The organism is Ruegeria sp. CG1, assembly GCF_056537265.1.
The window spans coordinates 279,624-337,294 of the sequence record NZ_JBQFRF010000005.1; the positions used below are offsets into that span (position 1 = coordinate 279,624).

54 protein-coding genes (1 of these 54 only partly in view) are annotated in these 57,671 nt (G+C 58.3%); 17 read left to right on the forward strand and 37 right to left on the reverse strand.

Going from position 1 to position 57,671, the window contains the following annotated elements; genetic code table 11:
• From tolB to ruvC, 9 genes are all read right to left on the reverse strand, one after another.
• Positions 1–1,251, reverse strand: partial view of a Tol-Pal system beta propeller repeat protein TolB gene (gene tolB / locus ACR0AU_RS16225; RefSeq protein WP_170466163.1) — the 5' portion only. 69 nt of this gene lie to the left of the window's left edge; the window shows 1,251 of its 1,320 coding nt (coding positions 1–1,251); the start codon lies at positions 1,249–1,251; its stop codon lies off the left edge, out of view.
• The gene (locus tag ACR0AU_RS16230) at positions 1,248–2,351 is read right to left on the reverse strand and encodes an energy transducer TonB (protein ID WP_170612104.1); all 1,104 of its coding nucleotides are present in this window, start codon (positions 2,349–2,351) and stop codon (positions 1,248–1,250) included. The genes tolB and ACR0AU_RS16230 overlap by 4 nt, the downstream gene beginning before the upstream one ends.
• Positions 2,352–2,366: 15 nt before the next feature.
• Positions 2,367–2,837, reverse strand: a complete 471-nt coding sequence (tolR, locus tag ACR0AU_RS16235) for a protein TolR (protein WP_170424320.1) — start codon at positions 2,835–2,837, stop codon at positions 2,367–2,369.
• Positions 2,838–2,839: 2 nt separating this feature from the next.
• Positions 2,840–3,535 (reverse strand): protein TolQ, encoded by a 696-nt coding sequence (gene tolQ / locus ACR0AU_RS16240; protein ID WP_170397391.1) that lies wholly within the window; start codon positions 3,533–3,535, stop codon positions 2,840–2,842.
• Positions 3,536–3,640: 105 nt separating this feature from the next.
• Entirely contained in the window at positions 3,641–4,024 is a 384-nt protein-coding gene (gene ybgC / locus ACR0AU_RS16245; RefSeq protein WP_170404386.1) for a tol-pal system-associated acyl-CoA thioesterase, read from the reverse strand.
• Complete coding sequence (locus ACR0AU_RS16250) at positions 4,021–4,644, reverse strand: hypothetical protein (protein ID WP_170733268.1); 624 nt, start codon at positions 4,642–4,644, stop codon at positions 4,021–4,023. Before ACR0AU_RS16250 ends, ybgC begins: the two co-directional genes overlap by 4 nt.
• A 64-nt stretch (positions 4,645–4,708) precedes the next feature.
• Complete coding sequence (ruvB, locus tag ACR0AU_RS16255; RefSeq protein WP_170397397.1) at positions 4,709–5,728, reverse strand: Holliday junction branch migration DNA helicase RuvB; 1,020 nt, start codon at positions 5,726–5,728, stop codon at positions 4,709–4,711.
• Positions 5,729–5,744: 16 nt separating this feature from the next.
• Positions 5,745–6,422: a Holliday junction branch migration protein RuvA gene (gene ruvA / locus ACR0AU_RS16260; protein ID WP_480795946.1), complete on the reverse strand. Its 678-nt coding sequence runs from the start codon at positions 6,420–6,422 to the stop codon at positions 5,745–5,747.
• Positions 6,419–6,916, reverse strand: a complete 498-nt coding sequence (gene ruvC, locus ACR0AU_RS16265; protein ID WP_480795947.1) for a crossover junction endodeoxyribonuclease RuvC — start codon at positions 6,914–6,916, stop codon at positions 6,419–6,421. Before ruvC ends, ruvA begins: the two co-directional genes overlap by 4 nt.
• Positions 6,917–7,249: 333 nt before the next feature.
• On the opposite strand from ruvC, the gene ACR0AU_RS16270 reads away from it, so the two are divergent.
• Positions 7,250–7,465: a DUF1127 domain-containing protein gene (locus ACR0AU_RS16270; RefSeq protein ID WP_170397404.1), complete on the forward strand. Its 216-nt coding sequence runs from the start codon at positions 7,250–7,252 to the stop codon at positions 7,463–7,465.
• A gap of 108 nt (positions 7,466–7,573) precedes the next feature.
• Here the strand turns inward: ACR0AU_RS16270 and ACR0AU_RS16275 are convergent, their stop codons facing one another.
• The 4 genes from ACR0AU_RS16275 to ACR0AU_RS16290 form a co-directional block, all read right to left on the reverse strand.
• Entirely contained in the window at positions 7,574–7,918 is a 345-nt protein-coding gene (locus ACR0AU_RS16275; protein ID WP_170397406.1) for a hypothetical protein, read from the reverse strand.
• A gap of 104 nt (positions 7,919–8,022) precedes the next feature.
• Positions 8,023–8,895 (reverse strand): 50S ribosomal protein L11 methyltransferase, encoded by an 873-nt coding sequence (locus ACR0AU_RS16280; RefSeq protein ID WP_170397408.1) that lies wholly within the window; start codon positions 8,893–8,895, stop codon positions 8,023–8,025.
• A 66-nt stretch (positions 8,896–8,961) separates the two neighbouring features.
• Positions 8,962–10,194: an MFS transporter gene (locus tag ACR0AU_RS16285; RefSeq protein ID WP_480795948.1), complete on the reverse strand. Its 1,233-nt coding sequence runs from the start codon at positions 10,192–10,194 to the stop codon at positions 8,962–8,964.
• Positions 10,195–10,273: 79 nt separating this feature from the next.
• Complete coding sequence (locus ACR0AU_RS16290) at positions 10,274–12,469, reverse strand: primosomal protein N' (protein WP_480795949.1); 2,196 nt, start codon at positions 12,467–12,469, stop codon at positions 10,274–10,276.
• Positions 12,470–12,557: 88 nt separating this feature from the next.
• On the opposite strand from ACR0AU_RS16290, the gene fsa reads away from it, so the two are divergent.
• The 4 genes from fsa (at position 12,558) to ACR0AU_RS16310 (ending at position 15,801) form a co-directional block, all read left to right on the forward strand.
• Positions 12,558–13,211 (forward strand): fructose-6-phosphate aldolase, encoded by a 654-nt coding sequence (fsa, locus tag ACR0AU_RS16295; RefSeq protein WP_170404410.1) that lies wholly within the window; start codon positions 12,558–12,560, stop codon positions 13,209–13,211.
• A gap of 197 nt (positions 13,212–13,408) precedes the next feature.
• Entirely contained in the window at positions 13,409–14,116 is a 708-nt protein-coding gene (locus ACR0AU_RS16300; RefSeq protein WP_170397417.1) for a DUF484 family protein, read from the forward strand.
• Positions 14,113–15,033, forward strand: a complete 921-nt coding sequence (locus ACR0AU_RS16305) for a tyrosine recombinase XerC (RefSeq protein WP_170733272.1) — start codon at positions 14,113–14,115, stop codon at positions 15,031–15,033. The genes ACR0AU_RS16300 and ACR0AU_RS16305 overlap by 4 nt, the downstream gene beginning before the upstream one ends.
• A gap of 54 nt (positions 15,034–15,087) precedes the next feature.
• Complete coding sequence (locus ACR0AU_RS16310) at positions 15,088–15,801, forward strand: CDP-alcohol phosphatidyltransferase family protein (protein ID WP_480795950.1); 714 nt, start codon at positions 15,088–15,090, stop codon at positions 15,799–15,801.
• Here the strand turns inward: ACR0AU_RS16310 and ACR0AU_RS16315 are convergent.
• The 11 genes from ACR0AU_RS16315 to ACR0AU_RS16365 all read right to left on the reverse strand — a co-directional run bounded on the left by ACR0AU_RS16315 (position 15,786) and on the right by ACR0AU_RS16365 (position 27,483).
• Positions 15,786–16,253 (reverse strand): hypothetical protein, encoded by a 468-nt coding sequence (locus ACR0AU_RS16315; RefSeq protein WP_170733273.1) that lies wholly within the window; start codon positions 16,251–16,253, stop codon positions 15,786–15,788. The two genes, ACR0AU_RS16310 and ACR0AU_RS16315, sit on opposite strands and share 16 nt — an antisense overlap.
• Positions 16,254–16,329: 76 nt before the next feature.
• Positions 16,330–16,788 carry a methylated-DNA--[protein]-cysteine S-methyltransferase gene (locus ACR0AU_RS16320; protein ID WP_170397424.1) on the reverse strand — a complete coding sequence of 153 codons (459 nt, stop codon included), beginning with the start codon at positions 16,786–16,788 and terminating at the stop codon, positions 16,330–16,332.
• Between the two features lie 137 nt (positions 16,789–16,925).
• On the reverse strand, positions 16,926–19,835 hold the full coding sequence (gene ileS, locus ACR0AU_RS16325; RefSeq protein ID WP_480795951.1) for an isoleucine--tRNA ligase: 2,910 nt from the start codon (positions 19,833–19,835) through the stop codon (positions 16,926–16,928).
• A gap of 164 nt (positions 19,836–19,999) precedes the next feature.
• Positions 20,000–22,708: a DUF2339 domain-containing protein gene (locus ACR0AU_RS16330; protein ID WP_170733275.1), complete on the reverse strand. Its 2,709-nt coding sequence runs from the start codon at positions 22,706–22,708 to the stop codon at positions 20,000–20,002.
• 101 nt (positions 22,709–22,809) lie between these two features.
• Positions 22,810–23,289: a DUF2269 domain-containing protein gene (locus ACR0AU_RS16335; protein ID WP_170397431.1), complete on the reverse strand. Its 480-nt coding sequence runs from the start codon at positions 23,287–23,289 to the stop codon at positions 22,810–22,812.
• Positions 23,289–23,585, reverse strand: a complete 297-nt coding sequence (locus ACR0AU_RS16340; RefSeq protein WP_480503830.1) for a DoxX-like family protein — start codon at positions 23,583–23,585, stop codon at positions 23,289–23,291. The genes ACR0AU_RS16335 and ACR0AU_RS16340 overlap by 1 nt, the downstream gene beginning before the upstream one ends.
• A complete protein-coding gene (locus ACR0AU_RS16345) occupies positions 23,582–23,782 on the reverse strand; it encodes an NAD-dependent epimerase/dehydratase family protein (RefSeq protein WP_170397433.1) in 201 nt (66 codons plus the stop codon). Before ACR0AU_RS16345 ends, ACR0AU_RS16340 begins: the two co-directional genes overlap by 4 nt.
• Positions 23,783–23,868: 86 nt before the next feature.
• Positions 23,869–24,579 carry a VIT1/CCC1 transporter family protein gene (locus tag ACR0AU_RS16350; RefSeq protein ID WP_170397435.1) on the reverse strand — a complete coding sequence of 237 codons (711 nt, stop codon included), beginning with the start codon at positions 24,577–24,579 and terminating at the stop codon, positions 23,869–23,871.
• A gap of 54 nt (positions 24,580–24,633) precedes the next feature.
• Positions 24,634–25,623 carry a YcjF family protein gene (locus ACR0AU_RS16355; RefSeq protein ID WP_480795952.1) on the reverse strand — a complete coding sequence of 330 codons (990 nt, stop codon included), beginning with the start codon at positions 25,621–25,623 and terminating at the stop codon, positions 24,634–24,636.
• Complete coding sequence (locus ACR0AU_RS16360) at positions 25,616–26,071, reverse strand: GNAT family N-acetyltransferase (protein WP_170511433.1); 456 nt, start codon at positions 26,069–26,071, stop codon at positions 25,616–25,618. Before ACR0AU_RS16360 ends, ACR0AU_RS16355 begins: the two co-directional genes overlap by 8 nt.
• Complete coding sequence (locus ACR0AU_RS16365; protein WP_170564644.1) at positions 26,068–27,483, reverse strand: YcjX family GTP-binding protein; 1,416 nt, start codon at positions 27,481–27,483, stop codon at positions 26,068–26,070. The genes ACR0AU_RS16360 and ACR0AU_RS16365 overlap by 4 nt, the downstream gene beginning before the upstream one ends.
• Positions 27,484–27,590: 107 nt before the next feature.
• Between ACR0AU_RS16365 and truA the strand changes: the two genes are divergently transcribed.
• Positions 27,591–28,358, forward strand: a complete 768-nt coding sequence (truA, locus tag ACR0AU_RS16370) for a tRNA pseudouridine(38-40) synthase TruA (RefSeq protein WP_480795953.1) — start codon at positions 27,591–27,593, stop codon at positions 28,356–28,358.
• A gap of 2 nt (positions 28,359–28,360) precedes the next feature.
• On the opposite strand, the gene ACR0AU_RS16375 is transcribed toward truA, so the two are convergent.
• The 5 genes from ACR0AU_RS16375 to ACR0AU_RS16395 form a co-directional block, all read right to left on the reverse strand.
• Complete coding sequence (locus tag ACR0AU_RS16375; RefSeq protein ID WP_480795954.1) at positions 28,361–29,299, reverse strand: nickel/cobalt transporter; 939 nt, start codon at positions 29,297–29,299, stop codon at positions 28,361–28,363.
• A complete protein-coding gene (locus ACR0AU_RS16380) occupies positions 29,284–29,985 on the reverse strand; it encodes a DUF1007 family protein (protein ID WP_480795955.1) in 702 nt (233 codons plus the stop codon). Before ACR0AU_RS16380 ends, ACR0AU_RS16375 begins: the two co-directional genes overlap by 16 nt.
• 16 nt (positions 29,986–30,001) lie before the next feature.
• Complete coding sequence (locus ACR0AU_RS16385; protein ID WP_480795956.1) at positions 30,002–30,802, reverse strand: thioesterase family protein; 801 nt, start codon at positions 30,800–30,802, stop codon at positions 30,002–30,004.
• A gap of 15 nt (positions 30,803–30,817) precedes the next feature.
• Positions 30,818–32,053 carry an acyl-CoA dehydrogenase family protein gene (locus ACR0AU_RS16390; RefSeq protein ID WP_480795957.1) on the reverse strand — a complete coding sequence of 412 codons (1,236 nt, stop codon included), beginning with the start codon at positions 32,051–32,053 and terminating at the stop codon, positions 30,818–30,820.
• Positions 32,054–32,275: 222 nt separating this feature from the next.
• The gene (locus tag ACR0AU_RS16395; protein ID WP_170404458.1) at positions 32,276–32,632 is read right to left on the reverse strand and encodes a hypothetical protein; all 357 of its coding nucleotides are present in this window, start codon (positions 32,630–32,632) and stop codon (positions 32,276–32,278) included.
• 176 nt (positions 32,633–32,808) lie between these two features.
• On the opposite strand from ACR0AU_RS16395, the gene ACR0AU_RS16400 reads away from it, so the two are divergent.
• The 3 genes from ACR0AU_RS16400 (at position 32,809) to ACR0AU_RS16410 (ending at position 35,112) form a co-directional block, all read left to right on the forward strand.
• Positions 32,809–33,642 (forward strand): bifunctional allantoicase/(S)-ureidoglycine aminohydrolase, encoded by an 834-nt coding sequence (locus ACR0AU_RS16400; protein WP_170397455.1) that lies wholly within the window; start codon positions 32,809–32,811, stop codon positions 33,640–33,642.
• Positions 33,643–33,744: 102 nt separating this feature from the next.
• Positions 33,745–34,068 carry a hypothetical protein gene (locus tag ACR0AU_RS16405; RefSeq protein WP_170397457.1) on the forward strand — a complete coding sequence of 108 codons (324 nt, stop codon included), beginning with the start codon at positions 33,745–33,747 and terminating at the stop codon, positions 34,066–34,068.
• Positions 34,069–34,122: 54 nt separating this feature from the next.
• On the forward strand, positions 34,123–35,112 hold the full coding sequence (locus tag ACR0AU_RS16410; RefSeq protein WP_170397459.1) for a glyceraldehyde 3-phosphate dehydrogenase NAD-binding domain-containing protein: 990 nt from the start codon (positions 34,123–34,125) through the stop codon (positions 35,110–35,112).
• A gap of 39 nt (positions 35,113–35,151) precedes the next feature.
• On the opposite strand, the gene ACR0AU_RS16415 is transcribed toward ACR0AU_RS16410, so the two are convergent.
• From ACR0AU_RS16415 to puuE, 3 genes are all read right to left on the reverse strand, one after another.
• A complete protein-coding gene (locus ACR0AU_RS16415; RefSeq protein WP_480795958.1) occupies positions 35,152–36,579 on the reverse strand; it encodes a nucleobase:cation symporter-2 family protein in 1,428 nt (475 codons plus the stop codon).
• A 67-nt stretch (positions 36,580–36,646) separates the two neighbouring features.
• Complete coding sequence (locus ACR0AU_RS16420) at positions 36,647–37,132, reverse strand: ureidoglycolate lyase (RefSeq protein ID WP_480795959.1); 486 nt, start codon at positions 37,130–37,132, stop codon at positions 36,647–36,649.
• Positions 37,129–38,547 (reverse strand): allantoinase PuuE, encoded by a 1,419-nt coding sequence (gene puuE, locus ACR0AU_RS16425; RefSeq protein WP_480795960.1) that lies wholly within the window; start codon positions 38,545–38,547, stop codon positions 37,129–37,131. The genes ACR0AU_RS16420 and puuE overlap by 4 nt, the downstream gene beginning before the upstream one ends.
• 163 nt (positions 38,548–38,710) lie before the next feature.
• Here puuE and uraH point away from each other — a divergent pair, with 163 nt between their 5' ends.
• Entirely contained in the window at positions 38,711–39,067 is a 357-nt protein-coding gene (uraH, locus tag ACR0AU_RS16430) for a hydroxyisourate hydrolase (RefSeq protein WP_170404478.1), read from the forward strand.
• A gap of 2 nt (positions 39,068–39,069) precedes the next feature.
• Here uraH and ACR0AU_RS16435 read toward each other — a convergent pair whose 3' ends face one another.
• On the reverse strand, positions 39,070–39,984 hold the full coding sequence (locus ACR0AU_RS16435; protein ID WP_170424363.1) for a LysR family transcriptional regulator: 915 nt from the start codon (positions 39,982–39,984) through the stop codon (positions 39,070–39,072).
• A gap of 95 nt (positions 39,985–40,079) precedes the next feature.
• Here ACR0AU_RS16435 and ACR0AU_RS16440 point away from each other — a divergent pair, with 95 nt between their 5' ends.
• The 3 genes from ACR0AU_RS16440 (at position 40,080) to ACR0AU_RS16450 (ending at position 47,344) form a co-directional block, all read left to right on the forward strand.
• Positions 40,080–41,303 (forward strand): urate hydroxylase PuuD, encoded by a 1,224-nt coding sequence (locus ACR0AU_RS16440; RefSeq protein ID WP_480795961.1) that lies wholly within the window; start codon positions 40,080–40,082, stop codon positions 41,301–41,303.
• 153 nt (positions 41,304–41,456) lie between these two features.
• Entirely contained in the window at positions 41,457–43,262 is a 1,806-nt protein-coding gene (locus ACR0AU_RS16445; RefSeq protein ID WP_170626495.1) for an autotransporter assembly complex protein TamA, read from the forward strand.
• Positions 43,262–47,344 (forward strand): translocation/assembly module TamB domain-containing protein, encoded by a 4,083-nt coding sequence (locus tag ACR0AU_RS16450; RefSeq protein ID WP_480795962.1) that lies wholly within the window; start codon positions 43,262–43,264, stop codon positions 47,342–47,344. The genes ACR0AU_RS16445 and ACR0AU_RS16450 overlap by 1 nt, the downstream gene beginning before the upstream one ends.
• 48 nt (positions 47,345–47,392) lie before the next feature.
• Here ACR0AU_RS16450 and fdhF read toward each other — a convergent pair whose 3' ends face one another.
• From fdhF to ACR0AU_RS16465, 3 genes are all read right to left on the reverse strand, one after another.
• Complete coding sequence (gene fdhF / locus ACR0AU_RS16455) at positions 47,393–50,179, reverse strand: formate dehydrogenase subunit alpha (protein WP_170404492.1); 2,787 nt, start codon at positions 50,177–50,179, stop codon at positions 47,393–47,395.
• 11 nt (positions 50,180–50,190) lie between these two features.
• Positions 50,191–51,894 (reverse strand): NAD(P)H-dependent oxidoreductase subunit E, encoded by a 1,704-nt coding sequence (locus ACR0AU_RS16460; protein WP_480795963.1) that lies wholly within the window; start codon positions 51,892–51,894, stop codon positions 50,191–50,193.
• A gap of 85 nt (positions 51,895–51,979) precedes the next feature.
• Positions 51,980–52,861, reverse strand: a complete 882-nt coding sequence (locus ACR0AU_RS16465; protein ID WP_170404498.1) for a LysR family transcriptional regulator — start codon at positions 52,859–52,861, stop codon at positions 51,980–51,982.
• 305 nt (positions 52,862–53,166) lie between these two features.
• On the opposite strand from ACR0AU_RS16465, the gene ACR0AU_RS16470 reads away from it, so the two are divergent.
• The gene (locus tag ACR0AU_RS16470) at positions 53,167–53,559 is read left to right on the forward strand and encodes a DUF4275 family protein (protein WP_480795964.1); all 393 of its coding nucleotides are present in this window, start codon (positions 53,167–53,169) and stop codon (positions 53,557–53,559) included.
• A gap of 28 nt (positions 53,560–53,587) precedes the next feature.
• On the opposite strand, the gene ychF is transcribed toward ACR0AU_RS16470, so the two are convergent.
• The gene (gene ychF / locus ACR0AU_RS16475; RefSeq protein ID WP_170511460.1) at positions 53,588–54,685 is read right to left on the reverse strand and encodes a redox-regulated ATPase YchF; all 1,098 of its coding nucleotides are present in this window, start codon (positions 54,683–54,685) and stop codon (positions 53,588–53,590) included.
• 202 nt (positions 54,686–54,887) lie between these two features.
• On the opposite strand from ychF, the gene ACR0AU_RS16480 reads away from it, so the two are divergent.
• The 3 genes from ACR0AU_RS16480 to ACR0AU_RS16490 all read left to right on the forward strand — a co-directional run bounded on the left by ACR0AU_RS16480 (position 54,888) and on the right by ACR0AU_RS16490 (position 57,574).
• The gene (locus tag ACR0AU_RS16480) at positions 54,888–55,373 is read left to right on the forward strand and encodes an acyloxyacyl hydrolase (RefSeq protein ID WP_170404502.1); all 486 of its coding nucleotides are present in this window, start codon (positions 54,888–54,890) and stop codon (positions 55,371–55,373) included.
• A 79-nt stretch (positions 55,374–55,452) separates the two neighbouring features.
• A complete protein-coding gene (trpA, locus tag ACR0AU_RS16485) occupies positions 55,453–56,244 on the forward strand; it encodes a tryptophan synthase subunit alpha (RefSeq protein WP_480795965.1) in 792 nt (263 codons plus the stop codon).
• 163 nt (positions 56,245–56,407) lie between these two features.
• Positions 56,408–57,574, forward strand: coding sequence for an alpha-hydroxy acid oxidase (locus ACR0AU_RS16490; RefSeq protein WP_170736549.1), 1,167 nt, complete (start codon positions 56,408–56,410; stop codon positions 57,572–57,574).
• The last annotated feature ends 97 nt before the right edge of the window (positions 57,575–57,671 follow it).

Sequence of the window (57,671 nt, forward strand, 5' to 3'; positions counted from 1 at the left end):
GCCCGAAATATCCACAGAGTAAAGCGTCGATCGACCGCTTGCCCCCTGCGTTTCGCGGGTGAACATGATGACCCGCCCGTTTGGCGACCATGTGGGACCTTCGTCCAGGAACGAGGCGGTCAAAAGGCGCTCTTCGCTGCCATCCGTGCGCATAACACCGATGTGGAAGCGACCTTTGTTCTGCTTGGTAAAGGCAATCAAGTCACCACGCGGAGACCAGACCGGCGTACCATAGCGGCCTTGCCCAAAACTGATCCGCGTTGCCTCGCCTCCGTTGGCGGGCATGATGTAAAGCTGCGGAGTGCCCGACCGGTCGCTTTCAAACACGATCCGACTGCCGTCCGGCGCATAGCTTGGTGCAGTTTCAATCGCGGGCGTATTGGTCAGTCGCACGCTTTGGCCCGAGGCCAGATCCATTTTCCACAAATCCGTGTTTCCGCCTTGGGTCAACGAATAAACAATTGAACGACCATCCGGAGAGAAGCGCGGTGAGAAACTCATGGTGCCTTCCTGCGTTTTCAACTCCTGCCGCTTCACGCGGCCGACATCCAGAACGTAAATACGCGGCTGACCGGTCTCGTAGCTGGTATAGAGCAACTGGTCGCCCGTCGGTGAAAACCGAGGCGCCAGAACAATCGCTGCGCTGTCGGTCAGATACTGCACATTAGCGCCGTCGTAATCCATTATGGCCAACCGTTTGCGCCGTTGATCCTTTGGGCCGCTCTCCGACACGAACGCGACACGGCTGTCGAAATAGGCGCCCTCTCCCGTGATCCGGGTATAAACCTGATCCGCGACCTTATGCGCCATGCGCCTCCAACCGTCGGTTGTTCCTGCAAACTGCAAACCGTTGCCGAGTTCCTGCCCCGAGAAGACATCCCAGACCCGGAACCGGACCGTCAGGCGCTTGCCCGACACATTGACCGCCCCTGTCACCAGTGCTTGAGCGTTGATCGCCTTCCAATCTGCGAACTGTACCGGCGCGTCAAAACTGCTGACGCGGCTGATATATGCATCCGACGAGATTTCACGAAACAGGCCCGTTCCGGTCAGGTCAGACACGACCACCCGCGAGATATCTTGTGCATATTGTGCCGCCGAGGGACCGTCAGGCACAAAGCTTGGCACGGCAAACGGCATAGGTTCGATGATCCCTTCATCGATTTCCAGACGCAGCGGGCCACTTTGGGCGTAAGCCGAGGTCGAAAGAAGGGTCAGGCCAATTAAGAGGCTGGTCAGAAGTTTCATCATTTGATCCGCATCCTCTCGGGATTGAATGTAATCTCAATATCCTGCCATTGATCGTATTTGTCAGCAGGTAGGTCATATCCTTTAGACCCACAGCGCAAAATTGCGCGCCGCGCGGCTTCGTAGGCTTGTTTTGCTGATGCGGCTGAGCCGCCTGAACTGTCGAGTAGCTGCAAACTGCCGCCAACCACTTTGCCATCTCTGGTTAACGAAAACCCGACAACAACCACGGTTTCCAGCGCATCCGTCGACAGGGACCCGACATTCCAACACCGCGACACCGCAACCCGCATCGCGTCTTTTTCACCGCTTGTCAGTGGTGGGCCCGAAGGTTCGGTGCCATTGCCCAATGCTTCGGCCAAGGCGTCATTGATCGCTTGCTCGTTTTGCGCAGGTTCAGTCGGCGCGGGCTCGGGCGTTTCTGCAACCTCAGGCTCTGGCTGGGGTGCCGGCCGGTTCGGGCGCACGCGCGGACGAGGAGAAGTTCGCGGGGCCGGATCTTCGACTTCTTCCGCCTCGGTCACAATCTCGGGCGCGGCCTCTTCCGGTGCCGTTTGATCTTGCTGTTCTTGTTGGATTTCCGCCCCTTCATCCAGCGAAACCGGAGGGGTTTCAATGTCATCCGGCTTGGCCTCGGGCGGAGGAGGAGCAATCTGCTCGGGCGCGATCTTATCCGCAGGGCTTGGTTCGGCCTCTGGGCCCGGAGGCGCAGGAAGCGCCGCCAGCTCAGGCTCGGGCTCTTCAAGCGTCGGAGGTTGTTCGATCAGTTCGGGCTCGGGCGGGACTTCCACCGTTTCCGGTTCCGGCTCGGGCTCAGGTTCCGGCTCGGGCTGGGCAACCGGCTCAGGTTCGGGCGTTTCTTCCGGTGTCGGGTCCAGTATTTCGATCTTATCAGGTTCTGCAGGCTGTTGCAGTTCAGCCGGGTCAGTCGGCACCTCGGGTGCCTCGCGTTGCGCGGTCATGGCCGCAAACTGCTCAGCCGAGATCACCGAGACATCCTGTACAGCCATCGGCAACGGCTCGGACCGGAAGGTCCCGCCGATCAGCGCCCAGCCAATCAGGCTGACATGCGCAATTGCCGAAATCTTGGTGCCGGTATCCACCGCGCAGCCTCACTCTCACCCTTCGTCCAGCGTTGGCCCGCCGGTATCAGTCACAAGGCCAACGTTGGAAAACCCGCCCGCGTTCAAAGCACCCATGACCTGCATCACTTGCGCATATGGAATCGCGCCGTCAGCACGCAAGAACACGCGGTCGCTGCTGCGCTCAGCTGCGATCGCGCGCAGCTTACCGATCAGTTCTTCGCGCAGCACATCCGTGGTCTGGATCTGCACGCGCCCATCTGCGGTCAGGGTCACGGTCAGCGGCTCTTCGTTGTCACCGGGTAAGGCACTTGCGGCAGTCTTGGGCAGATCGACAGGTACGCCGACGGTCAACAATGGGGCCGCCACCATAAAGATGATCAGCAACACCAGCATGACATCAACAAAGGGCGTCACGTTGATCTCGGCCATCGGTTGGGCGCGCCCGCGCCGCCGTCCGCGCCTGCGTCCGTTCCCGCCCGAGCTTTGCTGAACTGCCGCACCCATCGTCAGCTATCCAACTGACGCGACAGGATAGTGGCGAATTCATCGGCAAAGGCCTCGTAGCCGCCGACGATGCGGTCACTGTCTGCGCTGAGTTTATTATAGAATATCACCGCCGGGATCGCGGCCAGCAAGCCAAGACCGGTGGCCAGCAACGCCTCGGCAATACCCGGGGCCACAACGGCGAGGTTTGTGTTCTGCTGCTCGGCAATCTCGATAAAGGCATTCATGATGCCCCAAACGGTGCCAAACAGGCCGATAAACGGCGCTGTCGATCCGACAGTGGCCAGAATGGGCAACCCTTTTTGCAGACCCTCAGCCTCTTTCGCGATCGCCACGTCCATCGAGCGATCGATCCGCGCCGTCGCCCCTGCGATCAAGCCGCCATCGGTGCGGTGCGAGCGTCGCCACTCGATCATCCCCGCCGCGAAAATCTTTTCGGAACTGCCATCGGGCTGGGTTCCGATCTGCTCGAACAGCTCATCCAGCGGATTGCCAGACCAGAAGCTTTCATCGAATACCTGCGCCTCGCGCCGCGCGGCTCGGTAGTTGATCAGTTTCTGAATGATAATGCCCCAGGACCAGATGGATGCACCGATCAGCATCAACATCACCAGTTTGACGATAAAGGTCGCGCGGGCATACAGCCCCCACATGGAGAAATCGATCTCCTGCGCCAGCGCCAGCGTTTCAGCTTCCATGAACCTGCTCTTTGTTTTGCCTGATGGCCATTTGGCCTTGTTTTGCCAAACGCTAACGCAGATGGAGATGAAAAGCCAACAGAACCACCCCGGAGGCTGAAAATGTTACATCAATGCGCGAATCTCTGCCGGAAGACGAACGGGCTTACCCTGCGCATTCATGCAGACAGCCGTTACCTCGGCGCGGAAAATCTCGGTCTCGCCACGCTTGACCAATTGCGACATTGTCAACCGAGCGCCCGATAGCGAAACCATCTCGGTCTCGACCATCAGCTCGTCTTCAAACCTAGCGGCGGCGAGATAATCCGCCTCGATCCGCCGCACGACCCAGACAATGCCTGCGTCCCGCATCGCGTTCTGATCATTACCCAGTTTACGCACCCAGTCCGACCGGGCGCGTTCGATGAATCTCAGATAATTTGCGTGATAGACCACGCCTCCCATGTCGGTGTCTTCGTAATAAACACGGACCGGGTAGTGATGCTTCATTGCGACGGCTCCAATCTGGCGAACAAGCGCAACGCATGAGAGGGGTCCTGCGCGGCACCGGGCAGAACAGGATCGTAGGCGGCGCGGATCAAGGCCGCAATATCAGGCCGCAAGATCGTCGCGTCACCAGCAATCGCCAGAGGTGAGGCGCTGCGAAAAGCTGTGTCGGACCAAAGCAGGATCGTTTGTACAACCTGGCTTAACGCCAGCGTTTCTGCCGGCACTTTCGACAGCTCTTTGTCCATGCGCAAAAACACAAATGCCGCGCGGATAGCGCCGTCATCCTCGAACCGAAATATGCGATACTGATTGGCATCGGCCGCCACAAGCCGGTCGACCAGTGGGGCCAGATCCGGGATCAGGCGATCCAGATCGGGCACGTCCAACAATTCCTGCCACTCACGGAAGAAGAACACCATGCAATTGGCACCCAGTTCGGGATCCGTCTCGGTCATCTTGTGATTTGCCAGAGTGACAACCGCCTCGAACGCACCTTTTACGGTCGACAGCGTTTCATCCTCGACACCAAACACGATGGGCACGATGGGTCTGCCCCAGCGCGCAAACAGAAACTCACCGCTATCGCGTGTGAACAGCGCCTCAATCTCATCGGGTGTCACGCCCCAGTCCTTCTTCTCAATTTAGATACGACTGCCTGAGGCTTAAAATCTAATGCGCCCCACTTCAACCAAACAGATCGCTCTGTCCTTTGGGTGCAGCCATCCCCAGATGCGTCCATGCCTTTTGCGCCAGCATCCGTCCGCGCGGAGTGCGCTGGATCAGGCCTTGCTGCAGGAGATAAGGCTCGATCACCTCTTCCAGCGAATCCCGGCTTTCGGACAACGCCGCCGAGAGTGTTTCAATCCCCACTGGCCCGCCCGCATAGTTCTCGGCAATCAGCTTCAAATACCGGCGGTCGGCCCCGTCCAGACCAAGGTTATCGACCCCCAGTCGGGTCAGTGACCCATCCGCCAAGTCGCGCGTAATCCGCCCATCGCCTTCAACAATGGCAAAATCCACTACGCGTCTCAGAAGACGACCGGCGATCCGTGGTGTTCCACGAGACCTGCGCGCGATCTCACGCGCGCCTTCGTCATCCGCAGGTGCGCCCAGTTTGCGGGCATTGCGGGTGACGATCTCGTGCAACTCGTCGACCGTATAGAACTGCAGCCGGGTCGGGATGCCAAACCGATCGCGCAACGGCGTGGTCAGCAACCCCATCCGCGTTGTCGCCCCGACCAGCGTAAATGGCTGCAGCTCGATCCGTACAGTCCGCGCCGCCGGACCTTCACCAATGACAAGATCCAGCTCGAAATCCTCCATCGCGGGGTACAGCACCTCTTCGACCGCCGGGTTCAGACGGTGAATCTCGTCGATGAACAAGACATCCCGCGATTCCAGATTGGTCAGGATCGCCGCCAAATCCCCCGCCTTGGCCAGAACCGGCCCCGAGGTCATGCGGAAATTCACTCCCAACTCGCGCGCCATGATCTGCGCCAGCGTTGTCTTACCCAGCCCCGGAGGGCCATGGAACAGCGTGTGATCCATCGCCTCACCGCGCTGGCGGGCCGACTGGATGAAGATGCGCAGGTTGGCGCGCGCTTCGGCCTGACCAATGAATTCATCCAGCCCCTGCGGGCGCAGGGCGCGGTCATTATCCTCGGGCATCGGCTCGGGTCGCAGGGCGGGATCAGCGTCTACCATTCAGTTACCCTTTCACTCAGCCCTTCGGGGCCAGTAGCTTTAGCGCGGCGCGGATCAGATCGGCCTCGCCCGCGTCTGGCATATTAGCCGCTGCCTCGGCCACAGCCGACGCCGCCTCGGACGGTCCATAGCCCAGATTGCCCAACGCCGAAAGCGCCCCGGCCGAAGCCGCCGCAGCGCCCGAGGCCGGTTTCGCCACCCGTTTCGGTACAGGTGCAGGCTCGGTCGTCTCGACCACCTCAAGTGCCGGACCATCCATCGCCTCGGTCACCGTACCGCCCATCGCCATCACACCCGGGGCCTTGTCCTTGAGATCAAGTACGATCCGTTGCGCGGTCTTGGGGCCGACACCCTTTGCGGCCTTCACGGCCCCCCAATCGCCCAAGGCAATCGCGCGGCTGACGCCATCGGGACCCAGAGCGCTGAGAATGGCCAGCGATACCTTCGCACCCACACCCTGAACCGAGCACAGCAGACGGTGCCATTCCTTCTCGACCAAGGACAGAAAGCCATAAAGCTGCATCAAGTCTTCGCGCACGACCATATCGGTGTAGATCGACATTGCCTCACCAACCCCCGGCAGGGCGGCCATAGTCCGGTCCGAGCAATAGACGATATAACCGACCCCCCGCACGTCGATCAGAACGTGATCCGCGGCGCGGTAATCCAGCCGTCCAGTGAGCTTGCCGATCATGCGCGTACCTCTTTCATCCGTGCCTGCGGTGCGGCGCCATAATAGGAATGGCAGATTGCAATCGCCAAAGCATCCGCAGCGTCCGCCCCTTTGGGGGAACAACCGGGCAGTTGAAGTTTGACCATATGCAGAACCTGCTCTTTTTCGGCGTGGCCGACGCCCACCACCGTTTTCTTGACGCGGTTGGGGGCGTACTCGCCAACCGGCAAACCCGCCTGCGCAAGCGTCAGAAGCGCAACACCACGCGCTTGCCCCAGCTTGAGCGTTCCCGCCCCGTCTTTGTTGACGAAGGTCTGTTCAATTGCCGCCTGATCTGGTTTGTGCTCGGCGATGACTTCGACGATTTGATTGTGTAGCGACAGCAGCCTTTCCCCCAGATCATCACCATCGGATTTGCACAATCCATTCGCAACGTGGCTCAGGCGGCTGCCATGCGATTCGATGACGCCCCATCCCAAGGTTCTAAGCCCTGGATCAATGCCCAGAATTCGCATGTTTTGTCTCGGCCTGCTCGGGTTTGTGTGATCTTTTTTCATCGACTAGCACGAAGCGTGAACATTTTCCAAGGAAATCAACTCAGGGTCCAAAACCGACATTCATGTCGCCTCCGGTTCCTCGCGGCCTGTTTGCGACCGGGTTAGGTTCGTTTTCGACGCTTTTCCGATCGAACTTTAACCAATGATTTAAGGGGTTTTCATCAATTTCGAGCGTTGCAAAAAATGCATAGGACACATGCAATTTCTGAGCTTGCGCACGGCGAAACTCATCACTAGATGCCGCTCAGATCGCAAGATCAGAGTTTAACACAAACCAGAAGGAAACAGGATATGGCTGCACTGGATACCACCCGCACCACCACTGGCTCATTCGGCCTCGTCGGCCGTATCGGCGCACTTTTTGCATCGGTTGTAAACGCCGTTGTTGAATGGAATGACGCCCGCGCAACCCGTAACGCGCTGAACGGTCTTTCTGACCGCGAACTGGACGATATCGGACTATGCCGCGGCGACATCGACGTTGTCGCCGAAGGCCGCCGTTACTGAGATAACGGACTACCGCATACGCCCCTTCCTCCTCCCTGTGGGGCAAACAGAAACACCGCACGCCGTGAGGCATGCGGTGTTTTTGTTAGGAGGGTGCAAGATATCCGGTTAGAACCAAACCTTGTTCAGTTGGCTCGAGAAAAACGCGGTCACCGGATCGGCCTGCATGATCCAGGCGCCAGCTTTCTCAACCGGCGTGCCCTGATTCAGGCTTTCAACACGCGTTTCGTACGCAGTCGGGCCAAGATGAGACAGTAAAAAGGCCTTGAAGGCAAAGAAGCCAACCAAACACAGTAACAAAACCCTCGCTGGAACTGCTGAACGCATACGCTGTGGTTTCATCACCACCAGCCCGTCTGAGCGCAACGTGGCACGATAGCCGCGGCTGAGTTTCTGGTGCTTTTTGTTCAAACGCGAGATGCGTTGATCGAATTCGAGTTGTTTTCCTGTCATGGCAGCCTCCGAAAACCGCCCCCCGAGTGCATTGAAAGACGGTAATTAGAGAATGCGACAAAAACGTGGCAAAAATCCACAAAACTCCCGTAAATGGCCTAAATTCAGCCCTGTTTGCTTAAGATTAGCGTCGTCCACTCACCAATCCGATCCTGGCGAACCAGATTGAAGCCGTTTTGGAGATAAACCGAGATCACGTCATCGGACTGTTCATTGAGGATTCCCGATAGAATCGCTTGTCCACCCCCCCGCAGGTTCGCCGAAATTTCAGGCGAAAGGGCCACGAGCGGACCTTTTAGGATATTGGCGAATATCAGATCGTAAGGCGCATGCGCCTTCAGATCCGGGTGATCGAAACCTGCAGCTTCAACACATTTAACCGCACCCGCCATACCGTTCGCCCGAAGGTTGGCCTCGGCCACGTCGACGGCAACCTCATCAATGTCGCTGGCGATGATATCGCCATCCCAAACCCGAGCTGCGGCCATCGCCAGCACGGCAGTACCGCAGCCGATATCGGCAACTTTGGTGGCCGTGAACCCATGATCCAGAAGATGGTCCAAAGCCTTGAGGCAGCCAAGCGTTGTCCCATGGTGCCCTGTGCCAAATGCCATCGCAGCTTCGATCAGCAGCGGAATGCGGCCTTCGGGCAGTTTGTCGGCATCATGGCTTCCATAGACAAAAAACCGGCCGGCCTCGACCGGGGCTAGTTCGCGGCGGACATGGGCGACCCAATCCGTTTCGGGCAGTTCCGAGACCACAAAGGGCTTGGCCTCGAACGCGGCGGCCAGAACCGCCAGCGCGGTTTCATCCGGGGTTTCGGTAAAATAGCCGCCGACCTCCCACAGGCCCGAGCCATCCTCGACCTCGAACACGCCGACGCCGGTTGGTTCCGGGTCCAGCCGTTCCATCGCCTCGCCCAATCCTTCGGCGGCTTTCTTGCCGGTCAAAGTGGTCAGAGCAGTGAATGTTGGCATGGGGGCCTCCTGTTTCGATCGAAACAGCGCCTAGGGGCACCGACCGCCAAGGTCAAGCGGAGTCGCTTATTCGGCGGGCGCGGGGGCGTATTTCGACAGGATGGTTTCGTTGCCCGGTTCCGGATGACGCGGGATCAGTAATGACAGCAGAAGCGAGATGATCGCCATTGCAGCGGCCAAACCAAACACAGCGCCGGGCGAAACGACCCATAGCAGACCTAAAAGTGCTGGCAGGAAAACAGCGGCGATATGATTTATGGTAAATGCCACCGCCGCAGTGGGCGCAATATCCGCCGGGTCGGCGATCTTCTGGAAATAGGTTTTCAAAGCCAACGCCAGAGCAAACAGCACATGGTCGATCACATAGAGAATCGCCGCCAGCAGCACGCCCCAGCTAAACCAGTAGATGCCGCCATAGGCTGCGAAAACGATGGCGAGCCCGGCATATTCAAAGATCAGCGTGCGGCGTTCGCCAAACCGTGCGACTGCCTTGCCCAGCAGCGGAGCCGCCATCATGTTGATCATCAGGTTGATCAGGTACAGGCTGGTCAGTTCGTGCACTTCAAAGCCGAATTTCTCGACCATCATGAAACCGGCGAACACGACAAAAATCTGCCGCCGCGCGCCCGCCATGAACTGTAATGCATAATACAGCCAGTAGCGGCGGCGTAGGATCAGCTTCTTGGTCTGCGGCGTCGGCGCGTCGAATTGCGGGTAAGCGATCAGGCAAAACAATGCCAGCAAGGCCGTCACGCCGCCCGCCGCCATGAACACGAAGTTATAGGACAGGTCGAAGCGGTCCCATGTCAGAACGATCAACCCATAGACCACAGCCGTCGCAGCCGAGCCCATAGCCACCAGCCAGCCAAGCACCTGCGGCGCACGGTCTTTAGGCAGCCATTGCAGCTGCAGTGACTGGTTCACCGTCTCATAGTAGTGAAACCCGATCGAGCTGAACAGCGTCACAAACAGCAACCCGCCAAGGCTGGGAAACCAGGCCGTCACCGCCGTCGCCACGCCCAACATCATCAATGAGATCATGGCCAGTAACTGCTCGCGGATGAAAATGATCACCGCAATCACGCCAACGGCCAGAAAGCCCGGAATCTCGCGTACCGTGTGCAAAAGCCCGATATCCGCCCCGTCGAAGTTCGCCGCCTCAATGACGAAATTGTTCAGCAATGCACTCCACGCGTTAAACGCGATCGGCATGGTCAACGCCATCACGAACAAGAGCGTCATAGGGCGGCGCCAGAGCGGAAGACTCTGCGCCTCAGACAAGGGCATGGGTTTCAGCATGAGGATGCTCTACGCCCATTTGTACTTTTTGGCGAGGGGAAAGCGGCCGGCGCACAGCGGCTCTGCACTGATGCAGGGGTCAGTAGAAGCTTTGCGGATCGATATCCACGGTCAGGCGGATATCGCCTTTCAACTTCAACGGGGCGATCCAGCGGGCGATGGCGTCCTGAATAGGCGCACCTTTCGGGGCTTTGACCAACAGCCGGACGCGGTGACGCCCGCGTATGCGCGCGATCGGAGCTGGAGCCGGGCCAAATACCTGAGCACCAACATCGCGCAACGGCGCATCGTTTCGCGCCATGGCGTTGCCGATGTCGAAGACCGGCCCGACCTCGGGGCCAGACAGGACAATCCCGGCCATTCGACCATAAGGCGGCACCCCGGCGGCCTGACGCCCGGCGGCTTCAGCCTTCCAGAACCCTTCTTCATCGCCCGATAGAATCGCCCGGATCACCGGATGTTCCGGCTGGAATGTCTGCAACAACGCCTGCCCCGGTTTTTCCGCACGACCTGCCCGGCCCGCTACCTGCCGCATCAATTGAAAAGTTCGTTCCGCCGCGCGCAGGTCAGCCCCATGCAGGCTAAGGTCCGCATCGATCACCCCTACAAGTGTCAGCTTTGGAAAGTTATGTCCTTTGGCCACCAGCTGCGTCCCGATAACGATATCCGCATCGCCTTCGGCAATCTCTTCGATCTTGGCCTTCAGGGCACGAGCCGAACCAAACAGATCAGAGCTGAGCATAGCGATCTTGGCTTCGGGGAACGCCGCCTCGGCTTCTTCTGCCAGCCGTTCAATCCCGGGTCCGACCGGTGCCAGTTTACCCTCGACCCCGCAGGATGGGCAGGCCTCTGGCATTGGCTTGGTCTCACCACATTGATGGCACATCAGACGCTTGAGGAACCGGTGTTCAACCATTCGCGCGTCGCAATGATCGCAGGCAATCTGCTCCCCGCACGCCCGGCATAGTGTCACGGGCGCATAGCCACGGCGGTTGATGAACAGCAGTGACTGCTCTTCGCGTTCGATACGCTGTTGCACCGCCTGCCGCAGCGAGGGGGAAATCCAAGTCCCGGCCTGCATCTGCTCGGCGCGCATGTCGATCGGCTTCATTTCGGGCAGGACTGCTGCACCAAAACGCGAGGTCAGGTCCAGCCGTTCGTATTTACCCGCCTCGGCATTGGCCCAGCTTTCCAGTGAAGGCGTCGCGCTGGCCAGAATCACCCGCGCTCCGCAGATGGCCGAACGCAGAACGGCCATATCCCGCGCACTATAATGCACCCCATCTTCTTGTTTGTACGAGGTGTCGTGTTCTTCATCGACAACTAGGAGACCAAGATCGCGAAATGGAAGAAACAGTGCTGACCGGGCCCCAACGACCAGTTGCGCATCACCCTGACCGACCATCCGCCAAACCCGGCGACGTTCGGTCATGGTCGCGCCCGAATGCCACTCAGCCGGACGCGCACCAAATCGCGCCTCGACACGGGTCAGAAATTCAGCCGTCAGCGCGATCTCGGGCAGCAAGACCAGTGCTTGCCGCCCCACGCGCAGGGCCTCGGCGACCGCCTCAAGATAAACCTCGGTCTTGCCCGAGCCCGTCACCCCTTTCAGAAGAGTCGTTCCATAATCTCCCGTCCGTTGCCCGGTCTGAAGCCGCATCACGGCCTCCGCCTGATCTTCGGTCAGGTCCTTTCCCGGCAATTCTGGATCAAGATGAGGATAGGGAAGATCACGCGGGCTGTCCTCTTCACGCACAGCGTTCTGTTTGACCAACCCCTTAATGACCGAAGATGTGACCCCCGCTTGCTCGGCCAGTTCCTTCAGCGTAAAGGCCAAGCCGCCATAGTCTCGCAAAACTTCAAGTACCCGCATTCGTGCGTCGGTCATTCGGTCCGGTTGACCACCGCCCAAACGATAAACCTTGCGCATCGAGGGCGGATCGCCCAACCCCGGCGCGCGCGTTGCTAGCCGCAGCATCGCATGCATCGGCGTCAGGGTGTAGTCAGCCACTTTCCCCAGAAACACCCGCATTTCTTCACGCATCGGCGCGACCTCAAGCACCCGGTTCACCGATCGCGCCTTGGCCAGATCAAAACCACCCTGCCCCGGCCCCCAAACCACACCCAAGACTTTGCGCGGGCCCAAAGGCACCTCGACAAACGCCCCAAGAAAGCACCCGCCCTCGGGCGCTTTGTAATCCAACGTCCGGTCCAGCGGCTGCGTGGTCAGCACCGCAACCAGCTCTCCTTCGTCGAAAAATCCGTTAGCGCTCACGGTATATCCTTCGCAGGGGGTTCCAGCATGGGTCTCTTTGAGGTAAAGCCATCCGCGACCAAGGCCAACCCATCAAAGGACTGCCCTCATGAAATTCTTCGTAGACACCGCCGAGATCGATGCCATCGCCGAACTGAACGATCTGGGCATGGTGGACGGCGTAACCACCAATCCCTCGCTGATCCTGAAATCGGGCCGCGACATTCTGGAAGTCACCAAAGAGATCTGTGATCTGGTCGACGGCCCCGTCTCGGCCGAAGTTGTCGCCACCGAGGCCGAAGACATGATCGCCGAAGGCCGTAAGCTGGCCAAGATCGCGCCCAACATCGCAGTCAAAGTACCGCTGACATGGGCTGGTTTGAAAACCTGTAAAACACTGACCGACGAAGGCCAGATGGTCAACGTGACCCTGTGCTTCTCGACCAATCAGGCGATTCTGGCGGCCAAAGCGGGCGCAACCTTCATCTCGCCGTTCATCGGACGTCTGGATGATATCAACCTCGATGGCATGGACCTGATCGCAGATATTCGCCAAGTTTATGACAATTACGGGTTCGAGACCGAAATCCTCGCCGCCTCGATCCGCACCGTAAACCACGTGACCGACAGTGCCCGCATCGGGGCTGACGTGATTACAGCACCTCCGGGCGTGATCAAAAAACTGGCCGACCACCCGCTGACCGACAAAGGCCTTGAAACTTTCCTGGCCGACTGGGCCAAGACAGGTCAGAAAATCCTCTGATCCCAAGCATTGCCGCGCGGTGCCATCAGGCACCGCGCCCGGCCCAACGGCAAAAGCTGATCTTTGATCAGCGCCGGGCAGGCGGGAGCGCCCGCCACAGCAACGACGAAATTCGCCTTTCGCGTGCATTTTTCCCAAGGCAAATCCAGCAACCCATGTTATAAGCCCGCCAAACAAAAAAAACGACCGGACGGGACATGAGCAGCGATCCTAAACTCAAGGACAATCTCCGCGCCGCAATTCTGGCTGAGCCTGACGCCGTGCTGGATGACAAAGACCTGATGCAGGCCTTGGTGGCTGCAAATGAGCAGGCGCGTGGTGACAACGTTATCGACCTGCGCGGTATCGCCATGCAGCGGCTTGAGGCGCGTCTTGACCGCCTTGAGGACACTCATCGCTCAGTCATCGCGGCGGCGTATGAGAACTTGGCGGGCACAAATCAGGTGCATCGCGCCATTCTTCGCCTGTTGGAGCCCACCGTGTTCGAGGATTTCCTGCGCGCGCTAGGCAATGACGTGGCCGAAATCCTGCGTGTCGATCACATCACTCTGGTCCTCGAAACAACCGTCGTACGTGATGATCCGGTGGTGAACCAGCTCGGCGGCGTGCTGACTGTGGCTGAGCCCGGCTTTATCGATAGCTATCTAACCGCTGACCGCAACGGTCAGCCGCGCGAGGTTACCTTGCGCGAAATCCGCCATCCCAATCCGCAAGTTTACGGTAAACAAGCCGATCAGCTACGATCCGAGGCCTGCCTGAAACTCGATCTTGGCACTGGCCGCCTACCCGGCATGATTGTCATGGGCGCGCGCGATCCGAGGCATTTCTCACCTCAGCTTGGCACTGATCTTCTTGCCTTTTTTGCCGGCGTGTTCGAACGCTCTATGCGCCACTGGCTGTCGTGAGCCTGATTTCCCCAGCCTGCCGCGATGCTCTGCAGCATTGGCTGGACAGTCTGGGGGCGCTGGCGGGGCGGTCTGAAAATACGCTCAACGCCTATCGCGGCGACGTGACAGAATTCCTGTCCTTCATGACCTTGCATCACAGCGAGCGCCAAGGGCTGGCCGCGCTGGAACGCATCAGCGTTTCTGACATGCGGGCCTGGATGGCAGAGCAGCGCAATTCTGATGTCGGCGCGCGATCTCTGGCGCGCAAGCTTTCTGCCGTCAAAACCTTCTATCGCTGGTTGGCCGAACGCGAAGGGTTCGAACCTACTGCGGTGCTGTCCACCCGAGCGCCCAAATTTACCAAGAAACTGCCCCGACCTCTGGCCGAAGATGCCGCGCGCGCAATGATCGACACGGTCGAGCTACAATCCTCATCGGACTGGGTCGCTGCACGGGATGTTGCAGTTGTGACGCTCCTCTACGGGTGCGGGTTGCGGATTTCCGAGGCGTTGTCTTTGACCGGTGTGGACGCTCCTCTGCCAGAAACGCTGCGCATATCGGGTAAGGGCGATAAGGAAAGAATCGTACCGGTCTTGCCTGCCGCTCGGGCTTCGGTGGATCGCTATCTTCACCTCTGCCCACATCCGCAATCCCTTGATAAGGCGTTGTTCCGAGGTGTCAGGGGCGGCCCGCTCAACCCCGGAATCATTCAGGCTGTGGTCGCCAAGGCACGGATGCAACTTGGCCTTCCCGCAACAGCCACCCCGCACGCGATGCGCCACAGCTTTGCCACCCATCTGCTGTCTGCGGGCGGCGACCTGCGCGCGATCCAAGAGCTTTTGGGTCACGCCTCGCTTTCGACCACGCAGACCTATACCGCAGTCGATACGGCCCGGTTGATGGAAGTCTATAACCGCACGCACCCAAAAGCCTGAAGCAAAGACCCTTTTTGCTTTGCATCTGCGCCTTGCTTCCGTCATGACACCACCATGACACTCAGATTCAAAGCGCTTTCCGTTCATCTCTTCACCGCCACAGGTGCCGTTTTCGCAATGCTCGCAATGTTGGCCGCAGTCGAAGAGAAATGGAGCCTGATGTATCTCTGGCTCGTTGTCTCGTTCATCGTCGATGGCATCGATGGCCCGCTGGCGCGGCACTATCATGTCAAAAAGAACGCACCCGAGTTTGACGGGGTATTGCTGGATCTGATCATCGACTATCTGACCTATGTTTTCATTCCCGCTTTCGCCTTGTTTAAGTCAGGTCTGATGGACGGCTGGACCGGCTGGTTCGCAATCATCGTCATCACCTTTGCAAGTGCGATGTACTTTGCGGATACACGTATGAAAACCAAAGATAATTCCTTCTCTGGATTTCCAGGCTGCTGGAACATGTTCGTCATTGTGATCTTCGCCCTGGAGCCCAACTTCTGGGTCATCCTGCTGCTGGTCACCTTGCTGTCTGTCGCAATGTTCCTGCCGCTGAAATTCATTCACCCAATCCGGACCGAGCGTTGGCGCACCCTGTCATTGCCTATGGCTTTTGCGTGGACATTTTTTGCAGGCTGGGCCGCCTGGGTCGACTTTCACCCCGAAAGCTGGGCACATTGGGGGCTGGTGATCACCAGCTTGTATTTGGTCTCGGCCGGTATTGCGCAGCAGATCATTCCGCCGCGCAAGGCCCGGGATTACAAGACTTCCTGAACCTCGAACTCAGTCCCGTTATGGGTGAACACGTCACCCTCTTGCAGGCCAACCATAGCCAGATAGATCGGGCTTTGGGTCGAAATGCCCATGTAGGTTTTGCCGTCCACCTCAAACCGAGTCGTTGAGACACATACGACGAAGCGGCGATTGTTGAACTTGATTACGGCGCCGGGCTGCACCGTATCCGTGAGGCCAAAATCGGTGTTCTCGATCACGTCAATCTTGGCGTGATGCGCATGAACAGGCGCATCAAAGGCGGCCGCCAGATCTGCATTCTCGCGCGAGGCAGCGATGTCGTCCTTGTCATGCCCTTCTCGGTCATCCAACTGTGAGTCCTTAAGGAAGGCATCATAATGTGCCTGTGCGGTTGCCAGTTCCTGTTCTTCCAAAGACATCAGATGATCGATGATGGCTTTCTTACGTGCGGCGGGGTCTATCTGGCCGGTCATTCAATTCGGTCCTTCAAATTCACTATTCGATATAGGTTGGGGCCGTACCGCTCCGATTGCAACAGATAAGTACCGATCAGATCAACAGGCTGGCAGCACCTTCGTGACGCAGCAGAGCCACTTTGGTCTCAACACCGCCGTGGCCTGAAAACCCAACCATCTTCCCATCTGCACCCAGAACCCGGTGACAGGGAATAATGATGGGGATGGGATTTCCTCCGCATCCGCGCCCAACCGCTTGCGCCGAGTAGCCAAGGTCGTTAGCCAACTCGCCATAGGTGCGCGTATCACCAAATGGGATAGCATACATTGCATCGCACACCTGACGCTGAAATTCCGATCCTTTGATCCGGTAGGGCAGTTCGAACTGCTGCAAACGCCCTTCGTCATAGGCACGCAACTGCGCCGCCGCTTCTCGCAGAACCGGGGTGGCTAGACCTTCGTCACGGCCATTCCAGACAAGACGCGTGATGGCGCCGCTGGTCTCTTCGACACCAAGGCAACCAAACTGAGTTTCTACGGCGATCATCGGCATAAGAGAACGGTTGCAGATGTTTCACCACACCTGCAACCCGAATCCTGACGATCCGCCTCTTCATCTGGCCAAAAATACCTCGGAGCGCGAGGCAGAGCCTCGCATCAGCGATCTCTCTCTCGCGCTCCGTTCGAATGTCAGCTCAGCGCCTCGTTACATCGCCCGCATACGCCCGGATGGGCGTGCAGCCCAACATCAGGAAGGATTTTCCAGCAGCGCTGGCATTTGTCGCCTTGGGCTTTTTCGAACACTACAGCTACGCCCTCGATTTCCGGCACACGGAACGCCTCGGCCGGAGCCGGATCGCCTGTGACAGCCAGACCAGAAGTGATGCACATGTCATCCACGTCGAAGGTCGCAAGCAGATCGCGGGTTTCCTGATCTTCGACATGCACGATCGGTGCGGCCTCAAGGCTGGATCCGATCACCTTGTCCTGACGTTGAATTTCCAGCGCAGCGGTCACGGCGCGGCGAACGCGGCGGACTTTGGCCATGCTGGCTTCCAGGTCTTCATGGCGCCAATCAGCGGGCGTTTCAGGGAAATCCATTAAATGGACCGAACTATCATCGGCCGGGAACCGTTCCAGCCAGACCTCTTCCATGGTGAAGACCAGAACTGGGGCCAGCCATGTGGTCAGACGGTGGAATAGGATATCCAGCACAGTCCGCGCGGCACGGCGGCGTAGGCTGTCACCGTCGCAATAAAGCGCGTCTTTACGGACATCGAAATAGAACGATGACAGATCAACCGTGGCGAATGTGAATACGGCGCTGAATACACCCTGGAAGTCAAATGCTGCATAACCTTTGCGCACCTGCTCATCCAGATCGGCCAGTCGGCTTAACACCCAGCGCTCCAGGCGCGGCATATCTTCAGGCGCAACCCGATCCGCTTCGGTGAAGTCCGCCAGCGAGCCCAGCATGAACCGCATGGTATTGCGCAGGCGGCGATAGCTGTCGGCTGTCCCTTTCAGGATCTCCGGTCCGATCCGCTGGTCGGCGGTGTAGTCGGTCTGAGCCACCCACAAGCGCAGGATATCGGCGCCGTATTGTTTAACGACCTCTTCCGGCACGATGGTGTTGCCCAGCGATTTGGACATCTTGTTGCCCTTGGAATCCAGCGTAAATCCGTGGGTCACTACGTTGCGGTATGGTGCACGCCCCTTGGTGCCGCAAGCCTGCAGCATCGACGAATGGAACCAACCGCGGTGCTGGTCGGTGCCTTCCATATAGACGTCAGCGATGCCGTCCGCGGTCCCGTCCTCACGATCACGCAGCACAAAGGCATGGGTCGAGCCAGAGTCGAACCACACATCCAGCACGTCAAAAACCTGATCGTAGTCGTCGGGGTTCGCGATACCGTCGAGGATCTTCTCCTTGAACCCGTCCGTGTACCAGACGTCTGCGCCATCCTTCTCAAACGCGGCTTTGATGCGGGCATTGAGTTCGTCATTGCGCAGCAGGTAGTCCGCGTCGGTCGGCAATGCCCCCTTCTTGGTGACGCAGGTCAGCGGCACGCCCCAGGCGCGTTGGCGCGACAGAACCCAGTCCGGGCGTGTTTCGATCATGGAATATAGACGGTTGCGGCCGGTCTGCGGCGTCCATTTCACCAGTTCATCAATCGAGCGCAGGGCACGTTCACGGATGGAGTCGCCCATCTCGCCCATGCCGTCCTCCAGCTTGCGGTCGACCGAGGCAAACCACTGTGGCGTGTTACGATAGATGATCGGAGCCTTCGAGCGCCACGAATGCGGATAGCTGTGCTTGATCTTGCCGCGCGCCAGCAGCCCGCCGACCTCGGCCAGCTTGTCGATCACGGCCTTGTTGGCATCACCCTCACCGCCCTTTCGAGACAGGATGTATTTACCGCCAAAGAACGGTAGATCGGCGCGGAAGCTGCCATCATCCATCACGTTGTAAGTGATGACCTGTTCCAACATCCCCAGATCACGGTAAAGCTCGAATTCCTCCATCCCGTGCGACGGCGCGCAGTGGACAAAGCCGGTGCCTTCGGTGTCGGTCACAAACTCAGCGGCGCGGAAATCGCGGATGTCGTCCCATTCGCCATTGCCATCTTCGGCCCCGGCCAGCGGGTGTGCCAGTTGGATCTTGGCAAGATCCTCCTGCGTTACATCACACAGGCGGCGGTACATCGTATCGTCCAGACGCGCGCGGGCAAACACATCCGCCGCGCGGTCATCGGCCAGTAGATAGCGTTCACCGATCCGCGCCCAGCACTCCTCGGGGCGGCCGATGACTTCGTAGAGACCGTAGGAGATATCCTCGCCATAGACCACGGCCTTATTCGAAGGCATCGTCCATGGGGTCGTCGTCCAGATCACCACATAAGCGTTGTCCAGCGTCACATCGCCGGTGTTCACAACCTTGAACTTCACCCAGATGGTGAAGCTTTCCTTGTCGTGATACTCGACCTCGGCCTCGGCCAGAGCCGTCTTCTCGATGGGCGACCACATCACGGGTTTCGAGCCTTGATAAAGCGTCCCATTCATCAGGAACTTCATGAACTCATCCGCGATCACGGCCTCGGCGTGATAGTCCATCGTGATGTAGGGATCGGGCCAGTTGCCGGTGATACCCAGACGCTTGAACTCTTCACGTTGGATGTCGATCCAGCCTTCGGCGAACTTGCGGCATTCCTGACGGAAGTCGACGATGTTCACCTCGTCCTTGTTCTTGCCCTTCTTGCGATACTGTTCCTCGATCTTCCATTCGATGGGCAGACCGTGGCAGTCCCAGCCAGGTACATAGCGTGAATCGTAGCCCATCATCTGATGGGACCGAACGATCATGTCCTTGATGGTCTTGTTCAGTGCGTGGCCGATATGCAGGTGGCCGTTCGCGTAAGGAGGGCCGTCATGCAGGGTAAAAGGCTTGCGGCCCTCTTTCTCGCGAAGGCGGTCATAGACGCCGATCTTTTCCCAGCGGTCGAGCCATGCGGGTTCGCGCTTGGGCAGGCCTGCACGCATGGGGAATTCGGTTTTCGGCAGGTTCAGCGTGTCTTTGTAGTCAGGTGTTTCGGCGCACATTTGGGGCGTCCTCAGGATGTTCTGGTCGTGTATGGATCGAAGCGGTCAGTGCGATAACTCAAGCACCTTTGCCCGGCGTCTCGCGATATCAGAGCGCCGGGGATATAATTCGAATAATGATGGCCAGCCGGTCAAACATGGCCGCGCTTATAGGACGCCTGCTCTCAATGGTCCAGAGGTTCCGGGTCTTGCGACGAATGGCGCAGCTTGGCCCAGCGATTGAGCCATGCAAGACCCGCCAGTGCGAGACCGAGCGCCAACAGCGAAAACACCCGGATCAGCCCGCCCAATCCGGCAATATCGATCAGAAACACCTTGGCCACCGCGAGGCCAATCACGGCCAAACCGGCCTTACGCATCAAATCGGACCGGCGGGCCAGCGACTGGTAGAACAACCCTGCGCCGACCACCAACAAGGTGATGGTGTATGAATAAAGCTCGGGCTGGGTGACGCCGTTGCCTTCATACATGCCACTCGCCCCCTGCCAGACATGACGGATTGTAAGCCCCAGCCAAAAAGCGATCAGGGCACCGGCGACCCCATAACTGATCTGCTTCAGTAGCACGGGCTGCGTCACGACGCGCCAAGCCGAGAAGCCGATGGCCAGCGCAGGCAACAGATAGGCCACCGCCAACGTGTTCAGCACCGGCGGGCCGAGCACGGGATCGGCAAATGGGTCGAGCAACGGGTTAGCCTCAGACAAAGCCTGAACCAGACGCATCATGCCGTGTGCCGCAAAGAACGCCGCGAGCGCGTAACGCGCGTAGTTCAGCTTACCGCCAAGCTCGAACCGCTGTATTTGTGCAAAAGCCAGCAGCAGCCAGATCACCGCCAGCAGCCCCCGCCCCCAATGGCTGTCTGTCGCGCCGCCTTCTCCGAAGCTTTCCAGCCAACGCAGCAACAAGAGCGATAGCAGTATTCCCGCCGTTGCCCAGGCCGCGCTTTCAAGCAGCAATGAGGCAATCGGGCGGTCCAAGGACCTTAGCAACGCCCACCCCATGATGAACCCGGCAACCGCCACTGCATAGACCAAGGTCATTTCGATCAAAGGCGCGGTTTCGGCCCAATCGAGTCCCGGGTCGAGCACCAGCCGTACGGTCACCGTGAACACACCCGCCCAAATGAACCAACTCATCGGAGCCAGAACAAATCGCCGGTCCAGCGCCGCGGCCACAACAATCATGGCGACAAGTGCTACGGTCAATGCGGCAGAACTGAGTACGATGATGCAGGCAAAGCTAAGGCACGATAGCGCAGACAGAGTTGCCAGGGCAGGCCGCATCCGTTTCTCACCATCGGCCCGCGCAAACCGTTCGGCCAAAACCACCATCATCGCGCCTATTGCGATTGCGTGTAAGGCCCACGCATAAGCTCCGATCACGTTTGCAGGCTGCCAACCGACTTCAAGCGCGATCGCCAGCGTCGGAGCATATAGGGCTGCACCCCCGGCCCAGACCACAGCGTAGCGCCCGGCGTGGAAGGACCGCCACGCAGCGAGCACGCTGATCAAGGCCCCGAGGGCAACCAATAGCGTGACTACCCAAGGATAATCGGCCTCGGCCGTTTCCACGTATGTGTCGGCAAAGCCGCGCCACACGGAGCCACCGTCCAACCCGTGCAGCAGAACAAACCAGATCAGACCCAACGCAGGCAGCACCGTCACATCCTGCAACGCACGCGCAGCTTTTGTCCAAAGGATCAGCGCCAGTATCAAAGCGGTAAACAGTGCAACGCCCAGCCAAAACTCACCGCTTGAATCCGACCAATGCAGCGACAGGATGATGGAACTGGTGAGAACCGCACCAAAGGCAATTCGGGTTGGAAACACGGGCCATGGAATCCCTTTCCGTCGCCGAATGACTTCGGCAATCATCGGGCCGGTGTGGTCGGGCCAGATACTGCGCACGGGTATCGCCATCGCAATCAGCGCCAGTGCTGTCACACAGGTCAGATACCCCGGTTCCGTGGAGGGGGAAGACAGCACCAGAAAAAACGCCGCCCCGTATGCACCCACTAGCGTCAGAATGGAAATCCATGCCCACCGCCTGACGGTATCGATACCCAAGCCCAAAATGGCAATGATAAAGAAATAACCATAAAGCCAACTAGGATCGTCCGATGCGCCTCCAACCAAAAAGGGCGCGGCAAAGGCTCCGATTAGGCCTACGGCGGCGAGCAGCGGCCCGTGGAACCATCCCAAGACCAACGCAAACAGAGCGATGATAACGAGACCGGCCAGAGCGGCCTCGGGGCCGATCAGATCATAAAGCTGGCGCGCGGCCAGAACCCCTCCGAACAGGGTCACCAGACCTGCGCCCGAGAATACAGACGGCAAGTATGCAGTAGATGAGTTTTCATCGTCGCCAAAGCGGCGGCGGATCACTTCACCCGCTCCGATCAACAAAAGGCCAAAGACCAACGCCGCGATGACGCGCGCTGTCGGTGGCAACAGTCCGTTTTCAACCCCGTACTGAACCAGAAAAATCCCCGCCAACGCCAGTGACAGCGCCGAAACCGCATAGAACCAGTTCTCACGCAACCACGCGCCCAGCGCAGCGATCTTTTCCTCACGAAAAACGATGGTGGCAGGAGGATCGGCGGCCTCAACGGCCTGCGGCGCATCCGATGGGCTTTCGTCATTGGTAGATGAGGTTTTCGCCGCGGCCCAGGGATCATGCTTGGTTTGCGTCGTCGTCGGCTCCGGCCTTGATGTCTTGGAGGTTTCGGCGCCGCTTTCCGGTATTTGCCTGGCCAATTGCCGCTCAAGCTGTTCGACGCGCTTACGCAACCGCGATTGACCAATCAGCAAAGCGATGATCGAAACAGGAATGGCCAGAACGATCAGACCAACGAGGACAAGCAAGGATTCCAACCGAAACCTCCGGGATGCGATGCGCCAAACGTACCGTGCAGACAGGCTGGTTTATAGTCTGGAAATGCGCATGGATACCGCCTGCTGCACAGGTAATCGGCCTATAAAAGCAGGATGTGAGGGCGTGCCCGCATCAGGCAAGGGATCGCCAGCACTGCGGCAAAGGCCGAAATACCGCAAGCGAACCATCTGCGGAACAGTTTGTCGTAACTGCTTGGCAAGGAGGTACCATCCCGATCAGCCTGCCTTGCATAATCCCTCAGACGCACCTGAATCCAAACCACCGGCAGCCAGAACAGGCCGGTCAGTACGTAAAGCAGCAGTGATATCGCGATCCGACCCTCCGACAGCAACCAGCCCAGTTGCCAGGCCAGCAACACGCCGGTGATCAGCTGGAAAATGACTGAGGTGGCCGTAATAACTGTGTCGGCCAGCACCACGATTCCCGCCGTATGAGCAATCACCCGTGCATCTGCCGTGCGGTGCGCCATCAGCATGAAAAAGGCGATCCCTGCGCAAGTGCCCAATAGAACGCATGCTCCGATCACGTGAAGCCAACGCAGGATCAGGTCCGGGTTCATCAGCGGCTCTCCAACATGGGTCGCGCGATCAGTGATAGCATCAAAGCCGGCGCTATCTTGACCAACGGCCCCAAAGGGTCGAGCCACAGTTCAGGCACCGTCAACGTGGCGGCGATCAGATAGAAAGCGGCGATTGCAGCCTGCGCGAGGCAAGCGCGTGCGGCCCACGGAAGCCACAAGATTGCCAGCCCCAGCGCGATATTGATCATCGACCAAAACACCACGCTCGCGTTGGCAATCCCAACGGGCCAACCATTGCGCGAGAGTATCTCGGCTGCCCGCGATAGCCCCGTCAATCCGCCGCCGACTTGAAATCACGTAGATCCCCCGAGATCAGCGCAATATCCGGAAGGACCCTCTCAGCCGTCTTCTGGCTGCGCACAAGCCCCTTCACACAGGCGCCATCCGCATGCAGCGACCGAACGACCGCAGCACCGATGAAGCCATAAGCGCCCAGCACCAAAACAGTTTTTTCAGGACGATCCGTTGCCACGAATTGCCTCGCATTGGTTTACAACACCCTAGCGGATCAGATTCTGAGGATCAGCCTGATCACCCCGTCCGCAACAACAGCACCATTCAGGGGTGAAACAACGAGCCAACCCAGAAGGCGATAGCTGCCGCCGCACCCCCGATCAGCAGGGTTTCTCCGCCTGATCGCCACCAGGGGGCAAGCGACCACCGGCTTTTCATCGCGCCAATGGCAAAGAATACGCCCGCAGTCATCCAGGCTGATACCGTGAACGCATTTGCAACGGATAAGAGGAACGGCAACAACGGAATCATCCCCGCGATCAGAAAGGCAAAGAACGTCGCCATCGCGGCTTTGAGGGGATGCGGGTCGACGCTGCCCAGCCCGTATTCGCCCTCGATCATAAGGTCGACCCAATTGTCGTGGTTCGAAGTGATTTCAGCCGTCGCGTCATCCAGAATGCTGCCTGAAAGGCCTTTTTGTGCGAGGATTTCGCGCACCTCCTTTCGCTCGCCATCCGGGTACAACTTGATATGCCGTTCCTCGATGGCTCGAATACGGTGGATGTTATCGAGCTCGGCCTTGGTTCCCGAGTAGTTGCCCGCCGCCATCGAAAAACCATCCGCCAGCACGTTGGCCAACCCAAGTGCCACGATGACAAAAGGCGATAAACCTGCCCCGGCAACCCCGGCAACGATCGCGAATGTCGTGACTGAGCCATCGATGCCGCCATAAACCACATCGCGCAGAACCCCACGCCCCGGAGGCGCATTGATCCGTTCGAAAATCTCTTGCTGGCTGTGGCCGTGTTCGGTCATGGCTGGCTCCGTCCTGTTTATGCAGGACAGGTTCAGGCACGGCCTTGCGCCAGATCAAGTCCTGGAGAACAACCCGCTGAGCGCGCGTTTGATCATGCCACGGGTCGAGGGCTGGTGGCGTTTCGAGAAAGGCAGCGGGCGGCAGACCTCCATCGCGGCAACACCAACACGGGCGGTGAGCGCGCCGTTGACCAGCCCCTCGCCGAACCGGCGGGACAGTTTGCTGAGGACTGAGCCGCCCAATATCGGTTCCAGCAGATCATCCCCAACCGCTACTGCACCCGTTGCCACCAAATGCACGAATACGGCGCGGGTCAGTCGCCAACTGCCCAAGAAACCTGCGCGACCGCCATAGATTTCGGCAATACGTCGGATCATTCGCAATGAGCTTGCCAGCGCGGTCGCGACATCGGCCAGCGCGAGCGGAACCAAAGCGGTAACGGTGGCAACCTGCCGGGCTGCGGCCTCGACCTCGCGGCTGGCAGCAGCGTCCAGCGGGGCCAGCAATTCGTCTTCGGCCAAGCTCAGCAGGGTTGCCGCATCGAATTGCTCTCCCATGCGTTCGGTCAAACGGTCGCGACCCCAGCGTGTTTCATCGCGTCCCTTATAGAACGCAATCAGCCGTGTGGTTGCAGCGCGGGCTTGCGACAAGTCCTCGTCTGATAAAGCTGTGTCCGCCGCGCGCCGCAGCCCATCGACGCGAGACAGACGGCTGATTGCGGCCAACTCGCGCAGTGCAATGATCAGGACGACCAGCAAAAGCGCAGCGATCAGACCGGTGACGATCCAACCCAGAATTGGTGCGCGTTCCAGCAGAGAGATGGCGAAATCCCATGCGGCGACCGAGACCACCGCCCCCACAACGGCTAATGTCAGCCCCCAGAACCAACGCGCTAAAACCGAAGGTTTCCGCGCTGCAAACCGTACCGCTGCCTGCATCGCCTGCCCCTGCGGAGGCGCGATGTCTGGAACAGGAGGCGCGGCCGAGACATCAACTGTCGAGGCATCGTCTTCCAGATCAATCAAAACAGGGCCTTTAGCCATCGACCAACTCCTCGCGCGTCCAGACATATCTGATGTCGGGCAGGTTTTCGTCATTTTCGGACCCATCGCCGCGTGCGACCTCAACAAAGCCGTTGCGCTCATAGAACCGGCATGCGGAAGGATTGGCCTGAAACGCATACAAGTTGAGCGTGGGACGCTGCGTTTTGGCACGATCCAGCAATTGCTGCCCGATCCCCTGCCCGCGCGCCGAGGCCGCCAGATAGAGCGACTGCACTTCGTCCCCATTCAACGCCAGAAATCCGGCCACCTGCCCTTGCTTTTCGGCCACCGTGACCCAGCCGAGATCAATCATCCTGCCGCAAAACGCAATGGTCTCGGCCTCAGAATGCAGTTCAGGCATCCAGTCGTTTTCGCGGGCGAACCCGTGCAGAATAGCGCCTGTGGTTCCGGCATCGGTACTGCGAGCGGGGCGAAGGATCACGTTCACAGCCGGTCTCCGATCAGAAACTGCGCAGCCCGGTCCAGCCGAATATGTGGCGGACCGTCACCGGGATTCAGGGTCAAATGTGCGGGTGCAAAGGCCATATTGCCATAGTCCTCGCCCAGCCATCGCTCGGCCCCATTGCGCGCGGGGCCCAGCAGATGGGCAGGGTCCTCTGGCAAATCACCGGGGTAAAAGGCCGCCTGCTTACCGCTATCTAGCAGAGTGCCGCGCACACATGGCAGTTCTACGCCGTTATGGCTGCGCATCTCTTCCGTCGTTGTCCGAAGTGAAGCCAACGATAAGGCCGCAGTTTCAGCCCCGGCAAAGCTGGCGCGGTCGCGGGCCTCACGGGTCAGGGCCTCAATGATCGCGGTCAGGCGCGGGTGCTGCAGATGGTGCAGATGGTCCGCTTTGGTGGCCGCAAATAGGATACGCTCGACCCGCTTGCCAAGCAGCAGCCTGTTGAGCCATGCGTTGCGACCGGGGCGGAAGGCCGACAGGATATCGGCCATCGCGCGGCGCATATCCTCGACCGCTTGCGGGCCTTTATGGATTGCCCCCAACGCATCTACCAGAACGATCTGCCGGTCGATCCGGGCAAAGTGGTCGCGAAAGAAAGGTTTGACCACACGCGATTTGTACGCCTCGTACCGCCGCTCCATCTCGCGGTGTAGTGAACGCCGAATTGACGCCCCCGACACCGGGAGCGGCGCGAATGTCAGCACAGGAGACCCGGCCAGATCGCCCGGCAGAAGAAACCGACCGGGAGTGCAGTCATAGAAACCGGCATCACGCGCAGCATTAAGGTAATCGGTGAAGCTGCGGGCGAGGTCCTGCGCCTGCGGCTCATCATGTGGCGCGGTTGGGTCGGTCGCCTGAACCTTTGCCAGAAATGCCCCTGCTTGTGGGCGATTGGATATGTGTTCCAGCGTGTCCCGCGACCAGTCTTCATAGGATTTGTCCAGTAGGGCCAGATCCAGCAGCCACTCACCCGGATAGTCCACAATGTCCAGATGCAATGTTCGAGGGCCCTGCAATCCCGAAAGCAGACCTGCGGGCTGGACTTTGAAGGACAGGCGTAACTCGGAAACAGCACGCGTGCTGTCCGGCCAGTGCGGCGCTGGTCCGGTCAGCGCCGACAGATGGGATTCGAAATCGAACCGGGGCACGGTGTCGTCGGGTTGCGGCTGCAGATAGCTGGCGGTGACACGCCCCTCTTGCTGCGCCACAAGACCGGTCATGCGGCCCCGATCCAGCAGGTTGGCGACCAGTGATGTGATGAACACTGTCTTACCCGACCGCGCCAATCCCGTGACGCCCAGCCGGATGACCGGTTCGAAGAATGTCTCGGATACACGGTCACCCACGGATTCGACGCCGCGCACCAGACTGTCTGCCAATGATGAGATGACCAAGCTGTCGCCCCGCAATTATCGTTTTGCCCAAGATAGGTAGCGGTTGCGGCACTTGCCAGAGCTTTCGCCCCCTTGCCCGTCCGACCAAGGCGCGATACCAGCGCCCCATGCCCAGATACGCGCTGCAAGTCGAATACCAAGGGGAACCGTTTGCCGGATGGCAGCGGCAAAAGGAGCTGCCTTCGGTTCAGGGCGCGATCGAACTAGCGCTTTCGCGGATCGAACCCGGAGACCACACAATCGCCGCCGCCGGTCGTACCGACGCGGGGGTTCACGCGCTAGGACAAGTGGCGCATTGCGATCTGGTCAAAGAATGGGACCCGTTCCGCCTGTCCGAGGCGTTGAATTATCACCTCAAGCCGCAGCCCGTTGCCATCGTGCAAGCCGCACGGGTGGATGATGACTGGCACGCGCGGTTCTCGGCGCTTGAGCGGCAATATCTGTTCCGCATCCTGATGCGCCGCGCACCCGCAACCCATGACAAGGGGCAGGTCTGGCAGATAAATCATTCTCTGGACGTCGCGGCGATGCAGGTCGGGGCGGATATGCTGATCGGGCAGCATGACTTCACCACCTTCCGATCCTCCATCTGTCAGGCCACCAGCCCGGTCAAAACGCTGGATGAATTGCGGGTGGAACAGGTGCAGGGCTTCTCTGGCCCCGAAATCCACTTCCATGTTCGCGCCCGATCGTTCCTGCACAATCAGGTACGTAGCTTCGTTGGCACGTTAGAGCGCGTGGGGGCCGGGGCATGGACGCCTGAGGACGTTCGCGATGCGCTTGAGGCGGTTGACCGAGCGGCCTGTGGGCCGGTTTGCCCGCCGCAAGGATTGTATCTGGCACGGGTCGGATATCCCGAACCGGTGTTTGGCTAAGTCTACAAGGCCCGTAGTAGTAGCCCGCTTGCAATCACGGCGATGATAAGACCTGCCACCAGTTCGATGGTCGGGGCCAGTACTGATGCGAAGCGCGTAGCCGAGGCTGAGGCCAGCAACCCGCCGCGCAACCCAAAGGACGTCCAACCGACCAAAGTGGTGACGGTTGCAGTGCCCAGAGCCATGGCGAATGCGCCCGCGATTCCGACCATTGCGATACCCATCTGCCATGTTAGGATCAGCACAAACAACGCGCCGGTACAGGGGCGTGCGGCTATGCCAGCGATCAGGATCAATGCCTCGCGCAAGCTGCCGACCTGAGCGACCTCATCGACAGTCGGGCCGTGGCGGTGGCCACAGTCAGCGCAAACCTCGTGGTCGTGATGATGATGGTCATGATCATGCGCATGGTGATGGTGGTCGTGGGTTTGAGACGCCTGATTTTTGTGACGCCGGGCAAAACTGCGGATGGCGCGGAAAACCAGCCACAGGCCAATAGCTGCAATTGCACCGTAGCTGATCGGTGCCATGACCTGTTCGGTCGTACCCACAAGCGACTCGCGCGACATCTGGAACACCAATACCCCAGCATAAACCAGCACAACCGCAGTCACAGCCTGCCCTAGGCTCGAAAGGACACTGATTGCAGACAACCGCCAAAATGCGACGCGACGGCCCAGCCCGTACCCTCCGATCAGAACCTTGCCATGGCCCGGTCCGATGGCATGGAAGAACCCATAGGCAAAGCAAACCGTCAGTAATGTCGCAACGGCTTCGGGCTGCTCGGCGCGTGCTGCGCGCAGGGCGCGGGCGATCTGGTTCTGGAATTCGCGCTGCTCTCCGGCGGCCCAGGCGGCCAGATGGTCAAAGCCACCGCTGCCCCAGAACCACAGCAGCACCCCGCAGGCGATGGCAACGGGAACGATCAGGTATTTGGACATGAAAGCCGAATCTCGGTTGCGAATTTCTCACCGACCAGAGGGATATCGTTTTCTTCAAGGTCATACTCGGCATCCAGCGTCAGTAAAAAAGCCTGCATCTGGGCCAGTTCGTTGTCGATATCCGGATCGCTGCGTTCGATATTACAGGTCGTGGGGCCTGAAACCAGAACCGGGCGGGTCACTTCGTATGCGGTATAAAAGCTCTCATCAAAGGCTTTGATCGACAACGCATCCGCGGGAACGGGGTCTCCTTCGATTGCGCGCAGATGTGTGGTTACGATGCGCGCATCCTCGGTCGTAGCCTGCGGCTCAAGTGGGCCAGAGAGCGGGATCACATTTTCGCCCATGCGGATGATCAGATCGCCATTGTAACCCTCGACCCACTGCGCGTCGAAGCCGCTTAGAAACTGCTCTTCGGCCTCGGTCAGGACGCCGTCCGCGTCCTGATCCAGCCGCATGTCTTCGAGAACCAGCAATGAATAGAACTCATCATAGGCCCAGGTCACACGCACATGGGTCAGGTTGCCTGCGTCATCGACCATGAACTCTAGCCCCGTGTCGATAAAGACATGGGGATGGGCCAAAGCCGGTATCGGCAGAAGGCAGGTCAAAGAAAAGGCGAGCCAGCGCATACGGCGAAGATAGGGCGCGCAATGCCATACGGCAATCCGATTGAACGCAATCATGCAGAAACCTGCCGCTTTATCCCGGCGGAAACAGGACCAATGTCTGCAGCGCCGTGCCGACCGGCCCCTGCGTATCGAAAAGAACCGACTGCGACATCCCGATCCCCGAGGGCTGCCAGTGCGAGATCGAGTCAGAAGCCAGCCAGTCCGAGACAGGCTCTCGGTGGATTTGCACCGTCAGGTCGGTATTCATGAAACCCATCTCAGATGTGGGTGCGTTCCACGATATGCCATTGCCGCAATCTGCAAGCGGGCAGAGTGCTTGGATCGGCGACGGGTCTTCTCCCTCCAGCAAGGCAGGTGTACGCATCCAGACGGTTTTCGGACCTGCCCCTTGCTTGCCATCAGCGGGATAGCCGATCTGGGAGTGATGGGCAAAACCGGGCAACTGATGGCGCATCTCACCGATCGGAAACGGGCCATCGACCATATCTTCGACCCTGGGCGCGGGCAGTTCGACATTGGGCACGGCCCCAAGGTCTTTGCGCACCATATGCATGGTTGTGGCGGTTGCGCAAAGCGTGTCGTCCAGATCATGTACGGTGACCCGTGTGGTCGCCAGCGTCTTGGTATGGCGTGTCGTCTCTGCCGCGACTCGCAAACCAGCCAGAGGCAATGGACGCAGCAGATCGACGGTCAACCGGGTCAACATCTTCTCAGGGCCAACTTCGGTTTCTGCCGCCCGCACGATCAATCCGCTGACTGGCCCAGCATGGCAATGATCGGCTGACCAAGGCCCGCGCGTGGGGTCATTTCCGACAAACACACCCTGCGCATTTTGGTGGAAATACGCCTTCCCCAACACATCCGATGTCATTGTGGTTCTGTCGCCTCAGACTTTTTCCTGCGTGTATTTCTTCAACTCGGCACGCGCGACCTGACGGCGATGCACGGCGTCAGGACCATCCGCCAGGCGCAGCGTACGCACATGGGTCCATGCATTTGCCAAGGGCGTATCCTGACTGATCCCCTGTGCGCCGAACATTTGCACGGCCTCATCGATCACCTTCAGCGCGACCTTGGGGGCAACGACCTTGATCTGGCTGATCCATGGGGCCGCCGCCCTTGCATCGCCCTGATCCATGTACCAGGCGGCCTTGAGGCACAGCAAACGGGCCATTTCGATCTCCATCCGACATTCGGCGATGATGTCGTAGTTTGCCCCCAGCTGCGCCAGTTTCTTCCCAAACGCCTGGCGCTGTAGTGAACGCTTGCACATCTGCTCCAGCGCAGACTCGGCCTGACCAATCGCGCGCATGCAATGGTGAATACGGCCCGGCCCCAAGCGACCTTGCGCAATCTCGAACCCGCGCCCTTCACCCAGTAGAATGTTTTCGGCTGGGACCCGGACTTCTGTGAAACGGATGTGCATGTGTCCATGGGGCGCATCGTCGTGGCCATAGACCTCCATCGGGCGCAGCACTTCGATCCCGGGCGCGTCTGCTGGGACCACGATCATCGACTGGCGCTGGTGCTTTGGCAGATCGTCCCCGCCGGTTTTGACCATCACGATATAGACCCTGCAACGCGGATCGCCCGCCCCAGACGACCACCATTTCTCGCCGTTCAGAACATATTCGGCCCCGTCCCTCACGCAGGACATCGAAATGTTGGCGGCATCTGATGAGGCCACATCGGGTTCGGTCATCAGATAAGCCGAGCGAATCTGCCCGTCGAGCAAAGGCTTCAGCCACTGCTCTTTCATCGCGCCTGACCCGTAGCGTTCAAACACCTCCATATTCCCTGTATCGGGCGCGGAGCAGTTGAAAACTTCGGCCCCCAAGGGCGTCTTGCCCATCTCCTCGGCGAAATAGGCGTATTCAACTGTACTGAGGCCAAAACCTTTGTCGCTGTCTGTCAGCCAGAAGTTCCAAAGCCCCGCCGCCTTGGCCTTGGCTTTCAGCCCCTCGAGAATCTCGGCCTGTCGCGCGGTATATTTCCAACGATCGCCTTTATTGATTTCTGCCTGATACTCATCTTCAAGCGGCATGACCTCGTCGTGAATCATATCTCTCACCCGCTGTAACAGGGCGCGGTTTTCCTCACGCAATCCGAAAGTCATGGTCATGTCTATTCCTTCCCTGTGGCGCAATGCGGGTCTTTGGCTTTGGTCCGAGGATGGCTTAGTGGCCATGAGCGTGTCCAGCTAAGTGACGGAACGTCATTCACGCAAATTGAGCCCGGTCCAGCATCAATGCGATGCCCAGCAGGGGGCCTGCGGTAAAATTAGCTAGAGCAAATCACAAGGGTGCAGCTGTGCTAGTTCGGGTGCTGGCCAAGGCAACGGCCTTTAAGGTGTCAGGATCCAGTTCCCATCAGCGGTCTTGCAGCGGCGCGTTCTGATATCGCGGGCCTGTGCAGCACCTTCAGGCTGCACAAAGTGCTGAAGTATAACACAATTGCCCTGAACGCTTTGCACGCGGATTGTCCCCTTCGAGCCGGTGTCCTGATTGAGCCAAGCCCTCTCCTGCCCCACGGATGGAGTGCCCGTCGACAGCAACGCGTTTGAGGTGTCGTTCAACACCTCAAAGTCAGCGGGGCTCAACCCCATTTCCGCGATGATTCGGGAAAGTGGTTTAGCCTGTGCTATTCCACCCACCCCTAGAAAAAGTGCAGCAACCAGCGCTGTGTAAACAAAGGCTTTCATCAAAGGGCCTCGCCGATTTGAATGACTTTCACGTCCATAGATATACCTCTATGCGTGTGCGGCCAAGCCCCACTTGGCCACCTTCAAATTATCCCGAACAAACCTTTCGCAAGGCGGGCGCTAGGTCCGCCCGTGAGATCGCCTCATATTGTGCCCAGACGAAGCAGAGGCATTTGATGACACATCCTAAATATTATGCACCGACAGGCGGACATCCGGGGCAAGAGCAACTGTTGACCGACCGTGCCATGTTCACCGATGCCTATGCGGTAATCCCCAAGGGCACGATGCGCGACATCGTCACCAGCTTTCTGCCTTTCTGGGAGAATACACGTCTTTGGGTCTTATCCCGGCCTTTGAGTGGTTTTGCCGAGACATTCTCGCAATACATAATGGAGGTGCAGCCCGGTGGTGGCAGCGATACGCCCGAAACCGATCCAAATGCGCAAGGGGTAATCTTCGTGGTCGAGGGCAGCGTCACGCTGACCCTAAACGAAGCGGATCATGTTCTTGAGATCGGTGGATATGCCTATATCCCCCCGGGCAGCGACTGGACGCTGCACAACCATGGCGATTCAGTTGCCCGGTTCCATTGGGTGCGCAAGGCTTATGATGCAGTGCCCGGCCTGCCCGCCCCTGACCCGATCATCACCAATGAACGCGACGTGGTACCCAACGAAATGCCCGGCACCGAAGGCCGCTGGTCTACCACCCGCTTCACCGATCCGCAGGACCTGCGTCACGACATGCATGTCAACATCGTCAATTTCGAACCTGGTGGCGTGATTCCCTTTGCCGAAACCCATGTGATGGAACACGGCCTTTATGTGCTTGAGGGCAAGGCCGTTTACCGGCTCAATCAGGATTGGGTCGAGGTCGAGGCCGGTGACTACATGTGGCTGCGCGCTTTCTGCCCGCAGGCCTGTTACGCAGGCGGACCGGGACGGTTTCGCTATCTGTTGTACAAGGATGTGAATAGGCACATGCCGTTGTCTGTACCGTCTAGGTAGCTGACGATCGGGGCTTTACCGGGTCAAGTTCTGGTAAAGGGGTTCACAGAATCGCTGGAATCTGATGAAATCAAATGAGTTTTCAGCACTGGAGATTGTTCGATGTTACTGCGCGGTACGATGATTGCACTGGTTGCCACCCTTGGCCTTTCGGCGTTCAACGCCGCCCCGGTCGCAGCCAAGGAAGAAACCAAATCCGTTTTCGTCATGAGCCGCACATGGGCGGTGACGCAGGTCTCGGACGCGCCTGTGGTTTATCGGGCGACGCGGGATAATAACAATCTGAACCCCTTTGGCCCGCCGCCACGTCTTCGCACCATCCAGGCAATGGCCGCGATACAGAAGGCGACTGGCTGCAAGGCGATCTATTCCAGCATGTATCAGAACATTTCGGGCCAGTTCTTTTCGCAGGTCAGCTGCAACTGAAATTGGTACAATACTTTGATTGAGATCGCCTGATCTGCCTGCCATAGCTTGCGCATGAAACTCGCGATCAACGGATTCGGCCGTATCGGCCGCACCATTCTGCGTCAGGTCTTAAGCCTGCCGCAGCATTCGGATGTAGAACTAGTGCTGATCAACGATATCGCACCGCTGGAAACATGCGCATACCTGTTCAAATATGACAGCACGTTTGGCCCCTATCAGGGTTCGGTCACGACCGAAGGTGAAGCACTGAATATCGATGGCCGCGTTATCCTGATGTCTCACAGCGCCGATTTGGCACAGGTCGATCTGTCCGGCGTCGATGTCATGCTCGATTGCACCGGCATCGCGCGAACATCCGACGTGGCCAGCCGGGGCTTGACTGCTGGGGCGGATAAAGTGTTGATTTCCGGTCCGTCACCCGCTGCCGAAGTCACACTGGTGCTGGGGGCAAACGAAGATCAATTGGGCAGCGCACGGATCGTTTCAAATGCATCCTGCACCACCAATGGTCTGGCACCGCTCGTCAAGCTGATTGATGAAATCGGCGGGCTTGTGTCCGGGCACATGACCACCATCCACTGCTATACAAACAGCCAGCCGATGGTCGATGCGCCACGCGGGGATTTGGCCCGATCGCGCGCCGGGGCATTGTCGATGGTGCCCACGACCTCGAGCGCGACGCATTTGATTGATATCGTCTTGCCAGACCTGGCCGGTCGTGTGTCGGGGGCCGCGGTGCGTGTTCCGACGGCCAGCGTATCTGCCGTTGATCTTGTCGCCACGCTTGAACGTGGCATGAGCGCTGAGCAGTTCGACCAAGCCTTTCGCGACGCGGTCGCAGCTTCTGCCGTGCTGGGATGGACCGATCTGCCCTTGGTGTCATCTGATTTGCGGTCCCGCCCTGAGTCACTGGTGGTGGCGGGGCCCGAGACGCGCATGATTGGAGAGAGGCAGATCAGGGTCTTTGGCTGGTACGACAATGAATGGGGGTTTTCAGCCCGCATGCTGGATGTCGCGCGCCTGATGGCAAACGCCGGGTAATCCGCAGCGCTGAAGCACGCTGCGGATTACTTCAAGACTTCAATCGTGAGGTAGGCTACCCGCCCCGTGCCCGGCCATTCCACCAGAAACCTCTTCGGTTGATTCTTCGGCCAGTTCTTCTGGCAGGACCAGGTTCAGCACGATGGCGATCAGTGCTGCGGGCAGCAGGCCGCTGGTCATCAGAATACGCAAAGTATCCGGCAGGTGCTGAACTGCGCCAGGCTCTAGCTGCAACCCCAGACCGATCGACAGTGAAATCGCAAAGATCACCATGTTGCGGCGGTTCCAATCCACGTCGGACAGCATTGAGATACCAGCTGCGACCACCATACCGAACATAACGATCACACCACCGCCCAGCACTTCGATGGGTACGGTGCGGATAATCGCACCGACCTTTGGCACGAGGCCGCACAGGATCAGGAAGATGGCACCACAGGTCACCACATGGCGGCTCATGACGCCCGTCATCGCAATCAAGCCGACATTCTGGCTGAACGACGTGTTGGGAAAACCGCCGAACATACCGGCAACGGCGGTACCGAAACCATCTGCATAGGTGGCACCAGCGATTTCCTTGTCGGTTGCTTCGCGACCCGCACCCCCCTTGGTGATACCCGATACGTCACCGACGGTCTCGATGGCCGAGACGAAAGACATCAGACAGAACCCGATCACAGCAGCCAGCGAGAACTCAAACCCATATTTGAACGGCACGGGCAGAGCAAAGGCTGAGGCGCGTGACCAGCTTGTGCCAATGGCCTCGAACGTCACCATGCCAACCATCAGAGCATAGACGTAGCCGATGGCCAATCCGACCAGTACGGCAGACACCGACAGCATGCCGCGCGCAAAGAACTTGAGGCCAAGTGTCACAACAACCACAACCAAAGCTGCCGACCAGTTGAGCAGCGATCCGTATTCCGGGGTGCCGATCGCAGGCACACCCCCGGCTGCATATTGGATGCCCACCTTGACCAGCGCCAGACCGATCATTGTGACAACCAATCCAGTGACCAGCGGCGGCAGCGCAAACCGTATCTTGCCGATGAAGAGACCAAGAAAGGCGTGAAACAGGCCGCCAACCAGGACGCCGCAAAACAGCGCCCCTAAGGCATCCACGCCTTTTCCGGCGACCAGAGGGATCATGATGGGCAAAAACGCAAAACTCGTTCCCTGCACAATCGGCAACGCAGCCCCAACCGGGCCCAGTGTGACGGTTTGCAGCAAGGTCGCCAGCCCCGCGAACAGCATCGACATCTGGATCAAATAAAGCAGTTCGGGAAAATCCGGGGAGTTCGACCCAAATCCAAACCCGGCAGCGCCCGCCACGATGATGGCCGGTGTTACGTTCGAGACGAACATCGCCAGAACGTGCTGAATGCCCAGCGGTATCGCCTTGTGCAAAGCAGGGGTGTAGTTCGGGTCCCGAAGCTGTTCGGGCGTCCCTATCGAAGTTTCAGCCATGATCTCATTGTCCTCCCTAAGATCCAATGGGGTTCTTACCGCTTCTCTGGCGGTTTTGGTTCTGGTTTCAGCGATCGACCACCTCGTACGGTGAGCTGAACCAGTGTTCCTCCAAATTCGGGCCGTCTCCGATCCGATCAACCACGGCGAACAGGCCGGGCGCATGCAACGGTGTCAGAACCCCGTGCCATGTTCCTCGGTGATAGTTCACCGCCTGTCCGGGCTGTGTAATGAACGCCCGAGGCTGCCCCGGTTGCCCTCCCTCATCCGGGGCGACGATCACCAGAAAGGGCTGATGGGTCATCGGAATGAACGCCTGGCTGCCATCGGGATGACGCTCAACCATCTCCAGCTGATAAGGCAGTTCGCGGGGGTTGGCGTTAAACAGGCTGATACCCGCACGGGCGTCACCGAAATCCAGCCTCGCCCGATCATGATACCGCCCGCACTGGCCCTGATTGATGATCTTGTCGGGCTCACCTGAGATATCGATCAGATCACCAAACGGCGCGAAAGCCTCAGCCGAGATCAGTTCAGCGACAATCCGAGTCATGAGGGCAGCACATCGCGCAAGCGGAACTCGGCAATCCGCTCGACCTGTCGGCAGGCCTCGGCGAACTCGGTTTCGCGATCCTGTTCGGTGCGCCGTTCGAATGCGCTTAGGATCGAGGCTTTGTTGTGGTCCCGCACGGCAATGATGAACGGGAAGCCGAATTTGTCGGTATAACGCTGGTTCAATTCGTTGAAGGTAGACCGTTCTTCATCCGTCAGCGCATCAAGCCCTGCCGAGGCTTGCTCGGACGTGCTTTCCTGTGTCAGCCGCTTGGCCTGCGCCAGTTTACCCGCCAGATCAGGGTGCGCTGTCAAAACACCCAGTCGTTCCTCATCCGAGGCGGACCGGAATATCCGTGATAGAGCATTGTGCAATCCACCCGCAGTGTCATGCGCCGCGCCCAATTCCAGTTCATAGGCACGCTCGGCGATCCACGCCGAGTGCTCGAAGATACCACCATATGCAGAAACAAATTCATCGCGGCCCATCTGCGAGGGTTGTGGACGCTCAGCCGCCGGGTGCTTTTCGGCCCAATGCTCCGCAATCTGCAAACGCGTTGCGAACCACACATCCGAGAACCCGCGCGCGTAATCCAGAAACCGTTTCAGCGCCATAACCCGCCCCGGACGCCCGATCAGGCGGCAGTGCAGGCCGATCGACAGCATCTTGGATGCGCCAGCTTCGCCTTCCGCATAAAGCGCGTCGAAACTGTCTTTCAGATATGAATAGAACTGATCCCCGGCGTTGAACCCCTGTGGCGTCGCAAAGCGCATGTCGTTGCAATCCAGCGTGTAGGGAACAATCAACTGATCCCGACCACCGGTTTGCATCCAGTAGGGTAGATCGTCTGCATAGGTATCGGCAACATAAGCAAAGCCACCTTCCTCGGCGACCAGACGCACGGTGTTGTCCGAACAGCGCCCAGTGTACCAGCCGCGCGGGCGATCCCCTACGACTTCGGCATGCAGACGGATCGCTTCGGCGATCTGGGCCCGTTCTTCTGCCTCAGGCATATCCTTGTGCTCGACCCATTTCAGGCCATGGCTGGCAATCTCCCACCCTGCCGATTTCATCGCCGCAACCTGATCTGGCGAACGCGCTAACGCGGTAGCCACACCATAAACGGTGATCGGTAGGTCTTTCATCAAGCGATGCAGGCGCCAGAACCCCGACCGCGAGCCGTATTCATAGATCGATTCCATGTTCCAATGACGCTGGCCCGGCCACTGCGCCGCCCCAACGATCTCGGACAAGAAGGCCTCGGACGCAGCGTCCCCGTGCAGAACACAGTTTTCTCCACCTTCTTCGTAGTTCAACACAATCTGCACAGCCAGTTTCGCCCCGCCAGGCCATGCGGCGTCAGGTGGGTTGGCTCCGTATCCGATCATATCGCGGGGGTAACGAGGCGGCTGCATAGGGTCTTCCAGTCCGATTAGGTGTTTTGACAGCTTTACCGCAGAAACGGTCTATTGATTATCAAATCAATCCGAACACTGTTTCCACTTCTTTCGGCATTTCAACCATTTTGCGGTTTGGCCCAGACTGTGGCACACCAAAAGAAACACATAGGAGAGACCCTTGGCTGGCTATCTGACAACCCACGTTCTCGACACGGCGCGCGGCTGCCCCGCTGAGGGGTTGAAAATCGCGCTCTACAAAGTGTCAGGGAACTCGCACCGTAAACTGGTCGAGATGGAAACCAACGCGGATGGCCGAACCAATAGCCCGATCTTACCGCAGGACGACTTTAAAACCGGCACTTATGAGCTGATATTCTTCGCCGGAGATTACCTGCGCGCGACGGGTCAGGATGGCGATGATCCTCTGTTTCTGGATCAGGTGCCGATCCGCTTTGGCATGTCCGATGCGGACGCGCACTACCACGTTCCGCTGCTGTTGTCCCCCTACGGCTACTCGACCTACCGGGGCAGCTAGCCCTAGACTTCGGCGCTTCGAACCACTTTGCCGATCCGGTCAATCATGAAATCCATAAACAGCCGCGCCTTCGGGTCCTGATGGCGGCGATGCGTATACAGGCAGGCCATTTGCACGGGAACCGGAGGCGTCTTCATCGCCACCGGGATCAGCCTCCCCGCCTTCAAGTGCTCTGACACCTCAAAAACGGGTTTCATGGCAATACCTTGCCCGGACAGCGCCCAATCGGTCAAAACATCACCATCGTCACATTCATACCTGCCCGAGACAGCAAATCGTTTCGGGCCATCGGGTGTTTCCAGCATCCACTGAAACTCTGCCGCGCCGGGGAAGCGCAGGTTCAAGCATTCATGCTTGCCTGAAATCAGATCGGATCCAGCTTCTGGCATCCCACATCGGCGCACGTAATCAGGGGCTGCACATAGCACACGCTGGCAATCCGCAATCTTGCGAATGCGCAATGTACTGTCTTCGGGCTGACCGATGAAAAAAGCCAGATCCAAGCCTTCAGTGGTCAGATCAACCGAGCGGTCTGTCAGTCTTAGACGCACATCAATCTCAGGGTATTCTGACAGAAAATCAGGCACATGAGGCGCCAATAACCGGCGCCCGACGCCCAAGGGCGCAGCAACAAACAGAGACCCGCGGGGGGCTTCGGTCAGATGCGTGACCTGGGCCTCTGCCTCATCAACTGCATCCAGAACCGCAACCGCGCCGGGGTAGAACGCCCGTCCCTGTTCCGTTGGTGTCAGGTTCCGGGTTGTGCGCTGAAACAGGCGTACTCCCAGATGATCCTCCAACTGCGAAATTCGCGCCGACGTCACCGCAGGTGAAATTCTCATATCCCGCCCGGCGGCTGACATGCTGCCCAAGTCATAGACCCGGACAAAGGTTCGAATGTTGTCGAGATAGGACATCTTATCGTTTTTTTTGATACAGTTTGACAATATACGGGAATACCGAAGAAAAGCCCGTTTGCCTAGTGTGGCGCAACGCAATCGGAGACATAAGCATGTACGAATTCGCCGTGTTCTGGGATTGGATTGGTTTTGGCGTGCGCTGGTTGCACGTTATCACCGCGATTGCCTGGATCGGATCATCCTTCTACTTCATCGCGCTGGATCTTGGTTTGAACCGCGATATCCCCGGACCGGCGGACGGCGAGGAATGGCAAGTCCATGGCGGAGGATTCTATCACATCCAGAAATATCTCGTCGCTCCGGAGCGTATGCCCGACCACCTGACCTGGTTTAAATGGGAAAGCTACGCCACATGGCTCAGCGGTGCCGCGCTACTGATGATCGTCTACTGGGTAGGCGGAGAGCTCTATCTGATCGATGCCCAAAAGGCGGATCTGGCGCTATGGCAAGGCATATTGATCTCGGCTGCCTCGCTGACTGTCGGTTGGCTGGTCTACGATTTTCTTTGCAAGTCGGGATTGGGCGAGCGTCCGACATTGCTGATGGTTCTTCTGTTCGTGCTGCTGGTGATTATGGGCTGGGGTTATAACCAGATATTCACCGGTCGCGCGATGATGCTGCATCTGGGGGCCTTCACGGCCACAATCATGACCGCAAATGTGTTTTTCATCATCATGCCAAACCAGCGCATTGTGGTGGACGATCTAAAGAACGGGCGCACACCTGATCCGAAATACGGCAAGATCGCCAAGCTGCGTTCGACCCACAACAACTATCTGACATTGCCGGTCGTGTTTCTGATGTTGTCGAACCACTATCCGCTGGCTTTTGCGACCGAGTACAATTGGATCATCGCCGCGCTGGTCTTCCTGATGGGTGTCACGATCCGGCACTATTTCAACACCCGCCATGCGCGCGCTGGAAACCCAACCTGGACCTGGTTGGTAACGGCTTTGCTGTTCATGACCATCATGTGGTTGTCGACCGCTTCGATGAACGACCCGTTGGAAGAGGCCGAAGCACGGCAACTAACTCCCTACGAACAGAAATTTGCATCAGCGGATGGCTTTGAAGAAGCACAGGACATAGTTCTGGGTCGCTGTTCTATGTGCCACGCGCGCGAGCCTGTCTGGGAAGGCATCCTGTGGGCACCCAAAGGTGTCCTGCTGGAAACAAAAGCTGACATTGCTCAGAACGCGCAGCAGATTTATCTGCAATCCGGCGTCACACATGCCATGCCTCCCGCGAACGTGACCTATATGGAACCTGAAGACCGGGATGCGATTGTTCGCTGGTTCCGAAATGCCGGTCTGTAGCGGATTGGCACACGAGTTTGCCAATAAAAACACCTGAACTTTGTTTAGTTCTTCCCCTAAGCGCCGTCAGATGCTCTAAATGAATTCAACACGCCGCATTCGTTTTGTTTCGCGGCCATAGCGATTTCGACTTGGGGCAGTTGGAGCCAGACAATGACAGGGAGCAGACCGCGCAGCGATCTGAGAGGCTGGCTTTTTGGTGCGTTTGTGGCCTTGTCCCCCAATCTTGCTACCGCGCTAGAAACGACCCTATCCGCCCCTGGTGCATCTGAAGATCTGGTCGACCGCTTGGAAGAGACTTCATCCATCTTCACCTCGGAATCGCGTGGTCTTGATACGTCACTGGAAATACTGTCGGCAGCTTTGTCCGACTACCGCACCATCGTTCAGATCATGTACGACGAAGGCTATTTCAGCCCCGTCGTCAGCATCAAGCTTGACGGGCAGGAAGCCGCCAAAATCAATTCGCTGAACGTTCCAGCCCAATTCAAACGGGCGACTATCCTTGTCACACCAGGGCGGAAGTTCAAGTTCGGAACGGCTGTCGTGCAACCGCTGGCACCGGGCACGGAACTGCCCGAAGAGTTCGCCACGGGTAAGACCGCGACCACCGGAGCGATCCAACAGGCGGCTTCGGCCGGGGTGCAGGGCTGGCGCGATACAGGCCATGCCAAGGCGGAAGTGGAAGATCAGAAAGTAATAGCGCGCCATGCGCAGGCACGGCTGGACGCGACAATTGATCTGGCTCCGGGGCCAAGGTTGCGGTTCGGCAAAATGATCATTCAGGGCGATACAAATGTCCGCCATCGATCGATCGAGAAAGTCGCAGGCTTCCCGTCGGGTGAGGTTTATTCGCCTGAACAGGTCCAAAAGGTTGGCACCCGCCTGCGGCGCACCGGCACATTCGCTACGGTTTCGCTCAAGGAACATGAAGAACCCAACCCGGATGGCACGCTTGATTTCGACGCGACGTTTGAAGACCTGCCACCGCGCCGCCTGACCTTTGGGGCCGAGATTGCCTCGCGCGACGGGGTTGATCTTACAGCTACGTGGACCCATCGAAACGTTTTCCGGCGAGCCGAAAGGCTGCGGTTCGAGGCGGCAATCCGCAATATCGGCGGTGCCGAGGATATCGATGGACGCATTGGTCTGCGGCTGGATCAACCTGATCGTCTGGGCCCTGACGACAATACATTCTGGAGCGCGCTGTTGGAGCGGCGCAATACCGAAAACTACAACGTCACCGTCGCCTCGCTTGCCTATGGTGCACGCCGCACATTCTCTGACCGCCTCTACGCCGAAGCCTCGGCAGGTTTCCAATGGTCGGACGCAGATGACGCCTATGGCGATGGGCGCAAGTTTCGATACTTCATTCTTCCGTTCCGGTCAGAATGGGATGAACGCGACAGCAAGGTCAGCGCGACGCGCGGTTATTATCTAGACTCGCAAGTCATGCCCTTTGTCGGTTTCTCCGGGTCGGATACCGGCCTGAGAATGTTCTTTGACGGTCGCGCCTATAACGATCTGGGCACCGCCGGTCGGCTGGTGTTGGCAGGCCGGGTGCAGTTGGGATCGGTCCTCGGACCTCCGGCAGATGGTGTGACTCCAGATTTCCTGTTCTTCTCGGGTGGTGCCGGTACAGTACGGGGTCAGCCATTTGAAAGCCTAGGTATCCCCGTCGGGGATGGTGTCGCCGGTGGCAAATCCTTTCTGGGGCTCTCAGCCGAGGTCCGAGGCAAAGTCACTGACGCAATCTCGTTGGTTGGGTTTTATGACTACGGTGTGGTCGACACGTCCTCATTCATCGGCAGCGGCGCGGAAGAGCATTCTGGCGCGGGCCTTGGAATCCGTTATGATCTGGGCGGCTTCGGGCCCTTGCGCTTTGACCTTGCGGTGCCGGTTCAGGGCGATACGGGTGACGGGCTGCAATTCTACCTCGGGATCGGGCAGGCCTTTTGATGCGTCGCGTTGTATATCCCTTGTTGCTAAGTTCAGCAGCGATCACCGTTCCCATCGCGGCGACCGCTCAGGACGAGGGCGGCAGCATGATCGAGCAGTTTCTGCAAGATACCCTGTCCGGTGATGATCAGAATGTGCGGGTGATCGGCCTTGAAGGTGCCTTAAGTTCGCGTGCGACGATTCAGGAAATCACAGTCGCCGATGACGACGGCGTCTGGCTCACCATTAAAAACGCTGAATTGGACTGGAACCGATTGGCACTGCTGCGCGGTCGGTTCTCGGTCAACACACTATCGGCGCAGGAAATCGATATCGCCCGCGCACCCGGTACAACAACAAAGGACGCACCGCCCCCTTCAGCCGAAACCCAACCCTTCCAACTACCTGAGCTTCCGGTTTCGATCGAAATCGGAGAGCTGCGCGTCGATGACCTGTCTTTAGGTGAGCCGCTGATCGGCATCGCTGCCGAGCTTGCCGTGAACGGCAACCTATCGCTGGCTGATGGAACACTGGATACTACGCTGGATATCGACCGACTGGACCGCGCCGGGGACACGATTGATCTGAAAGCAGGCTTTCAGAACGACAGCCGCCAGATCGATCTGGACTTGACCGTAGCCGAAGCCTCAGGCGGTCTGATCGCAACGGCCCTGTCCATCCCCGATGCCCCGCCGCTCGAGCTGACTGCAAAAGGCTCGGGGCCGATAACGGATTTTAATGCTGATATCGGTCTAAGCAGCGATCAGCAGCTTCGCGTGTCCGGTCAGGTACGACTGCGCACAGCCGAAGAGAGTGACAACGCCTCCGATGGAATCGCGTTTACTGCCGATGTCGGAGGCGACCTGACGCCGTTTCTGGCCGAAGAGATGGACACGTTCTTCGGTACCGACACACGGCTGTTCGTAGATGGGCGCACCCATTCTGACGGGGCGCTGGATGTATCGGATATCGAGATTACCTCGGAAGCACTGGACCTCAAAAGCGAACTCAGCCTTGCTTCGGGCGGTGTTTTGAAACTGGTCGCCCTGCAAGGTCGTATCACGCCGCCGGAAGGTGACAAGGTCGTCCTGCCCGTTAGCGGCGGCGATACGTCAATCGGCGCGGCGCAGATTTCGGCCTTGTACAATACCGAGAATGGCAATCTCTGGGACCTGAGCCTGACGACCAACAAGATTGAAACCCCCAACCTGAACCTCGATCATGCACGGATCAGCGGGCAAGGCACGCTAGATCAATCCAGCGGGCTGTCGGTCGATGGCGATCTGCAGGCTGTGCTCGATGGCATTGATCTGACAGATGTCGCACTGAATGCCGCCGTCGGAAATCAGATCACACTGGATGGACAGTTCGAGTACGGCAGCGACCAGACATTGCAATTGTCCGGGGTCGAACTGGTCGGCAGCGACTATACCCTAGACGCTGATGCGTTGATCAGCGGGCTTGCGACCGGGTTGCAGGTTGATGGCACGGCACTGCTGCAGGCGACCGACCTGTCGCGGTTCTCGGACCTGGCACAGCTTCAGCTTGGTGGCGAGGCTTCGGTCCAGGTGGCTGGAAAGGGCTCGCCACTGGAACGCAGCTTTGACGGCAAGGTCACGGTGAATGGGCGTGATCTGGTGACCGGGCGTGACGATATTGATCCAATGATCACGGGTGAAACCGAAATCGTTCTGGATGCCAAACGCGACACCGACGGGGTAACAATTCGCGATTTCACCGTGAATGGCGACGCTCTGACAGCGCAGGCCAGCGGCACGGTCACGACGCCAAATGGCAATCTGACAATTGACGGTCAGGCCAGCGTGAACGCCCCAAATCTGGCGGTGTTCTCAGGCATCGCACAGCGTGATCTGGCGGGCGCATTACAGGCCCGGCTGGATGGCAAAGGCACCGTACAGACGTTGGAATTCGACGGCCAAGCCAGCGTGATCGGAACAAATATCGAAACCGGGATGAGCGAGTTCGACCCGCTGTTGAAAGGCCGGACATCAATCAATCTGGACGGTGCGCATTCGGGCAACCAAATCGTTATTCGAAACGCCACGGTCAAAAGTGCTGCTATTACTGCTGAGGTAGGCGCAACCATCGATGACCCCACCGGAAACATCGCGGTGGATGGAAGCGCCAAGCTGAACGCCCCCGACCTGTCTTTGTTCTCCGGCCTCGCCGGGCTTGATCTGGCCGGGTCGATTGATGCCGACGTCACCGGTCGGGCCGCGCAAAGCAGCAAGGCCTTTGATATCAAAGGCAACCTGAGCGCAGACGACCTTGCCACGGGTATCCAAGCCGTAGATGCGTTGGTACAGGGACGAACCACACTGAACGTGGATGCCGCCAACGATGATCAGGGGCTGAACATCCGCACTTTCAGTCTGAACGGAACCGCGCTGACCGCAGATGCATCGGGCCGATTGGATCGGGAGGCCGGTGGCCTCGATTTCTCGGCCATGCTGGACGACATCGGCCGTCTATCTTCGACATTGTCCGGGCCGCTCACGCTGGATGGCAACGTCGCCCCGACAGGGTCCGGTTTGGAAGGCAATGCGCGCCTGCAGGGACCTGATAGCTCGTACGCCAATTTAACCGGAACCGTAGAAACTGGTGGCACCGCGGATCTAAATTTTGACGCCCGCCTGAATCGGGTCGAACGTTTTGTGCCCGATTTCCCCGGAACCGTCGCCGCCAGTGGTACCGCCCGCCGCGACGCCGGGATGTGGACCATCGACGCAAAGGCTAATGGCCCCGCCGATATCAATACAACGGTTGCCGGGACCTTTAACGAAACCAGCGGCGAAGCGGACCTGAAGATGCAGGGCGGTGTCAACATCGGTATCGCCAATGCATTTATCTCCCCCAACAATCTGGCCGGTACTGCCCGGTTCGATCTGGCCCTGAAAGGGGCACCTGCGCTGGATGCGCTTAGCGGAACGATTTCAACATCCGGCGCGTCGATGGCCTTGCCCGATGTGGGACAGACAATCACTGGCATCGGGGGTTCCGTAAACATCGCGCAAAGCCGCGCCACGATTGCACTGCAGGGTGGGTTACGAGCGGGCGGAGGGTTTACCGTCAACGGCCCGATTGATCTGAAGCCACCCTTCAACGCCCAGATAACCACAGCGCTCAACAATCTCGTGCTGACAGACAAGCTGCTCTATGAGACCACATTGAACGGTCAGATCGCCCTGACGGGGGCATTGGCCGGTAACAGTTCGCTGGCCGGGCAGATAAACTTTGGCGAAACCAACATCAATCTTGCAGCCGCCGCAGGAGCAGTCGGCGCAGCACCAATTCCGACGATCCAACACCTAAACGAAAGCCGTGCCGGTTTCGTAACGCGAGAACGCGCCAATCTGGTGGAAACCGAGGATGAGACTAAAAGCAACTCGCGCATGTCGCTCGACATCGGATTGCTTGCACCCAAGGCAGTTTTTGTCCGAGGACGCGGCGTGAACGCGGAACTGGGCGGTCGCATACAGATTGGTGGAACTACAACTTCTGTTGTGCCGTCAGGCCAGATTGAGCTTATCCGCGGTAATATCGATATCCTTGGTCGCCGCCTTGCGCTGACTAAGGGTGTGGTCACCCTGCAGGGTGACCTGACGCCATATATCGAGTTTGAATCGTCCTCCAGCACCTCGGACGGCACCGCAACGATCGAGATCGCCGGGCCGCTGGACTCACCCGAGGTCGACGTATTCTCAGATCCTGAACGCCCGACCGAGGAAGCGCTAGCAATGCTCTTGTTCGGCAACCGGTTCTCAGAACTGTCACCGTTTGTCATTGCGCAGATGGCGGCCTCATTGGCCCAACTCAGCGGCGCCGGCGGGGATACTACCAAAGGGGTGCGCGAGGCCACGGGCCTGGACACTATCGACCTTGGCGCGACTGAGGGCGGTGGGGGCAGCCTTGGTGCGGGCGCATATCTAAGCGACAATCTCTACACCGATTTCACCGTCAATACCGAAGGTGACACCGAGGTGAACTTGAACCTCGACGTCACCGACAGCTTCACGGTTCGCGGCACGGTGGATGGCCGGGGTGAGACGGGCTTGGGTATCTTTTTCGAACGCGACTACTGAAAAATAAGGCGACCCCAAAGGGCCGCCTTTTTTTCAGTTGATTGAAGACTATTCCGCCGCGACGGCGTCTGCGATCTTTTCGACGCGAATTGCCGAGAACTTGAACTCGGGGATCTTGCCATAAGGATCGATGGCCGAGTTGGTCAGGATATTCGCCGCCGCCTCGACATAGGCGAACGGGATGAACACCATATCTTCGGCAATCGCCCGGTCGGCCCGCACCATGATTTCAATCGAACCGCGGCGAGTAGTCAGACGAATCATATCGCCCGGCTCAATCCCCATCAGTTTCAATGTACGCGGGTTCATCGAGCAGTTCGCTTCTGGTTCCACGGCATCCAGAACGTTGGACCGGCGCGTCATCGACCCCGTATGCCAATGCTCCAGCTGGCGCCCAGTGGTGGCGATCATCGGATATTCATCATCCGGGGCCTCATCCGGTGGGATGACACTGGCTGGCGTGAACCGGGCGCGACCATCCGCACGTGGGAAACCATCGCCGAACACAATCGCCTGACCTGGGTCTGTCTCGGACAGTGACGGGTAAGTGATCGTCTCCGTCTCAAGCCGTTCCCACGTGATGTTGTCGAGCGAATTCATCGTCAGCTTCATCTCAGCAAAGACCTGAGAAACATCGGAATAATCCCAGTTCAAACCGATCCGCTGCGCCAGCTCAACGGTGATCTTCCAATCCTCGCGCGCCTCACCCGGAGGGGTCACGGCGGGCCGCACCCGCTGTACCTGACGGTTGGTGTTCGACACGGTGCCGTTCTTCTCATAGAGCGCTGAGGCGGGCAGAATGATGTCGGCATAGTTCGCCGTTTCGGTCAGGAAGATATCCTGCACGATCATCAGTTCCAGCTTGGCCAGTGCGTCGCGCGCGTGATTCACATCGGGGTCGGACATGGCGGGGTTTTCCCCCTGGATGTACATACCCTTGATGTTGCCCGCATAAGCCTGATCGATGATCTCGGTGACGGTCAGCCCCTTCTCGTTCGAGAAGTCGCGGTCGTCATTCCAGACGTTGGTGAACTTGGCCCGAATGCCGTCGTCGGTAACGGACTGATAGTCCGGCAGGAACATCGGGATCAGGCCCGCGTCTGAGGCACCTTGCACGTTGTTCTGACCGCGCAACGGGTGAAGACCCGCACCGGGTTTACCAACATTGCCGGTCATCAGAGCCAACGAGATCAGGCAGCGCGAGTTGTCGGTGCCGTGGATGTGCTGGCTGACACCCATACCCCAGAAAATCAGACCGGCCTTGGCTTGTGCAAAGGTGCGCGCCACTCGGCGCAGCTGATCCGGTTCGATGCCGCAGATCGGCGACATAGCCTCAGGCGTGAACTGGCGCAGGTGTTCTTTCTCGGCTTCCCAGTTCTCGGTCCAGCGGTGGATGTACTGGCTGTCATAGAGCTCTTCTTCCACGATCACGTTCATGATCGCGTTCAGCATCGAAACATCCGCACCGGGACGGAATTGAAGCATCTCATCAGCAAACTTACGCATCCCAACGCCGCGCGGGTCCATAACTATCAGCTTGCCACCACGTTTGGTGAACTGCTTGAAGTAGGTCGCAGCGACAGGGTGGTTTTCAATCGGGTTGGCCCCGATGATGATCGCCACATCCGCGTTTTCGATCTCGTTGAAGGTCGCCGTCACAGCACCCGAGCCCACATTCTCAATCAGGGCCGCAACAGATGACGCGTGGCACAGACGGGTGCAGTGGTCGACGTTGTTGTGGCGGAAGCCCTGACGGATGAACTTCTGGAACAGATAGGCTTCTTCGTTGGTGCACTTGGCCGAGCCGAAGCCCGCAACGCTGCGCGGGTCTTTGTCGCGCAAGTCTATCAGCTTGGTCGCGGCCAAATCCATCGCCTCTTCCCACGTTGCTTCACGGAAATGGGTATCCAGGTTGCCGGGATCGACGTTCAATCCCTTGGCTGGAGCATCCTCGCGACGGATCAGCGGCTTGGTCAGGCGATGCGGATGGTGAATGTAGTCAAAGCCAAAGCGGCCTTTGACGCACAGACGACCTTCGTTTGCAGGGCCGTTGATGCCCTCGACATACTTCACCTTACCGTCTTTGACCTTGAGCGAAACCTTACAGCCCACGCCGCAGAACGGGCAGACGCTTTCCGTTTCCGAGTCGTAGTCCTTGCTGTCGCCTCGCTGCTGGTCATCCAGTACGGTTGCTGGCATCAAAGCACCGGTCGGGCAGGCCTGCACGCATTCACCACAAGCCACACAGGTCGAAGCACCCATCGGGTCGTTCTGGTCGAACACCACCTGCGCTGTGTGGCCACGACCGGCCATACCAATCACGTCGTTGACCTGCACGTCGCGGCAGGCCCGGACGCAGAGGTTGCAGTTGATGCAGGCGTCCAGATTGACGCGCATCGCAACGTGGCTGTCATCCAACAGCGGGATTTTCTCGGCCTCTTTCGCCGGGAAACGGCTGTCGCTGACATGGTTCAGCTTGGCCATATCCCAGAAGTGGCTGGAGGTGTCGTGCGCTTCCTCAGGCTGATCCGCGACCAACAGCTCCATGACCATCGCGCGCGATTTCTCGGCCCGGTCGCTGTCGGTCTTAACCACCATGCCGTCGGCTGCCGGACGGATGCACGAGGCGACCAGCGTGCGCTCGCCTTCTACCTCGACCATGCAGGCACGGCAATTGCCGTCGGGTTTGTAACCGGGTTGCGGCTTGTGACACAGGTGAGGGATAGTGAACCCCTGCCCCTTTGCGGCTTCCCAGATGGTCCAGCCCTCGGGCACGGTGACATCTTCGCCATTCAGGTTGAAGGTGACGGTCTTGTTTGGGCTTGCATCAAGCATGGCTGTCTCCCTCAGATTTCGTCAGCGAAATGTTTCATGACCAGGCGGATCGGGTTCGGGGCCGCCTGCCCCAGACCGCAGATCGAGGCATCGCCCATGACCTGACACAGGTCTTCCAGCAGTTCCTGATCCCATTTGTCGGCTTGCATCAGCTTGACCGCCTTTTCGCAGCCTGCACGGCAGGGCGTGCACTGGCCGCAGCTTTCGTCTTCGAAGAAGCGCAGCATGTTCAGTGCCGCATTGCGTGCGGTGTCCTGATCGGACAGAACCACAACCGCAGCGGACCCGATGAAGGTGCCATGCGGTTGCAACGTGTCGAAATCCAGTGGGATGTCATCCATCGATGCAGGCAACAGACCCGAGGATGGACCACCCGGCTGATAAGCCTTGAAGGTCTGGCCCCCGGCCATGCCTCCGGCAGCCTCGATCACGTCCAGAATGGTCGAGCCAGCGGGCAGAAGGTAAACGCCCGGCTTTGCGACACGACCCGAGACCGAATAGCTACGCAAACCCTTGCGACCGTTCTTTTCGGTGCTGTTAAGGCATTCAGGCCCTTCACGGCAAACTTTGGTCACCCAATAGAGCGTCTCGACATTGTGCACCAAGGTCGGACGGTCAAAGACCCCAACCTGCGCCACGAACGGAGGACGATGACGCGGCAGTCCTTTTTTGCCTTCGATCGACTCGATCATCGCGGATTCTTCACCGCAGATGTAAGCGCCAGCACCACGGCGCAGGTCGATATAGCCTTCTTCGACGATCCCGGCTTGTTCGAGCGCGGTAATCTCACGACACAGGATTTCCAGAACTGCCGGGTATTCGTCGCGCATATAGATAAAGCAGGTCTCTGCCTCGACGGCCCAAGCGGCGATCAGCATCCCTTCGAGGAAGACATGCGGCGTGCGCTCAAGATAGTAGCGGTCCTTGAATGTCCCGGGCTCGCCCTCATCGCCGTTGACAGCCAGATAACGCGGGCCTTCATTCATGCGAACAAAGCCCCATTTCTTGCCCGACGGGAAGCCAGCGCCGCCCAGACCACGCAGGCCCGAGGACAGTACGTCTTCCTGCACCTTCTCCCAATCGCCGCCCTCGCGCAGCTCTTTCAGTTTGGCGTAGCCGCCATTGGCTTCATAAACCGCAAAGGCTTCGTAATCGGGCAGATGGGCGTGGGTGTCATTCGCCGCAATCGCGGCCTGCACCTTTTCGGGGGTCGCGTGGTCGATGTGGTTGTGACCGATCTCCAGCACTGGAGCGGTGTCGCAGCGTCCCATGCAGGGCGCACGGACAACGCGGACCTGCGAGGCATCCAAACCTTCTTCCAGCGCTTTTTGCAGCTGCTGGGCACCGGCCAATTCGCAGGACAGCGAATCGCACACACGGATCGTCAACGCCGGAGGAGGCGTTTCACCCTCTTTCACCACATCGAAATGGGCGTAGAAGGTTGCGGTTTCGTAAATCTCAGCCTGCCCGATCCGCATCTCAACCGCCAGAGCGGCGATGTGGTCGGCGCTGATATGGCCGTGTGCGTCCTGAATCAAATGCAGAAATTCAATCAGCAGATCGCGACGTCGCGGGCGGTCGCCCAGCAGACGTGCAATTTCTGCTTGTGCCTCGTCCGAGAATTGACGGCCTTTGGGCGTGTGCCGCCCCTTGCCTTTACCTGACTTCCAGACGCCCTTTGGCGCGCCTGATGGCTTGGTGTCTAATGGTGCCATGATGCCCTCCGATTGAGGCCCCGTGTCTCATCAGACTAGCATATCGTCAAATCGCATATTTCAATCGCACGATAACGACAGTTTATCACCGCAAAGACGCCATCACTGTGCGTAAGGCCGCGACCGTGGGCAATTCCGGGTCACGAGTGAGCGTGGCCAGACAAATCGGCTTGCTCACCACGGGTTCGATCAGGGACAGCACCCTTGTGTCCTTCAGGTCGCCCAGCGCCCGCACCAGCACGCGTGGAATCACGGTGGCCGCTAGCCCCTCGCGTGCCATGACCATCGAGGCAGTGAATCCGCTGGTCTCGGCCACAATATCCGGGTGCAAGCCCTGTTCGGCGAATATCCGATCCAGAATCCGCCGGTTCTGCATCTGTGGTTCCAGCAGGCTCAGGGGAAACTCGGCCACGCGGGCCCATGGGATCGGGCCTGTCTCATCGGTCATATGCGACGGGACCAATAGGACATAAGTTTCTTCGTACAAGCGCTGCACTTGCCGTAGATCGGTACCGATACTGTCGCCATAAGTGATGCCAGCATCCAGACTTCCTTCGTCCAACCGGTGCTGAATGGCCGTTGCAGACATTGTTTCAATCCGGGTCACGATACGTGGATGCGCATCGCGCAACCGCTTCGTAAGACGCCCGGTGAAGGCAATCGCTGTAGGGATCACACCCAAAATAAGCGTGCCGGTGATCTCACCCTTTGCAGCGAGCACCTGTTGTTCCAAAGCCTTGGTGTCGTCGAGAATGCGCCGCGCGCGCTGAACAATCATCTCGCCCTCTTCGGTCAGCCCCTGAAATCGGTTTGCACGGCGAACGATGGAGACACCCAGCCGATCCTCCAGGTTTCGGATTCGCATCGAGAACGCAGGCTGTGAAATCCCGCATTCCTCAGCTGCCTTAGCGAAATGACGATGCCGCGCCAATGCGCTGAGCAATTGCAGGTCGCGGATTTCGATCATCTAGAGCTGTCTCAAGTATCAGGTCAAAATCCAAACTAACCACATTTCTGCACGAGAGAAATGTGTGAGATGCGAGCATCGTCAATTTGTTGGCTGCCACAGGATCAGCGCTTCAGATACATGCAATACTCGGGTGGTTGAGCCTGCCGAACTGCTGTTCCAGCCCAAATGAAACTAACAGGATCGCATCTTGCCACCTGAGCGGTTTTGACACTTCGCCATAACGCGCGATATGCCGGTTTAACAACAACATAGAACCGAATTATTCCATGAACCTTACGAGAAACCAAATTGAGGACTTCTTGGTGCGTGAATGCGTCGATTTTGATCCTCTCAATTCCAAAGAAGGTGGTGAGGTTGTTCAATGCTGGCATCAGACATTCGCCGGGAACGTAAAGAAATCAACCGGTTCCTGGATTCACAATCGCTTTCGCTGGCATGGTTTCAGTTACGGGTTTCAAATCGCGCGGGCGGGCGATGACGCTTTAAATGCCTATAAGAACCAGTGGCCTGCCGCGTATGTTATCTTTGATGAAGATATCAAATGGTCGTATCGCTGCGTCTCAGAAACATATCCAGATTTCACATCTTTTGGCGCGGATATCTACTTAGCCCACCACAACATGAAGTGGACAATGGCATTCACACACGAGCAACCCGATATCGGCCCGTTCTTCGCAGAAAATCCGAGGTTATAAGCTGAGCAGTGGCTGCTTTGGTGGCTTCTCAGGTGTTGAACAAAAAGTGCATCACATCGCCATCCTTGACGATGTAGCCTTTCCCTTCGGCCCGCATCTTACCCGCCTCTTTGGCACCTTGTTCGCCATTGGCAGCGATGTAGTCGTTATAGGCGATAGTCTCGGCGCGGATGAAGCCCTTCTCAAAGTCTCCGTGGATGACACCTGCGGCCTGTGGTGCGGCGGTGCCGGTGCGGATGGTCCAGGCCCGGGCCTCTTTCGGGCCGACGGTGAAATAGGTTTCCAGCTTAAGCAAGTCGTAGCCCGCGCGGATCAGACGGTCGAGGCCGGGCTCTTCCAGACCCATTTCCTCTAAGAACATCTGTGCCTCGTCGTCTTCCAGAAGGCTGATCTCCTCCTCGATCTTGGCACTGATAATGACATGAGCATTACCTTGCGCGGCAGCCATCTCAGCGACTTTGGCAGAGTACTCGTTGCCTTCGGCGGCCTCTTCTTCGGACACGTTGCAGACATAAAGCACCGGCTTGGTGGTCAGAAGTTGCAGCATTTTCCATGCCTTGGCGTCTTCATCAGACACTTCAACCAGACGCGCTGGCTTGCCGTTTCCCAGCATCTCCTGCGCCTCGGCCAGCAGGCGGTCCTGCTGTTGCGCTTCTTTGTCATTGCCCTTCAGCTTGCGCACCAGATTGGCGCGACGCTTTTCGATGCTTTCCAGATCGGCCAGCATCAGCTCGGTCTCGATCGTATCGGCATCGGCCACCGGATCAACGCGGCCATCCACATGGGTCACGTCACCATCTTCGAAACAACGCAGCACATGGGCGATTGCGTCGGTCTCGCGAATGTTTGCCAGAAACTGGTTGCCGAGCCCCTCGCCTTTCGAAGCGCCCTTCACCAGACCAGCGATATCCACAAAAGTCATGCGGGTTGGAATGATCTGTTTCGAGGACGCAATCGCCGCCAGTTTATCCAGCCGGTCATCAGGAACGGCGACATCCCCCACATTGGGTTCGATGGTGCAGAACGGGAAATTCGCCGCCTGAGCTGCCGCAGTTTTGGTCAGTGCGTTGAAGAGAGTCGACTTGCCAACATTCGGCAAACCCACGATTCCCATTTTAAAGCCCATGACGGCCTCCTGATACCATTCGAGCGCCGCTTCTAGGCAGGTCCGGTGCAATGCGCAAGGCAAAGCGCCTGAACACAGCCGCGAGTCTATTCTGCCACATCACAAAATCGACATCGATTTGTGTTCTTGCGTCCATTGAAAACATGCACCTACATTCCTCAATAAAACCAATACCAACGAACGACGGACATAGTAGGTAAAAATGAAATCCCTTGTTATTCTGGCTTTTGCGCTGACAGCCGCTACTGCAGCACAGGCCCAATCCATCATTTTCGGAGCAGGCTACGCAGATTATTCCAGCGCTGAGAGCGAAGATCAGGCAATTGTTTCGCTGGAATACCAGCATCGCTCTTTCTACGAAGCGACCCGTTTCAGCGCCACCTGGGGTGCGTCCCTGTCTGTTGATACCGACGGTGACACGCATGTTGGCGCGGGCCTGATCGGGCTTTACACTTTTGCGGACCGTTGGTTCATCGAGGGCAGTGTCATGCCGGGATACTATAGTGAATCCAACGAACTGAATGATCTGGGCGGCAGTTTTCAGATACGCAGCTTACTGGGCCTTGGCTATACGCTGGAAAGCGGCAACAAACTGTCTGCCGCTATCACTCATATATCCAACGCCAGCACGCAGGAAGACAACCCAGGTGTAAACGCACTTTTGCTGAGATACCATTACGCCTTCTGATCGGAAGCCCCCCAAGCGGGATTGATTTTCAGCGAAAGTTTCTGCACATCAGGTCCAAACCCGAGTGCAAGGATTTCCGATGACCCGTATCGACGCCAAATTCGCCGCCCTGAAGGAACAGGGCAAAAAGGCATTTGTAGCTTATGTCATGGCCGGGGATCCCGACCACGACACATCGCTGGAGGTCGTTAAGGGTTTGCCCGGCGCAGGTGTCGACGTCATCGAGTTGGGCCTGCCCTTTACCGATCCGATGGCCGATGGCCCGACCATTCAGGCTGCTGGCCAACGGGCGTTGGATGGTGGAATGACATTGCAACGCACTCTGGATTTGGCCCGCGCCTTTCGTGAATCCGATGACACCACACCGATCGTGCTGATGGGATATTACAATCCGATCTACAGCCGAGGTGTCGAGAAATTTCTGGCAGATGCAAAATCAGCGGGGATCGACGGGCTGATCGTCGTCGACCTGCCCCCCGAAGAGGACGAAGAGCTTTGTCTGCCCGCGCAAGCTGCCGGGCTGAACTTCATCCGCTTGGCGACGCCGACGACCGATGACCAACGCTTGCCTCGCGTACTGCAAAACACATCCGGCTTTGTGTATTATGTATCGATTACCGGCATAACCGGTGCTGCCGAAGCGCAGGCAACCGATGTTGGGCCCGAGGTCGCTCGGATCAAAGCTGCAACTGATTTGCCCGTGATCGTCGGTTTCGGCATCAATACGCCAGAAAAGTCTCGCAACATCGCGAGTGTATCCGATGGCGCGGTAGTTGGATCTGCCATTGTCAGCCAGATCGGTTCCGGAAAACCGGTGACCGAGGTTCTGGATTTTGTCAAAACACTGTCAGATGGCGCGCACTCCGCCTAACAATTTCTTTCCATTTTCAGATGGTTCTTCACCGCAGCAGGCGCGCCGCCTGCTGCGGTGTTTTTTGTTTTGACCACGCGGCAACCAACCGCAGCAAGCGGGCATTGCAGTGTTTCAAAATAATTGGTAAAGAAACTTAACCAATCCTGCGAGAGCCTGATCAATGCCAGTCATTACTAATATCGAAGACCTCAAACGGATCTATGAGCGTCGCGTACCCCGCATGTTTTTTGACTATGCAGAAAGCGGCAGCTGGACCGAACAAACCTTCCGCGAGAACACGTCGGATTTCGAAGATATCCGCCTGCGCCAACGGGTCGCCGTAGACATGACAGGGCGCTCGACCGCATCGCAGATGATCGGGCAGGATGTATCCATGCCCGTTGCATTGGCTCCGGTAGGCCTGACAGGAATGCAGCACGCGGATGGCGAGATCAAAGCGGCCAAAGCCGCCGAAGCCTTTGGTGTACCCTTCACACTGTCGACCATGTCGATCAATTCGATCGAAGATGTCGCTGAAAACACTTCGGCCCCTTTCTGGTTTCAGCTCTACACTATGAAAGATCAGGACTATGTCGGGCGACTGATCCAGCGCGCGAAGGATGCGAAATGCTCGGCCCTTGTCATTACACTTGATCTGCAAATCCTTGGCCAACGACACAAGGACCTGAAGAATGGCCTATCTGCGCCGCCAAAGCTGACCCCCAAGACCATCGCCAACCTGATGACGAAATGGGCCTGGGGCATCGAGATGCTAGGTGCCAAGCGCCGAGAATTCGGGAATATCGTCGGTCATGTCGATAGCATCACAGATACGCGCTCGCTGGGCACATGGACCGCCGAGCAATTCGATCCCAGCCTCGACTGGGGCAAAGTCGAGAAACTGATGGAACAATGGGGCGGCAAGGTGATCCTTAAGGGCATTCTTGATGCCGAAGATGCCAAAATGGCTGCAAAGCTTGGCGCAGATGCAATTGTTGTCTCAAACCATGGTGGACGGCAGCTGGATGGTGCGCTCAGCTCGATCCGGGTTCTGCCCGAGATCATGGATGCCGTCGGCAGTGGTGTCGAAGTGCATCTGGATAGCGGCATCCGTTCAGGGCAAGACGTGCTGAAAGCTCTGGCGCTTGGGGCCAAGGGCACCTTTATTGGTCGCGCCTTTGTCTATGGGCTGGGTGCAATGGGTCAGAAAGGCGTGACAACAGCATTGGAAGTGATCCAGAAAGAGCTCGATACAACGATGGCACTTTGCGGTGAACGCAACGTAGCCGATCTTGGGCGCCACAATCTTCTAGTCCCGGAAGACTTTGGCGGTCGCTGGCAGGCTTGATCCTACGCCTCCCACGTAGATGGAGACGCCGCATGGCCGCCCATTGAGCGTCTCGTTCAAGGTACTTGCAGCCAGATGAAGCAGAGGATCCGTCCTT

Coding starts and splice junctions, on each gene's coding strand:
- ACR0AU_RS16270 (WP_170397404.1), top strand. CDS start 7,250: ATGGCTGCACTGGATACCACCCGCACCACCACTGGCTCATTCGGCCTC.
- ACR0AU_RS16315 (WP_170733273.1), bottom strand. CDS start 16,253: ATGACCGGCCAGATAGACCCCGCCGCACGTAAGAAAGCCATCATCGAT.
- truA (WP_480795953.1), top strand. CDS start 27,591: ATGCCCAGATACGCGCTGCAAGTCGAATACCAAGGGGAACCGTTTGCC.
- ACR0AU_RS16440 (WP_480795961.1), top strand. CDS start 40,080: ATGTACGAATTCGCCGTGTTCTGGGATTGGATTGGTTTTGGCGTGCGC.
- ACR0AU_RS16465 (WP_170404498.1), bottom strand. CDS start 52,861: ATGATCGAAATCCGCGACCTGCAATTGCTCAGCGCATTGGCGCGGCAT.
- ychF (WP_170511460.1), bottom strand. CDS start 54,685: ATGGGCTTTAAAATGGGAATCGTGGGTTTGCCGAATGTTGGCAAGTCG.
- ileS (WP_480795951.1), bottom strand. CDS start 19,835: ATGTGCGCCGAAACACCTGACTACAAAGACACGCTGAACCTGCCGAAA.
- ACR0AU_RS16460 (WP_480795963.1), bottom strand. CDS start 51,894: ATGGCACCATTAGACACCAAGCCATCAGGCGCGCCAAAGGGCGTCTGG.
- ACR0AU_RS16450 (WP_480795962.1), top strand. CDS start 43,262: ATGCGTCGCGTTGTATATCCCTTGTTGCTAAGTTCAGCAGCGATCACC.
- ruvC (WP_480795947.1), bottom strand. CDS start 6,916: ATGCGAATTCTGGGCATTGATCCAGGGCTTAGAACCTTGGGATGGGGC.
- ACR0AU_RS16390 (WP_480795957.1), bottom strand. CDS start 32,053: ATGACCATGACTTTCGGATTGCGTGAGGAAAACCGCGCCCTGTTACAG.
- puuE (WP_480795960.1), bottom strand. CDS start 38,547: ATGCAGCCGCCTCGTTACCCCCGCGATATGATCGGATACGGAGCCAAC.
- ACR0AU_RS16350 (WP_170397435.1), bottom strand. CDS start 24,579: ATGACCGAACACGGCCACAGCCAGCAAGAGATTTTCGAACGGATCAAT.
- ACR0AU_RS16395 (WP_170404458.1), bottom strand. CDS start 32,632: ATGAAAGCCTTTGTTTACACAGCGCTGGTTGCTGCACTTTTTCTAGGG.
- ACR0AU_RS16375 (WP_480795954.1), bottom strand. CDS start 29,299: ATGTCCAAATACCTGATCGTTCCCGTTGCCATCGCCTGCGGGGTGCTG.
- ACR0AU_RS16400 (WP_170397455.1), top strand. CDS start 32,809: ATGACACATCCTAAATATTATGCACCGACAGGCGGACATCCGGGGCAA.
- ACR0AU_RS16415 (WP_480795958.1), bottom strand. CDS start 36,579: ATGGCTGAAACTTCGATAGGGACGCCCGAACAGCTTCGGGACCCGAAC.
- ACR0AU_RS16335 (WP_170397431.1), bottom strand. CDS start 23,289: ATGAACCCGGACCTGATCCTGCGTTGGCTTCACGTGATCGGAGCATGC.
- ACR0AU_RS16310 (WP_480795950.1), top strand. CDS start 15,088: ATGACACTCAGATTCAAAGCGCTTTCCGTTCATCTCTTCACCGCCACA.
- ACR0AU_RS16445 (WP_170626495.1), top strand. CDS start 41,457: ATGACAGGGAGCAGACCGCGCAGCGATCTGAGAGGCTGGCTTTTTGGT.
- ACR0AU_RS16300 (WP_170397417.1), top strand. CDS start 13,409: ATGAGCAGCGATCCTAAACTCAAGGACAATCTCCGCGCCGCAATTCTG.
- ACR0AU_RS16410 (WP_170397459.1), top strand. CDS start 34,123: ATGAAACTCGCGATCAACGGATTCGGCCGTATCGGCCGCACCATTCTG.
- ACR0AU_RS16490 (WP_170736549.1), top strand. CDS start 56,408: ATGCCAGTCATTACTAATATCGAAGACCTCAAACGGATCTATGAGCGT.
- ACR0AU_RS16420 (WP_480795959.1), bottom strand. CDS start 37,132: ATGACTCGGATTGTCGCTGAACTGATCTCGGCTGAGGCTTTCGCGCCG.
- ACR0AU_RS16405 (WP_170397457.1), top strand. CDS start 33,745: ATGTTACTGCGCGGTACGATGATTGCACTGGTTGCCACCCTTGGCCTT.
- trpA (WP_480795965.1), top strand. CDS start 55,453: ATGACCCGTATCGACGCCAAATTCGCCGCCCTGAAGGAACAGGGCAAA.
- ruvA (WP_480795946.1), bottom strand. CDS start 6,422: ATGATCGGCAAGCTCACTGGACGGCTGGATTACCGCGCCGCGGATCAC.
- tolQ (WP_170397391.1), bottom strand. CDS start 3,535: ATGGAAGCTGAAACGCTGGCGCTGGCGCAGGAGATCGATTTCTCCATG.
- ACR0AU_RS16355 (WP_480795952.1), bottom strand. CDS start 25,623: ATGGCTAAAGGCCCTGTTTTGATTGATCTGGAAGACGATGCCTCGACA.
- ruvB (WP_170397397.1), bottom strand. CDS start 5,728: ATGGTAGACGCTGATCCCGCCCTGCGACCCGAGCCGATGCCCGAGGAT.
- ACR0AU_RS16320 (WP_170397424.1), bottom strand. CDS start 16,788: ATGCCGATGATCGCCGTAGAAACTCAGTTTGGTTGCCTTGGTGTCGAA.
- ACR0AU_RS16385 (WP_480795956.1), bottom strand. CDS start 30,802: ATGACATCGGATGTGTTGGGGAAGGCGTATTTCCACCAAAATGCGCAG.
- tolR (WP_170424320.1), bottom strand. CDS start 2,837: ATGGGTGCGGCAGTTCAGCAAAGCTCGGGCGGGAACGGACGCAGGCGC.
- ACR0AU_RS16285 (WP_480795948.1), bottom strand. CDS start 10,194: ATGCTGAAACCCATGCCCTTGTCTGAGGCGCAGAGTCTTCCGCTCTGG.
- ACR0AU_RS16435 (WP_170424363.1), bottom strand. CDS start 39,984: ATGTCCTATCTCGACAACATTCGAACCTTTGTCCGGGTCTATGACTTG.
- ACR0AU_RS16480 (WP_170404502.1), top strand. CDS start 54,888: ATGAAATCCCTTGTTATTCTGGCTTTTGCGCTGACAGCCGCTACTGCA.
- ACR0AU_RS16380 (WP_480795955.1), bottom strand. CDS start 29,985: ATGATTGCGTTCAATCGGATTGCCGTATGGCATTGCGCGCCCTATCTT.
- ACR0AU_RS16275 (WP_170397406.1), bottom strand. CDS start 7,918: ATGACAGGAAAACAACTCGAATTCGATCAACGCATCTCGCGTTTGAAC.
- fsa (WP_170404410.1), top strand. CDS start 12,558: ATGAAATTCTTCGTAGACACCGCCGAGATCGATGCCATCGCCGAACTG.
- ybgC (WP_170404386.1), bottom strand. CDS start 4,024: ATGAAGCATCACTACCCGGTCCGTGTTTATTACGAAGACACCGACATG.
- fdhF (WP_170404492.1), bottom strand. CDS start 50,179: ATGCTTGATGCAAGCCCAAACAAGACCGTCACCTTCAACCTGAATGGC.
- ACR0AU_RS16280 (WP_170397408.1), bottom strand. CDS start 8,895: ATGCCAACATTCACTGCTCTGACCACTTTGACCGGCAAGAAAGCCGCC.